The organism is Flavobacterium sp. AJR (genome assembly GCF_002156885.1).
Lineage (GTDB): Bacteria > Bacteroidota > Bacteroidia > Flavobacteriales > Flavobacteriaceae > Flavobacterium.
Genome location: NZ_NCWQ01000019.1, coordinates 1 through 53,604, shown reverse-complemented (window position 1 = coordinate 53,604; position 53,604 = coordinate 1). Strand labels below are relative to the sequence as shown.

The following is a 53,604-nucleotide window of genomic DNA, read 5'->3' as shown; positions in this document are numbered from 1 at the left end:
AAAATATTAAATTTATTTCTGAAAATGTTGGGTATATTTTAAATAATACTGAAATATTAGAAACTCATGATTCAGGAATAACATGGACGAAAAAACAAGATATTAATAGCGGTAATGATTTAAAGTTTTATAAGAATGTTGGTTATGTTATTGGGAATGATGGTTATATGCTAAAATCAGTTGATTTTGGAGCTTCATGGACAGAAGTAAAAAAAATTTTTTATGTAAATTTTAATACCATTAGTATTATTAATGAAACAACAGTTGTTATTTCAAGCTCTAATAGTATAATTAAATCAGTAGATGGAGGGGATACTTGGAATAATCTAAAAGTTCCTAATGCTACTATCAATAAAACTTTTTTTACTACATCTTTGATTGGACATGCTGCATGTACTGATGGAAGAATGTTTAAGACTATTGATGGTGGAGCTAGTTGGTATGCAACTACAAACTCAAATGTAGTTGCTTATGATTTTTCTGAAGTTTATTTCATAGATGAGAATATTGGTTTTTCGTCTACTAATCTGCATTCGAATCTTTATAAGACTACTGATGGAGGAGAAACTTGGTGGCAAATCCCAAATATGAATGATACCTTTTATACTTTTTCATTTGTAAATGAAAGTGTAGGTTATGCAGCAGGATTATATGGAGTGATTTTTAAGACTATCGATGGTGGTCTTAATTGGAAATGGGCTAGCTTTCAAGATAGTCGTATATTTAATACTGGGATTTATGGAATACATTTTTTAGATAGCGAAACAGGATTCGCAACTGGAGCGAGAGGCAGAATAATCAAGACCACGGATGGTGGTAAAACATGGGTTGAAAATTCTCCCAATTATTATGATATTAACAATTTACAGTTTTCAACGAATGAAATAGGTATTGCTAAATCTGGAAATTTATTTTTTAAAACAATTAATTCTGGAGTAACTTGGGAGAAAGTGAGTTCGATAGATGCTGATCGAATATCAGCTTTTGAATTTGTGAGTGAAAACTTAGCTTATGCGGCGGTAGGAGATGGGGCATATGAAGGGATTGTTTTTAAAACATTAGATGGGGGAAGGACGTGGAATAAATCAAACGGAGGTCTGGCAGTTATGCATGGTGGAATTGACAGTATGTCGTTTCTTTCTGAAAACGTAGGTGTTGTTTCGGGTAGATTTGGTGTGAAAAAAACTATAGATGGAGGAAACACTTGGGTAGGACTTTCGGATAATAGTTTTCAAAAAATGCAATTTTTGAATAAAAATATCGGATATGGATATAATAGTTATAGCAAAAAAGTATATAAAACAATTAATGGAGGGGGTAATTGGGAAGTTGTTTTTACTGCTGAGGAAGATATAAAATCAATAGATTTTGTAGATGAAGATACTGGATATGTTGTTGGGGCTTATGGTTTACTTTTTAAGACAAATAACGGAGGGCTTAATTGGACGAAGCTTGAAATTCCATATGAAAATTATCTCTATGTTAAGTTTTATTCTAAAAATGTAGGTTATGTTTTTGATATAAAAGGAAAATTGTACAAGACTGAAAATGGAGGAAAAAGTTGGGATAATATATTTAAATTGGAGCAAAGTTATGAAACTTGTATTATTTCGATAATTGGAAAGGATATTTACGTAGGAGGAGCAAGTGGTATAATATTAAAAAGTAAAATCGATTTTAAACCAACTGTTTTTCAATTAAATCCCGCAGAGAATATTCTTGCACGAAGTGCAGTTTTATCTGGGAATGTAAGTGTAAATGAGGGGTCTGTTGATAATGTACGTGTTGAATATTTTGATTCTTCATTAATAAATAAAGTTAGTATTTCAGCAATTGCATTATATGCTACTTCTTCATTAGATTTTTCATTGCCAATATCTAATTTAGAGCCCAATAAAACTTATTATTACAGGATTGTTGGATCTCGTGGTAATGTTTCTTATTATAGTGAGATGATGACTTTTGTTACAAAAGAAGAATATTCATTAGCAATCGATGCTATTTCCAATGTATTAGCAAACAAAGCGGAAATCAAAGGAAATGTTACTTCTTATGGAAGTGATATTTCGGATGTTGAGTTCCAATATACTACTAAACAAGATTTTTCAAAATATGATATTTTAAAGAGTAATATCTTAGTTAAAGCTAATACTACTGAAAAAATTAATGGAAATTTATTAGATTTAAAACCGAAAACTAATTATTATGTAAGACTTAAAGCAAAACATGATGAAAAAGAGATTTTTAGCACAATTAGTACCTTTACAACATTATCAGAATATGAGATAATCTTATTTAATCCTACTATAGTGGATAATAGTGTGACATTATCAGCTTATATTGATGCGTATAGTAATGATATAACTAACGTAGTTTTTGAATATGGGGTTTTAAACTATGAGAATAGTATTTCTACAAATGTAAGCCAAGTTTTAATAGGTACTTCAGCTTATGTAACAGCATTGTTAACCAATTTAGATTCTGATAAAATATATTTTTATAGATTAAAAGCGCTAAACGGAGCGAATGTAATTTATAGTAAAGATGGTATTTTTAATCTTTCTAAGAGGGTGTTTTTAAAAGCTGGAAACGTAATTGATAATAATAATCAAACGACACTAACTGGGTATATAAATCCTTTTGGAGCATTTTTAACTAATATAGAATTTGAATATGGAACTACAGAAAGTCTAGGGTCTAGTATTATGAGTACTCCTAATAATGTTTATGGATATGCTGTATTTCCTTTTAATGCGGTTTTAGATAATCTTATAAAAGGAGAAAAATATTATTACCGACTCAAAGCTTTTGATGGAGATAATAATAAGTTCTTATATTCAGATTTGTTATCTTTTACTACTCAGACGTTAGGTATAGAAGTACCTATTTTAAAAAACAATATTTTTTTATATCCAAACCCAACCAATGGAGTTGTAAATGTTAACTTGATAGATAATAAAAAGGTTATTTCGGTTTATGTAATCGATGAACTAGGTAAAATTACTAATTATGAAAATAGTATAAAGGCAGGAGTTCTACAAAAAATTGACCTTTCAGGGAAATCTAGCGGGATATATATCATAAAAATAATAACGGATGATAACTCAATAATTAATAAAAAAGTAATTCTTAAATAAAAAAATATTTTAAACGAATAATCTAAATTAGATTTTCTGTTACTATCTAGAAAATTAACTATTTTTGCAGTCTAAAAATTTTAAGTCATGCCGAATAAGAAATATAAAATTGCTGTTATTCAATTGAACCTTAATGATGTTGCCGAAAACAACTTGAAAAAGTGTATCAGTTGGGTAAAAGACGCTGCAAATAAAGGTGCCGAAGTTATATTATTGCCAGAATTATATAGCAGTCATTATTTTTGCCAAAGTGAAGATGTTGATAATTTTGCTTTAGCAGAACCATTATATAGTACTTCATTTATTGCATTTAGTGCTTTAGCCAAAGAATTAGGTGTAGTTATAATTGTTCCTTTCTTCGAAAAAAGAATGGCAGGAATATACCACAACAGTGCTTATATTATCGATACAGACGGATCTGAAGCTGGATTATACCGTAAAATGCATATTCCAGATGATCCACATTTTTACGAAAAATTCTATTTTACACCTGGGGATTTAGGTTTTCAAGCTATTGAAACAAAAAAAGGAAAAATAGGAACATTAATTTGTTGGGATCAATGGTATCCGGAAGCTGCTCGTATTACCGCTTTAAAAGGAGCTGAAGTATTGTTTTACCCAACAGCAATTGGATGGCATCCAAAAGAGAAAGAGCAATATGGTGAAAACCAATATGGAGCTTGGATGAACGTGATGAAAGGACATGCTGTTGCAAATGGTGTATTTGTTGCTGCTGCTAATAGAATTGGTTTAGAGCAATATATCGATGGTACAGATGGAATTCAGTTTTGGGGAGCTTCATTCATTGCAGGTCCACAAGGTGAAATTTTGGCGCAAGCGTCACATGATAAAGAAGAAATTCTTATTGCCGAAGTTGATTTAGATTTACAAGAAAATGTACGTCAGAACTGGCCATTTTTCAGAGACAGAAGAATAGATGCTTTTGGAGATATTACTAAAAGAGCAATCGACTAATTGAGTTGATTTATATAAAAGCAAAAAGGACAAAATTTACATTTTGTCCTTTTTTTGTTTCTAAAAGTAAAATTAAATTTATTTTACCTGGAAAGTAACTCTTCTTACGATTTGACGAGCTTCTTTAGAATTTTTATTCACAGAAGTATCTTCACCGTTAGCAATAACATTTAATCTAGATCCATCGATTCCAGCATTTAAAGCTACTTTTTTCACAGCTTCAGCTCTTTTTCTAGATAGCTCAGTGTTATAGCTAGAGCTTCCAATTTCGTCAGCATAACCTACGATATCTGCACTTTTTGATGGATTGTTTTTTAAGTATTTAACTAAAAAGTCAACACCAGATAAAGACGCATTTGTTGGTTTTGATGAGTTAAAGTCAAAATAAACGTTTACATATCCTCCGTTAATTAACTCCTCAACAGTATTGTTTGTAGCGGTAGTATTTTTTTGCCCGTAGGTTTTATCTAAGTAACTTTCTAATTCATCTGGAACACCATTTTGATTGTTGTCAATAGATTGTCCTTTGGTATTTACGGCAACTCCAGCAATAGAATTTGGTTCTAAGTCATATAAATCGGCTACACCATCTTTATCGCTATCGATAAGACCTGTTTCGATAAGACCAACTCTTTCTTCTAATTTGTTGTACTTGTCGTTGTCTTCAGAATACCAATCGGCATGTTTTTCGTTTTTACCTAAGTAGAAAGTTAAACCTACAGAAGCATTTAATAATACGCCGTCAAAGCTACCACTTGTTGTTGGGCCCATCCCGTCGAAATTGTAATTTTGTCTTCCATTAACGATTCCGGTAAGATCTCCAGTTAAAGCAATTCTATTACTAAGTCTAACTTGTCCTGTAAGACCAAGAATTCCGTGACCTGTGTAATCTTTTCCGTCAAAACCTGTGTCAGAACTTAATTGAGAAACTCCGAATCCACCATGTGCTAACAGACCAAAAGTATTAGTCCAGGTTTCAAAGTTTAAAGCTCTACCAAGATTAATTACCCCTTGTAAACTTGTTCTTAATTGTCTGCCTTCGAAATCGGGAGTGTCATCACGTTCTTTAAATTGATCATACCCAAAGTCAAATTTCAAACCAAATTTTGGATTAAACATGTATCTTACCCCTAAATCTGCATGAAATGGGCTAAGTGTAGCAGTCGAATACCCTTCGGTCATTGTTCTGGTTGGTTTGTTTATACCACCATTTAATTCGATAGACCATTTATTATACGGATTTTTTTCAACTGAAGGTTGGGCAGAAGTTGTTGCCATGTTTTGGGCACCTGCTGCCACGGATAGTAATAAAAGCGATACGGAAGCTAATTTCTTTTTCATGATATCATTTGTTTAATTTGATTTTTGTGAGCTCTATTTTTTTAACTCAACATAAAATTAGAGTAATGGTTTTAAACGAGTGTTCTATCGGTATTATATAATTCCCATGTTTTAGGGCTTTGGCTAGGGTAAGTTTGCTTTGTTAGTATTGTATTTTTAATTATTTTAGAGAATATATATATATTATAAGGAGAGGAAAAAATGAATATTGGACAATGATAAAAGTTACGAATGATTATCTTTGCTTTTTTAATTTAGAACCTTTTTATGACAACGAATAATAGAAGATTTCCTGCTGAATGGGAAAAACAACAAGGTATTGTATTGTGTTTTCCTCATAATGGTAAAGATTGGCCAGGGAAATACGAGGCAGTTCAATGGGCTTTTGTAGAGTTTATAAAAAAAGTAGCTACTTATGAAACTGTTTTCTTGGTAGTTGCCGATGAAGTTTTAAAAGCTAAAGTGAATGATATGCTTGAAAGAGCACGTGTAGATTTAAACAATGTTACTTATATTGTTCATAAGACTAACAGAAGTTGGATGCGTGATTCTGGACCAATTGTGGTTAAAAATGGAGATAAAAGAGAAGCATTAAACTTTAATTTTAATGGTTGGGCTAAATATAAAAATTATCAATTAGATAAATTTGTACCAGCTAAAGTTGCTGATGTTTTAGATATTCCGCTTTCACAAGTAATGTATAAAGGGAAACCAGTTATTGTAGAAGGTGGTGCGATTGATAGTAACGGAAGAGGAACATTACTAACATCAGAAGAATGTTTGATGCATCCAAGTATTCAAGTTCGAAATCCAAACTTCACCAAAGAAGATTACGAAGCTGTTTTTAAAGAGTATTTAGGAATAACCAATGTTATTTGGTTAGGAGATGGAATAGAAGGGGATGATACACATGGTCATATTGATGATTTGTGTCGTTTTGTAAATGAAGATACGATTGTAACGATTGTAGAAACCGATAAAAATGATGCAAACTACGAACCTTTGCAGGATAACTTAAAAAGGTTGCAAAATGCAAAGCTAGAGAACGGAAAATCTCCAATAATTGTTGCTTTGCCAATGCCTAAACGAATAGACTTTGAAGATTTAAGATTGCCAGCAAGTTATGCTAATTTCTTAATTCTGAATAATAGCGTTTTGGTTCCTACTTTTAATGATAGTAATGATCGCGTAGCACTTAATATCCTTTCGGAATGTTTCCCTGATAGAGAAGTAATCGGAATTAGTTGTGTTGATTTTATCTGGGGATTCGGAACATTACATTGTTTAAGCCAACAAATACCAGTATAAACTCTGGAAAGTTTATGCCACAGATTAAAAGGATTGAAATGATTTAAAAAAAAAAATCAATTTAATTCTATCTAACTCTTTGCGAAAGTAACGTGGATTATGCGGATTCGCTAAGGCGAAAACACGGATTAAAACGGATTTTATTTTTGATTATTTTTAAATCAGTTTTAATCCGTGGCTTTACTTTTGTAAATCCGTATCATCCGTGTCCTTTTATAGACAATTTAAGTTAGTAACTCTTTATCAAAGACCTAAAAATACTTTCTTGACTCGAGACTGAAAGTCGAACAGACGAAGTAAATTTGTAGCAAAAGCCTTCTTTTTTGTTTTGGGAAAAAAGTATAAAAAAAACGCATTGAAAATTTTCAATGCGTTTTTTTATTATTCTGAATCAAGATCTCTTCATTGTCTCACGAAAGGAGCAAGTAATTGGCTTGAAACTTCTCCAAAACCAATACGAACTTCATTGCTCTCGCAATATCCTCTCATAATTACAGTATCGTTATCTTCGATAAATTTACGTTCGCTACCATCATTTAACTTTAAAGGGTTTTTTCCTCCCCAAGTTAGTTCCAGCATAGATCCACAACTGTCTGGAGTAGGTCCGGATATTGTTCCAGAACCCATCATGTCACCAGAATTAACACGACAACCATTAGAGGTATGATGTGCTAATTGTTGACTCATCGACCAATACATATATTTAAAATTCGATCTGGAAACTACAGTTTCTTCTTTATCCAATGGTTTAATAGAAACTTCTAAATTGATATCAAAAGCTTTCTTTCCTTTAGTTTGTAAGTAAGGAAGCGGAGACGGGTCTTGTTTAGGTCCTTTGGTTCTAAAAGGCTCTAAAGCATCCATGGTAACAATCCAGGGAGAAATAGAAGAAGCAAAGTTCTTAGCCAAGAAAGGTCCTAAAGGTACATATTCCCATTTTTGGATATCGCGTGCACTCCAGTCATTCAATAAAACCATTCCGAAAATATATTCTTCAGCTTCATAAGCAGGAATAGGTTCTCCCATTATGTTGGCATCGGTTGTAATAAATGCTGTTTCTAGTTCAAAATCAATAGATCTTGATGGACCAAAAACAGGAGAGTTCTCTCCATTAGGAAGCGTTTGTCCCATTGGTCTGTGTACAGGAATTCCAGAAGGAATAATAGTAGAACTTCTTCCGTGGTATCCTACAGGAATGTGTAACCAGTTTGGGAACAAAGCATTTTCTGGATCACGGAACAATTTACCTACATTGGTAGCATGCTCTCTGCTTGAGTAAAAATCGGTATAATCACCAATTAAAACAGGTAATTGCATTTCGACATCATCAATTTTAAAAATGACTATATCTCTATCTTTTGTAGAATCTCTTAATTGTGGATTGTTGATGTCAAATATATCGGCAATACGGTTTCTAACCAATCTCCAAGTTTTTTTTCCATCAGAAATGAAATCATTTAGAGTGTCTTGCATAAACATATCATCAGTTAAATCAATTCCTGAGAAATAGCTTAATTGTTGCAAAGCACCTAAATCTATGGCGTAGTCGCCAATTCTTGTTCCAACCGTTACTATATTTTCTTTGGTAAGAAAAACACCGAAGGGAATGTTTTGAATAGGAAAGTCACTATTCTCTGGTACATCTAACCATGATTTTCGTTTAGTATCGTTGGCAGTTATCGGCATGTGCATGTTAATTATTTGTTGAAAAATTCTATGTCAAATATATCATAATCTAACAGTTTGACAAACGTTTTTTTGTATTTTTGCATCAAATTAACGAAAAACTAAAAAATGCAACGCGACGAACAAATTTTTGATCTTATTCTTGAAGAACAAGAGAGACAAATTCACGGATTAGAACTAATCGCTTCAGAAAATTTTGTAAGTGATGAGGTAATGGAAGCAGCTGGTTCTGTTTTAACAAATAAATATGCAGAAGGTTATCCAGGCAAAAGATACTACGGAGGTTGTGAAGTAGTTGACGTTATTGAGCAAATTGCTATCGATAGAGCCAAAGAGTTATTTGGAGCTACTTACGCAAACGTACAACCACATTCAGGATCACAAGCAAATACTGCTGTTTATCATGCATGTTTAAAGCCAGGAGATAAAATTTTAGGATTTGACTTATCTCACGGGGGTCACTTAACTCACGGGTCTCCAGTAAACTTTTCGGGACGTTTATATACTCCGGTTTTTTATGGTGTAGATAAAGAGACAGGACGTTTAGATTATGATAAAATTCAAGAAATTGCTACTAAAGAGCAACCAAAATTAATCATCGCAGGAGCTTCGGCTTATTCTCGTGATATGGATTTTGAGCGTTTTAGAGTAATTGCAGATAGCGTAGGAGCAATCTTATTTGCAGATATCTCACATCCAGCAGGATTAATTGCTAAAGGATTGATGAATGACCCAATTCCTCATTGTCATATCGTTTCTACGACAACACATAAAACATTACGTGGACCACGTGGAGGTTTAATCTTGATGGGTAAAGATTTTGAAAACCCACTAGGATTAACAAATCCAAAAGGAGAAATCAGAATGATGTCTGCATTATTAGACTTAGCTGTATTCCCTGGTAACCAAGGAGGTCCTTTAATGCATATTATTGCTGCAAAAGCGGTTGCTTTTGGAGAAGCATTACAAGATGAGTTCTTTACTTATGCAATGCAATTAAAAAAGAATGCAAATGCTATGGCAGAAGCGTTCGTAAAAAGAGGATACGATATTATTTCTGGAGGAACTGACAATCACATGATGTTAATTGACCTTAGAAATAAAGGAATTTCAGGTAAAGAAGCTGAAAATGCATTGGTAAAAGCTGAAATTACTGTAAATAAAAATATGGTTCCATTTGATGATAAATCACCATTTGTAACTTCAGGAATTCGTGTAGGAACAGCAGCTATCACAACTCGTGGTTTAGTTGAAGACGACATGGAAACTATCGTTGCATTAATCGACAGAGTATTAACAAATCACACAAGTGAAGAAGTTATCGAAGAGGTTGCTAACGAAGTAAATGAAATGATGAGCGAAAGAGCAATCTTCGTTTATTAAGAATATTTTATTTAAAAAGATTAAGGTTTAAAGTTTAAGGTTTTGTTGATATCGAAAGCTATCACAAAAGTTTTAAACTTTAAACTTTTTTACTTCCAGCCCTAACTTTAAATACTTTTTTAAACATTAAACAAAAAGAAAAATGGGTGTATTAAGATTACAGTTGCCAACTGACCCAAGATGGGTAAATATCGTAGAGAAAAATATTGAAGAGATATTAACGGATCATGCTTGGTGCGAACAAAAAGCTGCAACAAACGCTATCACGATAATTACGAATAACTCAGAACATCAGGATTTAGTTAAGGATTTATTGGCTCTAGCCAAAGAAGAAATTGACCATTTTGAGCAAGTACATAATATCATCATCAAAAGAGGATTAAAACTTGGTCGTGAGCGCAAAGACGATTATGTAAATGAATTGTATTTATATATGAAGAAAAGCGGTGACGGAAGTCGTGTTTCTAGCTTGGTAGAAAGATTACTATTCTCGGCGATGATTGAGGCAAGAAGCTGCGAACGTTTTAAAGTACTTTCGGAAAATATCAATGACGAAGAATTATCTGTTTTTTATAGAGATTTGATGGAAAGTGAAGCAGGGCATTATACCACTTTTATTACTTATGCCAGAAAATACGGAGTAGGGATTGATGTAGAGAAACGTTGGAGAGAATGGCTTGCCTACGAAGAATCAATAATTACCAATTACGGAAAAGGAGAGACGATTCACGGGTAAGATTAGTATTAAGTCACAGTGTTCAGTTTCAGTAACAGTGTTTAGTGTCATTCTGAGCGGAGTCGAAGGACATTCCAATTATCCATATAGTCTAACAATCTAAGTCGGTCTAATAATCTAAGAAGTCTAAAAAAATGATTACACTTAAAACAGCATCAGCAACAGATATACCTACAATAAGAGAAATTGCATTTAAAACCTGGCCTAATACTTATGGCGAAATCCTATCTCAAGAACAACTTGATTATATGCTGGACAAATTTTATGAGCCAGCCCTTTTAGAAGAAAGCATTCGTAACGGACATATTTTTACTATGGCTTATGAGGACGATTTTTGTCTTGGTTATGCTGGATATCAACATAATTACCAAGACAAGAACGCTACACGCTTAAATAAACTGTATTTGCTTCCAGAAGCACAAGGAAAAGGTATGGGGAAAATATTAATTGATGTTGTTGTGGCTGCAGCCAAAGAAAAAGAAGCAGATATCGTTACTCTGAATGTAAATAGATTTAATAAAGCAGCTTCTTTTTATAAAAAAATGGGATTCGAAATTGTAGCCGAAGCTGATATTGAGCTAGATCACGGGTATTTAATGGAAGACTTTATTATGGAAATGAAAGTAAAGTAATAACCTACTTTATTCAATTCTTAAATAAATTAGAATTTTACTTTAGTAATGCCAAAATTGGTAATGTAGCCATGTTTTAAAAAACTTTTTTGTAATATTACTATATAAATCATTTATTGAATGAGAAAAATAAAATACAAAAAAGGCCGAAAACTACAACCCTATTCTTTAGAATATACAGGTCGGCATAAAGACACTCAGTCGGAAATGCAACTTTTTGTTTACGATGATTTAGAAATCACCGAATATGAGAATTTCAATATATTAGCTTTAAATGCGTGTATCGATTACACTAAAAATAATTGGCTAAATATTCATGGTTTAAATAATATAGATCTTATTAAGACTATTGGAGAATATTTTAAAGTAGACGGCTTTATGCTTGCTGATATTCTCAATACTACAAAAAGGACTAAACTACAAGAACAACAAGAAATACTCTTTTTTAATATAAAATCTCTTTTACCTTCTGAAGATTCGGATAATATTAGTGTAGAGCAGATTAGTTTTATAATCAAAGACGGTATTTTAATCTCTTTTCAGGAAAAACGAAGTGATTTCTTTACACACATTCGCGAACGTATTAGGCAACATGCAGGAATTGTACGAACCAAAAAAGTAGATTACTTGCTTTATTTATTATTAGATGCTGTGATGGAAAATTTTTATATCACGCTCGAAGATGAAGAAAATAAAGTAGAAGAATTGATTAATATTACTAAAGGAGATACTAATCCTGCTATTCTTGAAGAAATAGAAAAACACCGTGATAATTTCAATTTCTTAAAACGCTCTATTATACCACTTAGAGATTCTTTGTATGATATAAAAAGTATAAAAGACGACAATACATTTAATGGAATTGAAAAGGAAAATTTTAGTTTTTTTGCACGTTTACATCAAAAAAGCTTAGAACTTTTAGAGCAAATAGAGTCGGACATGAGTTCGTTAGAAAGCGCTTCTAATTTCTATTTTTCGGCGCAAAGCCGTAAAATGAATGAAATTATGAAGACATTGACCATAATTTCGGCAATATTTATACCACTTACTTTTATAGTTGGAGTGTATGGAATGAACTTTGAAAATATACCAGAACTTAAATATCAATACGGATATTATTCTGTTATGATTGGAATGTTTTTATTAGTGATTGCGTTAATAATTTATTTTAAAAAAAGAAGGTGGTTTTAGAGTTAATAGCTGATAGTGAATTAACTGTCGTTCCTTAATTGGCCTGTAATTACGGATAAAATTAATAGTGGACAATATTGTCCTTGATATGACAAATGTCAGTTGTAGTAAGGGGCAATTTCTCTAATTTTGCTTCTTTTTAATTGAAAGGATTTATAACATGAATACCGATTTAATTAAAACTATTTTTAATAAATAAAATATAGGATTTAGACTATTTTTAGATGTTTTTTAAACAATAAAATTATGAGTAAAGCAGTATATATAGCAACAAGCGAGCAGAATAGTGGTAAGTCGATTATTACTTTAGGGTTAATGAGTATGTTGATGGGGAAAACTGCCAAAGTGGGCTATTTTAGACCCATTGTTGAGGATTTTATCGACGGAGAATTGGATAATCATATCGAAACTGTGATTACACATTTTAATCTAGACATTAAATTTGAAGATGCATTTGCTATCACAAAAAGTAAATTAATCAAGAAGAAGAATAAAGGCAAAATAGGAGAAGTATTAGACTTAATAATCGAAAAATACAAACGTCTCGAAGAGCGTTTTGATTTTGTATTAGTCGAAGGAACTAGCTTTACGGGAGAAGGAACAGTAATAGAACTGGATACAAATGTATTAATTGCTAAGAATTTAGGAATTCCAACTATTATCCTTGGTTCAGGAATTGGTAAAACATTAGATGAATTGGTAGATAACCTTTCTCTGGTATATAATTCTTTTAAAATAAAAGAGGTAGAAGTTCTAGCGGTAATTGCAAATAAAGTTCAAATTGAGAATGTTGAATTGGTAACTTCAGGATTGAAAAAAAGCCTTCCAGAAAGTGTTTTGGTTAATGCTATCCCGGTTATTTCGAGCTTGAATAATCCAACAGTTCAGGAAATTGTAAATGAACTAGATGCTAAGGTTTTATTTGGAGCTGCACATTTAAATAATCAAACGGGACATTTTAGTGTAGGAGCGATGCAATTGCATAATTATCTAATGCATTTAAAAGAAAATAGTTTAGTTATTACTCCTGGTGATCGTGCCGATATTATTTTAGGTGCTTTACAGGCTAATGAATCGGCCAATTATCCTACGATATCAGGGATTGTACTTACGGGGAATATCATTCCAGAAGAGAGTATTTTGAAGTTAATAGAAGGACTTTCACCTATTGTTCCAATTATTTCGGTAGAGGGTGGAACGTATAATATTACGAACCAAATTGGTGCTGTTAAATCGAAAATTTATGCAAATAATGAGCATAAAATAGAAACTTCAATTAATACATTTGAAAAGTATGTTGATTTAGATAGTTTATCTGAGAAACTAATCACTTTTGTGGCAGAAGGAATGACACCAAAAATGTTCCAGTATAACTTGGTAACCAGAGCCAAAAAGCATCGTAAGCATATTATTTTGCCAGAGGGAAGCGATGAGCGTATTATTATTGCTGCATCGAGATTATTAGCGATGGATGTTGTTGATATTTCGATAATTGGAGATAAAAAACAAATAGAAAGTAAGGTGGCTGAATTAGGAATTACTTTTGACTTTTCGAAAATTAAAATTATAAATCCAATAGAATCTCCATTTTATGAAGACTACGCGAATACTTATTATGAGCTTAGAAAAAATAAGAATGTGACCATTACTATGGCAAGAGATTTAATGGAGGATGTTTCTTATTTTGGAACCATGATGGTTTATAAAGGGCATGCTGACGGAATGGTTTCTGGTGCTGCACATACAACCCAACATACAATATTACCCGCTTTACAGTTTATTAAAACCAAACCAAACTCATCTGTAGTTTCATCGGTATTTTTTATGTGTTTAGAAGACCGTGTTTCGGTGTTTGGAGATTGTGCTATAAATCCTAACCCAACGGCAGAACAATTGGCTGAAATCGCTATTTCATCAGCAGATTCCAGCGCGGCTTTTGGGATAGAACCAAAAATTGCAATGTTATCTTATTCATCTGGAACATCTGGTAAAGGAGATGAGGTTGAGAAAGTAAGAGCTGCTACTGAAATTGTTAAACAAAAACGTCCTGATTTAAAAATTGAAGGGCCAATCCAATATGATGCTGCCGTAGATAGAAGCGTTGGAAAAAGTAAAATGCCAGATTCTGAAGTTGCAGGACAAGCAAGCGTACTTATTTTCCCTGATTTAAATACAGGAAACAATACCTATAAAGCAGTACAGCGAGAAACAGGAGCACTGGCAATTGGGCCAATGTTGCAAGGATTAAATAAGCCTGTAAATGATTTAAGCCGAGGTTGTACCGTAGATGATATTATAAATACAGTTGTTATTACAGCAATTCAGGCACAAGGATTGTAATTAATTAAAAATCTGTAAAAAAAACTAAGCTTATAAAAAAAAAGGAACTTAGAAACTTAGTGCCTTAGCACCTAAAAAAATAACAATGAAAATATTAATTTTAAATTCAGGAAGCTCTTCTATAAAATATCAATTAATGAAAATGCCAGCAAATGAAGTGATTTGTTCTGGTATGATTGACAGAATTGGTTTAGAAAGTTCGAATGTAACATATAAAACAAAAGATGTTTCTTTTGAAGAAATTTTGCCAATTGCAACACATAAAATAGGATTACAAAAGGTAGCCAGCTTACTTTTAAATGGAGAAACAGGCGTTATAAAAAGTACTTCAGAGATTAATGCTGTAGGACATCGTGTGGTTCATGGCGGAAGTGAATTTACCAAAACTGTTAAGATTGATGAAAAAATAAAAGCCAAAATCAAGCAACTTTTCGAATTAGCACCATTACACAATCCTGCAAATCTTGAAGGAATAAATGTTGCTGAAGAAATTTTTGATACAGCGGAACAAATTGCAGTTTTTGATACTGCTTTTCATCAAACAATACCAGTTGTAGCTCACAAATATGCTATTCCTGACAAGCTTTTGACAGAGAATAAAATACGTATGTATGGTTTTCATGGAACAAGTCATAAATATGTTTCGGAGAATGCTATTAAATACTTGAAGAAACATACTGATACAAAAGGTAAAAATATCATTACAATACATTTAGGTAACGGTTGTAGTATGACAGCGGTTAAAGATGGTAAGAGTATTGACCACACAATGGGATTTGCACCTGCAAATGGTTTAATAATGGGAACACGTGCTGGTGATATTGATCATTCGATAATTTTCTATATGAAAAATACCTTAAATTATTCATTAGAAGAGATTAATACAATACTCCAAAAACAAAGCGGAATGCTTGGTCTTACAGGTTTTAGCGACTTAAGAGATATTGAGGCTCAAGCAGAAAAAGGTAATAAAGAATGTCAATTGGCATTGGCAATGAATGCTTATCGAATAAAAAAATATATAGGTTCTTATACAGCTGTTTTAAATGGTTTAGATGCTATTGTTTTTACTGCAGGAATAGGGGAGAATTCATCTTATATGCGAAAATTAGTTTGTACCGATATGGAGTTTTTTGGAATTGAATTAGATAATGAGAAAAATGAAATTCGTTCTAAATCTAATCGCGAAATCAATACAGAAGCGTCTAGAACCAAAATTTTGGTAATCCCTACAGATGAAGAATTTGAAATTGCAAATCAAGTTCATCATTTGCTTAAAAACTAGATATAACACATTATTTTATAAAAAAAGCTTCTCATCGAGAGGCTTTTTTTATATGAAAATTTGAATAAATGTGATTATATTTGATGATAAATACCAATATTTTGAAATCAAATCTTCTTAAATCACTTTTCCTTATTTTTATAGCGTTACAGGTTCATGCACAAGAGTTACTCCCTTTTGTAGAAAACTATAATAAATCTAATTACGAAGGTGATAATCAGATATGGAGTGTTGCGCAAGGAAATGATAATGCGATGTATTTTGCAAATAATCATTATTTGGTGCGTTATAATGGAGTAGTTTGGGAAAAATATACTTTGCCAAACAAGACTATCATTCGCTCGATAATGGTCGAAGGAGATAAGATTTATTCAGGTTCCTATAAAGAGTTTGGTTATTGGTATAGAGAAGACGGAAAAATGAAGTATGTTTCTATCTCTAAAAATAGGGGAGTATTTGATGAAAATGAAAATGAAGAAGTATGGAAGATTTTTAAATTTAATGATGTAATATACTTTCAATCATTTAATCAAGTTTTTGCTTATGATGGAAAAAGAATCAAGAAAACTAAACTACCGTTTTTAATATCCTATTGCTTTATTATCAATAATCAGTTGCTTGTAGCTTCTGTAGAACATGGTGTTTATGTTTTAAAAGGGGATAAATTAAGCCCAGTAAAAGGATGGAATACCTTAAGAAATAATGTTATTCATGCGATCGAAAAGTATAAGAATAAGGCATACATTTTTACACATAAAAACGGAATTTTTGTAGAAGATAAAGGAAATTTAATTGCCTGGAATAATCCATTAAATGGAATCCTAAAAAGTGCCAATATAAATGTTGCCCGATTTTTAAAAAATAACAAACTTATAATTGGAACTGCCGGAGACGGAATTTATATGTTTGACTTTAATGATAATTCTTTTAAAAACATCAATAGAAAAAATGTATTGATGAACAATTCTATCTTAAGTATAGGGCTGGATAAAGAAAATGATTTATGGTTGGGACTCGATAACGGAATAGCGCATATTGAAGTTACTTCGCCAGTATCTATTTTTTATGATAATTCGGGAGTTTTAGGATCAGTATATTCAGTTGTAAACATCGAGAAGGGATATTTAATGGCATCTAACCATGGTGTTTTTAAATATGTAGATAAAAAGCTCTCATTGATTCCTAATAGTCAAGGTCAGGCTTGGAATATAAGTAAAATAGGTTCTAAATACTTTATTGGTCATAACGAAGGAACATTCTTGTATGAAAATGGACAGTTTTCTAAATTAAATACAACAAATGGAGGTTGGAATTTGACTAAGAGTAGTATTGGTAATTCTTATTTTCAAGCAACATACAGCGGAGTTGTTGTGTATAAAGACATTAATAACTTAGATGAAAAAGTGATCTTAAACGGATTAAAGAAACCTATAAAATATGTAGCTCAAAACAAAAAAAATGAAGTTTGGGCAGCTGATAATTATAGAGGTTTATATAGAATTTTATATAACGACGATTACGAGACAAAAAAGGTAGAAAACGTTACGCAACACAGTAAAATTAAAAATGATTTTGGTGTGAAAATATTTGAGTTTAGAAAGGAAATACTCTTTTTAATAAATAAAACGTGGTACACTTATAATTCGATAGCGAATCAATTAGAGAAAAACGAACTTTTTAATTCGAATTTTAGTAATATTTCTGATGTAGCTGCTATTGACGAAAGTCATTTTATATTGCTACAAGACGGGTTTTTGTATCACATTTATGCAAATGGCAATAAATTTATCTGGAACAGTATTCAAGAGAAATATTATAAGGGTAAAATAATTAATGACAATCTGAATATTTTTAAAAATAACAATAACTATTTATTAAATCTGGATGATGGTTTTATTTCTTTTCAGTTAAAAGACATCAATAAAGAAAAACTAAATTTAGAGGTTGAGGCGTTTAATAACGAAAACTTGATAGAGAATAATTCGAGTATAAATTATAATACCGAATTAAAAATAAATGTAATCTCAGGAATATTTGGGGCATCAAAACCAAATTTGTCTTATAAAATTAATGGAGAAAATAAATTTATTCCCATAAAAGACGGTTTAATTGTTTTGAACAATTTAAATAGTGGTTCCCACGATGTCGAAATATTTAATCATGATGGTTTAAGTTATAGTAAGATTGCAAATTTTGAATTTGTAGTTGCAAAACCATGGTATCTTTCTGCTTGGATGCTTTTGTTGTATTTGTCTATTATAGGTGTTGTTTTGTATATCTATTATAAATGGAATAACATACGCTACTTACAAAAACTTGAATTAAGAGAAGAAGAGCTAAGACATCAAAAGAAAATTCTGGAAATGGAATTGAAAGCCGAGAATGATTTAAATAGTCAAGAGTACCAAAAACATATTCTTGAACTAGAGTTACAAACTAAATCATCAGAGGTAGCAGGTAAATCACTTTCTATTGCCAAGCAAAGCGAAATGATTGAAAAGATACAAGGTATTCTAGATTCTGAAGCAGATTTTAATAAACTCAAAAGCGAAATAAAAAAAGCGATTAAAATAAATGCTGTTAATAAACACGAGTGGGAAACTTTTGAAAATAATCTGAATCAGATACACAATGAGTTTATCACAACACTTTCTCAAAAATATCCTAACCTGACTTCAAAGGATATTAAGCTTTGCATTTACCTAAAAATGAATCTTTCCTCAAAAGAGATTGCACCTCTAATGAACATCTCATTTAGAGGAGTAGAACTACATCGTTATCGATTAAGGAAGAAATTGAACCTTGTACAGGACGAAAACCTTTCTAATTTTCTATTAAATATATAAAAACACCCTGTTTTTTTAGGGATAATATATTATTTAACTTTAAATTTTATCATATAACAATACATCATTACTACATCAACATGATGTGTAATGGTGTTTTTGTGTTTTTTTAATTTATTAAAAATCATTAACTTAATGTGTTTTTTTGGTGTTTTGATGTAGTCATGTAGTATTTCTATTTAACGCACTATAACGTTGTAATTATCTAAGTTTGACAAACTAACTTTAACAATTTATTAATATATGAGAAATCTTATTTTTAGCTTATTAGCGCTCATTCTACTTCCAGCATATATGTCTGGTCAAGTAATTAAAGGTAAGGTTTTGGATTCACAGGGTATGGCAATTCCAGGAACAATGGTCGTTGCCACAGAATCTAGAACTTCAACAGACACAGATTTTGATGGTAATTTTGAAATTAAAGCCAAAGTAGGCGAGACATTAAAAATTAGCATGGTTGGTTTTGAAGCTTCGACTATTAAAGCAACTTCAACTCCTATGAGTATTGTTTTAAAAGAATCAGAAGATACAGCTTTAAAAGAAGTTGTTGTTATAGGATACGGAACAAGAAAGAAAATAGATAATACTTCGGCAGTAAACTCAATTAAGCCAGAAGAAATCACTAGAATGAAAGTAATGAACGCTTCTCAGGCAATACAAGGTAAAGCTGCAGGGGTTCAGGTATCATCTTCTGATGCTCCAGGAAGCACACCTTCTATAGTAATTAGAGGAGCTGGTACTGCATTAGGAGGAAGAAACCCATTATATGTGGTAGATGGTATGCCTACAGAGAATATCAATAACATTAATGCTAATGATATTACTTCGTATGAAATCTTAAAAGATGCTTCTGCACTTGCAATTTACGGAACAAGAGGTGCTAATGGTGTAATTATGATTACAACCAAATCAGGAAAAGGAAAACTTACTGTTGAATTGGAGAGTTTTACAGGTTTTAGAACTCCTTTGAAAAAAGTAAAAATGGCTAATAGTGATCAATACATTAGTTATAATAACTTAGCAGCTTTTGATGATTTCCCAAAAGGTAGATTTGCAGCTAATCAGCCATATAGTACAAATTGGATGGATGAAATAACAAGAACGGGAACTTATTCTCAAAACAATCTTGCTATTTCTGGGTCTACAGAAACTGTTAAATACTTTTTTAGTGTAGGTAATTATGAAGAAAAAGGAATTTTAAATGGATCGGATTACGGACGTACAACTATTAGAAATAATAATGAGTTTAAAATTTCGGATAGGCTTAAATTGTCTCAAAATTTAAGTGTAACTAGTATAAAAAACAGACCAATGCCTTTAGGTGCATTTTCTGCAGCTTATAGACAGTCTCCATTAGTTCCTGTACGTTTTGCTAATGGAAAATATGGAGTTCCATTTGTAGATGAAGCAACAGGAATCGTTTCTGAAAACGGAACAAAATCGTTTAACAATGTAGGAAATCCAGTAGCTCAGTTAGATTATACAGATGAACAACAACAAAGTGTGATTTTACAAGGAGGGTTAAAATTAGATTATGAGATTAGTAAATCATTAAAGTTTACCTCTCAATTTAATGCAGAGTATTATACTTACAAACAGTATAATTATGTTGATAACGTTGCTCTTTGGTTAGCAGCAGATCCTACTCGTATACAGGGAGATTATCCTAAGGATTTAAATATAAATACATTAACAAGAGGTAGAGACGAATATTTTAACTGGAATTTATCTAACTACTTAACTTATAATAAAGTATTTGGAGATATTCATGATATTGAAGTTACTGTAGGTATGGAGTCTAACGTAAATGGTACCAGACAAAAATTAACTATTGATAGAAAGAACGTATATCCAGATTCTAATTACTGGTCTTTAGAAAATGTTAATGTTGCTGGTTCAGTAACAGGTTATAAAGATGAAGCTCTTAATCAAAGAAGATTAGCATCTTATTTTGGTCGTTTCCAATATAAATTAATGGATAGATACTTACTTACAGGTACTGTAAGACGCGATGGTTCGTCACAATTTGCTAAAGATCAGCGTTGGGGAACATTTCCATCTGTTGGTTTAGGATGGATTGTAACAAAAGAAAGCTTCTTAGCAGATATTAAAGGGTTAGACTTATTAAAATTAAGAGGTTCTTGGGGTAGATTAGGAAATCAAAATGTACCACTTAATACTCAGATATTAACTTCAGGAGTAGATTACCCTGGTTTTGGTTCAGGAACGACAATCAATTCTCAAATAGATCCTAGTTTAGGTTGGGAGATTGTTGAGGAACTTTCAGGAGGTTTTGATTTTGAATTATTGAACAATAGATTAAAAGGATCTTTTGATGCGTATAGCAAAAACACAACAAATACAATTTTGAATGTTAAGCCATATTCAGCTTCAGGAATTACAGTACCTACACCTGCGCACGTTGGTGAAGTATCTAATAAAGGATATGAAGTTGCATTACGTTGGGATGATAGAATAAACGACAATTTTAGCTACTGGGTAGGAGGGAATTATTCTTATAATAAAAATGAACTTACTAGCCTTAAAAATGTTCAATTATCTCCAGTAATTGGTGGTAGTTTATCAAATGGACAAAATGTTAAATTACTTGACAATAGAGCGATTGGACAACCTTTAGGTAGTTTTTATATGTACAAATATGCTGGTGTAGATCAAGATAGTGGAGAAATGTTGTACTACAAAGCAAATGGTACTAAAGTTGTTCAGGAAGGTTTAGATGAACTTAATGATAAAAAGTATGTAGGTTCACTTTTACCAACTTCTACTTATGGAATTACTTTAGGAGCAAACTACAAAAACTTCGATTTTTCTGTTGATGGTTACGGAACAGGAGGAGCAAAAGTGTACAATGGTAAAAAGGCACAACGTTTTGGAGGAGAAAATGTAGAAGCTTCTTTAGTTGGTAATTACGGAACAGCTTCAACTCCTTTACCTTTTAATAAAACTCCTGTTGCTTCCACTTTTTATTTAGAATCTGCAGATTTTTTCAGAATCAATAATATTACTGTAGGATACAAACTTCCTCTTAAAGAAGATCAGTTTATTAGCTTTTGTAGAATATATGTAAATGCAATTAATCCATTCATCACACAAAAATTCTCAGGATTTTCACCTGATATCACAGGTGATGGTAAGTTAGTTGAAGGTACTCAGGGAGTTGAGCTAGATGCTTACCCATCATTGAGATCATTCGTTATAGGTGCTAATTTAAAATTTTAATATTATGAAAAGATTATATATATCAATGTTTGTACTTTCTGGATTATTCTTTTCTGGATGTTCAAATGAGTTTTTAGATGTAGACCCAACTCAAGCTCTTCCAGCAGATCCAGCGTTGGTAAATAGTGATGCGGGAGCTTCAGGATTTGTAACTGCAATTTACAATCAGTTCTTAAACTGGGACATGTCTTCTTTTGGATGGAACGCAGTAACAAGTATTATTTCAGATGATGCCGATAAAGGTTCAGATCCTAGTGATGCTGGTACAGATAAAGACGTTATTGATGCTTTAACTTATAATGCATCAACTCCATCATTTCAATCTACTTGGGATGCTAATTATGCAGGAATAAACAGATGTAATCAGGCATTGGCAATGTTCCCTAGATTAGACAAGGTAACACCTAGTTTAAAAGTGAGATTAGAGGGAGAAGCTAAATTTATGAGAGCTTTTATGTACTTTACTTTAGTAAAAGGATACGGAGGAGTTCCTATTGTAGATCGTTTAGCTAATGTTCCAATTACAGAAGAGGACAGAAAAATGCAATTAACACGTAAATCTACTGCAGAAGTTTATGCTTTTATAGAACAAGATTTAAATGATGCAATAGCTAATTTACCTGAAAAATCTGCTTACTCAGGCGCAGATAGAATGAGAGTTTCTAAAGGATCTGCATATGCGTTGTTAGCGAAAGTAAATTTATATCAAAAAAATTGGCAGAAAGTAATTGACAATTGTGATAAAGTAACCGGATACGTTCTAGTTTCAGATTATGCTTCAATGTATAAATTAGATGGAGAATTTGGTTCTGAATCTATTTTTGAAATTAATGGAGTAGGTTCTACTTCTAGCCCTGGATTTGGAATTCCAAATTACACTGCTTCTCAAGCACCACGTGGTGCAGGAGGTTGGGGTTGGGGATTCAACACACCAACAGAAGGTTTAGCAAATGCATATGAGCCTGGAGATGTTAGAAGAGCTGCTACCATTATTTTTAGAGGATCTACTTTATATGATGGTAGAGTAGTATCAGATAAAGTGGCTAATGCAATGTATAATTATAAAGCATACTCATCTGCTTTTTATAACCAAGAATTTACAGATACAAACCTTAGATATTTGAGATATGCTGAAGTATTGTTGATGAAAGCAGAAGCTTTAAATGAATTAGGACAAACATCTGCAGCTATTCCTTTCTTAAATCAAGTTCGTAAAAGAGCAAAATTAGGAGATACACCCGCAGTAGGTCAAGATGATGTTAGAATAGCAATCTGGAAAGAAAGAAGAGTAGAGTTAGCTTTTGAGCATGACAGATGGTTTGACATCATCAGAACTGGTCAAGCTGAAGCAGCGATGAAAGCAGACGTAAGCCCTGCTTTCCCTAATGGAAAAACTTTTATTGTTGGTAGACACGAATTGTTTCCACTTCCAACAACTTTCATAAGAGAATCTGTAGGATACTCAGATCAAAACCCTGGTTACTAAAATACCAAATAATCACTTCCTCCAGAGTATGGAGGAAGTGATATTTATTAATTGCATAAATTTTTATAATGATTAGAATTTCAGTTTTATTGATGGCTTTTGTTTTTTTAGGTTGTGGATCAAAAATGGACAAATCTAAAGAGAGTACTGTAGCTCCCACAGTTGTAAAACTATCGGATGAAGAGCTTATGGATGTAGTGCAAAAACAAACTTTTAAGTATTTCTGGGACTATGCTGAACCAAACTCGGGATTGGCGAGAGAGCGCTATCATCCTGATGGGGTTTATCCCGAAAATGATGCTAATGTTGTTACGACCGGAGGTTCTGGTTTTGGGTTAATGGCGATTGTGTCTGGAATGTCAAGAGGTTACATTACAAAAAAAGAAGGTACAGAGAGACTTAATAAAATAGCTGATTTCTTGGCTAAAGCCGACCGTTTTCACGGAGCTTGGTCACATTGGATTGATGGAAATACAGGAAAAGTAAAACCATTTGGAACTAAAGATAATGGAGGAGATTTAGTAGAAACTTCATTTTTAGTTAGCGGAATGATTACGGTTCGTGAATACTTAAAAAACGGTTCGAGCGCTGAAAAAGCAGTCGCCGAAAAATACGATGCACTTTGGAAAGGGGTAGACTGGAAATGGTACACAAATAACAAGAATTTTTTGTATTGGCATTGGTCGCCTACTTACGATTGGCAAATGAATTTTCCTTTAGAAGGATATAACGAATGTTTAATTACTTACATATTGGCGGCAGCTTCGCCAACACACCCAATTACGCCGAAAGAATACCACGAAGGTTGGGCAAGAAATGGGGGAATAGTTACGGATAAAACCAAATATAATATTCCCCTAATTCTAAAACACAATGGAGCTGAAGAGTTTGGAGGTCCTTTATTTTGGGCACATTATTCGTATGTTGGACTTGATCCAAACCAATTAACTGATAAATATGCAAACTATTGGGATCTTAATGTAAATCACGTAAAGATCGATTATGAGTATTGTGTAGAAAATCCTAAGAAATTTAAAGGATACGGTTCTGATTATTGGGGATTAACTGCATCTTATTCTAGAAACCCAGACGGAACGACAGGTTACAACGCACATATGCCTAGTAATGATGTAGGAGTTATTGCACCAACAGCAGCAATTAGCTCAATTGTTTATACACCAAAAGAGTCTATTGCAGTGATGCGTAATTTATACGAAAATCATAAAAAAGATACTTGGGGAGTAGCAGGATTTTATGATGCTAGTAGTTTACAATACGGTTGGACTGCTCAACGCTATTTGGCGATAGACCAAGGTCCAGAAGTGGTTATGTTAGAGAACTATCGTTCTGGTTTATTATGGGAATTATTTATGAATGCTCCAGAAGTTAAACAAGGATTGATAGGATTAGGTTTTCACTCAGGTAAATACGGATTCTAGAAAACAGTTTTAATATGAAGTATAAATTAGCAGTAGTAGCTCTATTATTTTCGTTCATTTCTTTTGCTCAAACAACTGTAAATGGGAAGATTAAAACCGAAATCATTCAAAAACATGAACTAGGGTACGCATTGCATATTCCAGCGGATATAAAAGAGAAGAAACCATTGCTAATTTTTCTTCATGGTTCTGGCGAAAAAGGAACCGATATTGAGAAAGTAAAAATTCACGGTCCATTTAAGTATTTAAAAGATCACAAACTCGATGCTTATGTTCTTGCTCCACAATGTCCAGAAGGCGAAGAATGGGATGCAGAAGTTTTATACCGATTGATCTTAAAAATCCAGAAAGAAAACAATATAGATTCAGATAGAATTTATGTTACAGGATTAAGCCTGGGAGGCTGGGGAACATGGAATCTAGCTTTTGCGCGTCCGGATATGTTTGCAGCAATAGTTCCAATTTCGGGGTTTGTAGATTTAATACAATTAGAGCAGACCTGCAAAATAGCAAAGATTCCAACACGAATTTTCCATGGATTAATGGATGATGTCGTGAATATAGATTATGCGATTACAATTTATAAGGAATTAAAAAAATGTAATAGCAATGTAGAGTTGACCATTTTTGATGATGCAGGTCATGATAGTTGGTCAAGAGTATATGACAACCAGGAAATTTATGACTGGATGTTTAAACAAGTAAGAAATAAATAAAACCCATAGAATGAAAAACAAATTAGTAATACTCTTTTTAGGATGTGCTTTTTTGAGTTATGCTCAAAAAAAAGAAGCCAAAAAAACTGTAAAAATTAAGCCAAGATCAGAGTTCGTTTCAGAGTTGATGTCAAAAATGACAGTAGATGAAAAAATCGGACAGTTAAATTTACCAACTTCTGGAGATATAACAACTGGTCAGGCTAATAGTTCTAATGTTGCTAAAAATATTGAAGAAGGAAAAGTAGGTGGACTATTCAATATTAAATCAGTTCAAAAGATAAAAGAAGTACAAAAGATTGCAGTTGAAAAAAGCCGATTGAAAATTCCTTTGCTTTTTGGTATGGACGTTATTCATGGTTATGAAACTACATTCCCAATTCCGCTTGGATTATCTTGTATTTGGGATATGAAAGCGATAGAGAGAAGTGCTCAAATTGCTGCACAAGAAGCTAGTGCCGATGGTATTAACTGGACATTCTCACCAATGGTAGATATTTCTCGTGACCCACGTTGGGGTAGAGTTTCTGAAGGTTCAGGAGAAGATCCGTATTTAGGTAGTGAAATTGCAAAAGCAATGGTTAATGGATACCAACAACACGATCTTTCAAAAAACAATACTATTTTATCATGTGTAAAACATTTTGCTTTATATGGTGCGCCAGAGGCAGGACGTGATTACAACACGGTAGATATGAGTAAAATAAGAATGTATAATGAATATTTCCCACCATATAAAGCTGCTATTGATGCAGGTGTAGGTTCGGTTATGGCATCTTTCAATGAAATTGACGGAATTCCAGCAACTGGAAATAAATGGTTAATGACCGATGTTTTAAGAAAAGAATGGGGTTTTAAAGGATTTGTAGTTACAGATTATACTGGAATTCCAGAAATGATCGATCACGGAATGGGTGATTTACAAACCGTATCAGCATTAGCATTAAATGCAGGTGTAGAGATGGATATGGTAGGAGAAGGATTCCTTACCACATTAAAAAAATCATTGGCAGAGAATAAAGTAAGCATAGAACAATTAGATAATGCTGTGCGTCTTATTCTTGAAGCAAAATACGATTTAGGATTGTTTGAAGATCCTTATAAATACTGTGATCCAAAAAGAGCTAAAACAGAAATTTTTACTGCAAGCCATAGAGCCGAAGCTAGAAAAATATCTTCACAATCATTGGTTTTATTAAAAAACGAAAATCAATTATTGCCTTTAAAGAAATCAGGAACAATTGCAGTAATTGGACCATTGGCTGATGCCAAAGAAAATATGCCAGGTACTTGGAGTGTTGCTACAAATATGAAAACGGCTATATCATTATTAGCAGGAATTAAAGATGTTGCAGGAAAATCAACAAACGTACTTTATGCAAAAGGAAGTAATCTTGATTATGATGCTGAATTTGAAGAGAAAGCAACAATGTTTGGAAAAACATTACACCGTGATAACAGAACTAAGGAAGAATTACTTGCAGAAGCTTTAAAAGTTGCTTCACAATCAGATGTAATTGTAGCTGCAATTGGAGAATCTGCTGAGATGAGCGGAGAAAGCAGTAGTAGAACTAACTTAGAAATTCCACAAGCACAAAAAGACTTATTACAAGCATTATTAAAAACAGGAAAACCAGTTGTTGTTGTTTTATTTGATGGTCGTCCGTTAGTAATAAAAGAAGAAAGCGAAACTGTTCCAGCTATCCTTAATGTTTGGTTTGCAGGAAGTGAAGCAGGACATGCAATTGCAGATGTTTTGTTTGGAGATGAGAATCCTTCAGGAAAATTAACATCTACATTCCCAAGAAGCGTAGGACAAGTGCCTATTTATTACAACCAAAAAAATACAGGAAGACCACTTGTAAACAAAGAGGGAAAATTTGAGAAATTCAGATCAAACTTTATTGATGAAAGAAATGAGCCTTTATACGCTTTTGGTTACGGATTAAGTTATACAACTTTTGACTATTCAAACTTGAAAATTTCATCTGATAAAATGAACTTCACAGGAAAACTAAATGTTACTGTTGATGTTACAAATACAGGAAATTATGACGGTAAAGAAGTAGTTCAATTATACATAAGAGATTTAGTAGGATCTGTTACAAGACCAGTAAGAGAACTTAAAGGTTTCCAAAAGATAGACCTTAAAAAAGGAGAAAAAAGAACTGTGAATTTTGAAATTACTGTTGAAGACTTGAAATTTTACAATTCAGACTTAAAATTTATTGCAGAGCCAGGACAATTCGACATATATGTTGGAACTGACTCAAATGCAGAGAAGAAAGTTAGTTTTGAGTTAATCAAGTAATTGGTTGGTTTGATTGATTCATGTTTGGCCCTTCGTTATTGGTTTCGAAGGGCCTTTTTTTTAACTTAAAATGGCGTAGTTTTTAAGTAAACTCGCTACCTATTAACTATTTTAAACCTTAAAAAATTATACAATGAATGCTAGTAAAATATTAAGCGCATCTTTTATGCTAACAATATTTGTTTTCACTTCTTGTAATGTCACAAAAAATGGAATTGTTGCACATCGAGGAGCTTGGAAAAAAAATAATTTACCAGAAAACTCTATAGCCGCACTTAGGCATGCTATCGATTTAAAAGCGGTAGGGTCAGAATTTGATGTAGTCATGACAGTCGATGATTCTCTTGTTATAAATCACGATCCTCATTATAACAAACTAATTGTTGAAGAAACAAAATATGCCGACTTAATAAAGTTTAAACTCTCTAATGGAGAAAAGCTACCAACCTTACGAGAGTATATTCTGGAAGGACAAAAAAATAATAAACACACAACTTTAGTTTGCGAAATAAAACCTTCGGGAGTAAGCAAGGAAAGAGGGAAGAAAATTGCCTTAAAAGTGGTGGAAACAGTAAAGAAGCTTAAAGCTGAAAAAATAACTACATATATCAGTTTTGATTACGAAATCCTGAAACAAATTAGAGATGTAGATTCAAAAACTACATTGCAATATCTAGAAGGAAATAAATCTCCTAAAGAAGTAAAACTAGATAATATTACAGGTGTAGATTATCATTATTCAGTTTTTAAAAAACATCCGGATTGGATAAAAGAAGCAAAAGATAATAAGATAAGCCTAAATGTTTGGACTGTTAATGAAGTAGATGATATGGATTGGATTATTGAAAACAAATTTGACTACATCACAACCAACGAACCAGAATTATTAGCCGAAAGAATAAAGACTAAAAAATAGATTTTTTGAGAGAATAAGATTCAGCCAGATTATGTGTAAAATATAAAAGATATGATGAAAATTAACTATAAACTATATTCATTAGCAGCACTTTTGTTGCTTTTGGTAGGATGTAAAATTCATACATCGGAAACTAAAACAAATCTTCTTGGAAAAACGGAATGGTTTGATCCAAATAAACCAGCATCAACATATTGTAATCCAGTAAATATTGGATACAATTACACGACCGAAAACCATAACGGAATCCCCGAATCACGCCGTTCGAGCGCAGATCCTGTGATTATTACCTATAAAAACGAATACTATCTTTTTGGTACGAATCAGGCAGGATTCTTTTGGAGTAAAGATATGTCCAATTGGGAATTTGTTTACGGTAGTTTTCAGAGACGTCCTGCCGATGATGATCAGTGTGCACCAGCAGCTTGGGTTGTAAACGACACTATGTTTTATGTAGGTTCAACCTGGAAAAAAGACCATCCTATTTGGAAAACAGCTAATCCAAAATCGGGTAGATGGACAAGACATGTAGACACTGCCATGTTACCAACTTGGGATCCAGCGATTTTTCAGGACGATGATAAAAAAGTATATATGTACTATGGTTCAAGTGGAAAATTACCACTTGTGGGTACCGAAGTAGATTATAAAACATGGTTACCAGTAGGAAATCAGGCAGAGTATGCCAAACTATACGCAGCAACCGAAGTAGAGGATATTCAACATCCATACGGAGAGATAAAAGAAGTAGTAGGTTTAGATCCTGCAAACCATGGTTGGGAACGTTTTGGACCTAATAATGATATGGAACCTGCGCCGTGGGGGAATTTTATCGAGGGAGCTTGGATGACCAAACACAACGGAAAATATTATATGCAATACGGAGCGCCAGCTACTGAGTTTAAAGGTTATGCCAATGGAGTACATGTGGGAGATAATCCGTTAGGTCCATTTGTTTACCAAAAACACAATCCGATGTCATATAAACCAGGAGGTTTTGTAATAGGAGCAGGACACGGAAATACTTTTGCAGATAATTATGGGAATTATTGGAATACAGGAACATGTAAAATCTCCATAAAAGACCGTTTTGAGCGTCGTATTGATATGTTTCCGGCAGGATTTGACAAAGATGATGTAATGTACTCTATTACATCTTATGGTGATTTTCCGATAGTCTTACCGACAAAACAACGTGATCAAACCAAAGGAGCTTCTGCAGGTTGGATGTTATTATCATATAAAAAGCCAGTAACCGTTTCTTCATCAGAAGAATGTATGGAAGTTCAAACACATAGAGTGGATAACGGAGGAAAAAAAGTATTTGAGAAATTTTGTTACGGAGCTAGTAATTTAACCGATGAAGATATTCAGACCTATTGGTCGGCAAAAACAAGTAATCCAGGCGAATGGTTACAGCTAGATTTAGGTAGAAAGATGCAAATAAATGCACTGCAAATAAATTATGCAGATCATAAAGCAACGCAATACAATAAGGCAATGGATATTTATTATCAGTATAAAATTTTTATGTCTGATGATGCTGTAAATTGGACTTTGGTTGTAGATAAGTCTAGAAATGACAAAGATGTACCACATGATTATGTCGAACTAACAAAACCAATCAAGGCACGTTATATAAAAATGGTAAACATTCATAACGCTTCAGGATTATTTGCAGTTTCAGATTTTAGAGTTTTTGGAAACGGATTGTTAGAAAAACCAAAACTAGTTTCTGAATTTAAAGTAGACAGAAGTGCTACAGATTCTCGTAATGCAATGATTTCTTGGAAAAAACAACCAGATGCAATAGGATATACTATTTATTACGGAATTGCTCCTGATAAATTATACAACAGTATAATGGTTTATGATGAAGGTTCATACGACTTTAGAGGCTTAGATAAAGGAACAAAGTATTATTTTACTATTGAAGCTTTTAATGAAAATGGTATTGCAGAAAAAAATCAGATTATAGAAGTAAAATAATTTAGATTTAATCTTCAGAAAAGGTTCTGGAAAATTTCACGGAGTTGTAAAGAATTTTGTTCCTTTGTGAAACTGATTTGAATAAAGTTAAAATCAGAATAATTAACCATACAAAATGCTATATAACCAATGAAAAAAACATCTTTATTAACTGTTTTTCTTTTAACAGGATTGGTGTCGTTTGCACAAACACCAGATGAACAAAATTTAAAATCAATTTACAAAGCAGCGCTAACCCAATCTAAATGTTATACTTGGTTAGAATATCTATCCAATGATATCGGAGGGCGACTATCTGGCACAAAAAATGCTGCGGATGCAGTACAATACACTAAAAATCAATTAGAGAGTATTGGACTAGACAGAGTATATCTTCAAGAAGTAATGGTGCCACATTGGGTTCGTGGAGAAAAAGAAACAGCTTATATTTTAGACAATAAAATAAAAACTGTAGTACCAATTACAGCTTTGGGAGGTTCTATAGCTACACCAAAAACTGGAATTACCGCAGAGGTAATCGAAGTAAAGGGAATTAAAGAGCTAAACGAACTAGGAGATAAAGTAAAAGGGAAAATTGTATTCTTTAACAGACCAATGGATCCTGAAAATGTAGAAACATTTAAATCATACGGAGGTTGTGTAGATCAAAGATATGCAGGAGCAAAAGAAGCTGCTAAATTTGGAGCAGTAGGAACAATTGTTCGTTCGATGAATTTAAGATTAGATGATTTTCCTCATACAGGAGCACAAAGTTATGGCGATTTACCAAAATCAGAATACATACCAACGGCTGCAATTAGTACAAATGGAGCAGAATTATTGAGTAAATCTTTAAAGAAAAACCCAACTTTAAAATTTTACTTTAAACAATCTTGTGAGCAATTACCAGATGTATTGTCTCATAACGTAATCGGAGAAATAAAAGGAACAGAACATCCAGAAAACATTATGATTGTTGGCGGGCATCTTGATTCTTGGGATTTAGCTGATGGTTCTCATGACGATGGAGCAGGAGTAGTGCAAAGTATGGAAGTAGTTCGTATCCTTAAAAACTTAGGATATAAACCTAAAAACACAATTCGTGTAGTATTGTTTATGAACGAGGAAAACGGAGGTAAAGGTGGAGCTATGTACGAAGAGATGGCACAAAAAAATAAAGAGAACCATATTTTTGCTTTAGAGAGTGATTCAGGAGGATTTAGTCCAAGAGGATTCTCTTTTGAGACAGATGATGAGAATTTTGCGAAAATACAAAACTACAAAGGCTTATTTGAACCTTATTTAATACATAGTTTTGTAAAAGGACATAGTGGTTCAGATATCGGACATTTAACATCGGCTAAACCACTTGTAAAAGCAGGTTTAAAACCAGATTCACAACGTTACTTTGATTATCACCATGCAGCCAATGATAAATTTGATGCAATAAACAAAAGAGAACTAGAACTTGGAGCTGCGACAATGGCATCATTAGTGTATCTAATTGATCAAAATGGAATCTTGACTAAATAGTCTCACTATTTATAAATAAAAGCAAAGCCACTTAAAATTATATAAGTGGCTTTTGTTTTTTATATAGATTATATTATTTACCCCAATCTATTTTTCTTGAAAAGTACATTACAGCTGCAAGAATTAAAAATAAACCTACACTTCCCACCAATAATGCGTAATTCTCTAATTGGATAATAACATAAATAAATGTGTATAATCCGGTGAGTGAAAACCCGATGAATATGGGGAATTTTTTATTCTTTAAAATCGAAAATGAATAAGCAGTAATAAGCGATATAACAGCTATTCCGGATAATATATACGCTTTGGTAAAATTACTATGTTCAGTTATCGAAATTAATAAAGTATAAAACATAATTAGAGCCAAGCCAATCATTGAGTATTGGAAAATATGAATACTAATTTTACTCATATTTTGGATCAAAAAGAAAATCAAGAATGTAAGTCCGATAACAAGAAAACCATATTTAGAGGCACGCTCATTTTGTTGGTATTGATCTACGGGAATCACAAAGTCAACCCCAAAACTATACATACTTAAATCAGGCAGAATATCAAAAGCTTGTTGAGAGAATGCTCTGTTGATATGCAAAATTTTCCAATTTGCTGTAAAGCCAGTCTCACTTATCTTTTTGGTTTTATCATCAGGCAGGAAATTACCAGTAAAACTAGGAGAAGCCCAATTAGATTTCATTCCAACATTGGTAGTTTTCCCAATCGGGACAATCTTAATTTGTTTACTACCATTGTAAGTAATACCAAAGCTATAATCGGTTTTAGGAGACGATAGTATTTTTGTTAAATCGATGTAACCTGTTTCAAGAGCCTCAGTAGTATCCGATTTAGACGAATTATATACAGGTTCAAAAACATAGTTAGTAGTTCCAATTTTAATTTTAACTTCCTCTTTTATACTTTTTAAATTTGTAGTTTTAATTAATATAGTTGCTTTGTCCCATTGAATGGTTTCGGGAGCAATATTTTTGCTACTAAAATCAGGTTGAATATAATTACCGTTAAATTGCATATTCGTTGTAAATACAGCCGATTCGTAATTATTTCTATTTAGTATTTTCGTGTCAATACTCGAATTGATATTTAGTTCTTGAGGGAAAAAATAGGCATATCTTGTAGATGCTACTTTTTGCTTTACCGTTTCTTTTGTTTTTTCGTTTATAGTTACTGTTTCCTGATAAGAAGTATAGGGAATCTTTAATATCGGTCCATAGATATAGACACTTTCTCCCCATTTATCATTGATTTCGGAAATAACATCGTTTTGTCTGTAAGAGCGTTCCGAGATTAAATTTTTTACATATTCCAGAGGAATTAATAAAAATAGAGTAAGCAAGCCTACCATAATCATTTTGGCAGTATTAGACTGAAAAATAGAGGCCGGTTTTGGAGTTTCGTTTGTTTCCATTGTAAAGTTGTTTTAAGGTTTTATAATAAATTAAGTTTGATAATGATTGTATAGTACAAAAGCGCAATAGGGATGTTTGATAATAGAATTAAGATCTTACGACCTATGTATTCCCTTTGACTTGGTATAGAAATGAAACTCGCTACTAAATGAAATAACATTATGGCATTAAGAAATAAAGCGGCAACGGTAAAAAGAAAGCCAACAATCAAGATATAAGAGTTGTCTTCTACAAGTACAAACAGTGCAAAAAAGAGCGAACAAATTATAAGACTACCAATGGTGAGTTCAGTTGATGCTCTACATTCAAATTTTTCATGGTTAATTAAATCATCTTTCATCGTTTTAAATTTTAAAAGTTTTTTGAATGGATTGAATAGGAGTGAGTAGCATTTTGGAGAAATCCAAATAATAAAAAGGCATTGCTTTTTTTCCTCTTTTATATTGTTCTAGAAAATAACCAAGTTGAGTAGGATAGAAGATAGTCCCCGATAGAATTACCATAAACAAATACAAGCTCTTTTTGCTATTACCCAAAAGATAATATTGCATCCCGATTTCGTCTATAACAGTAATTCCGGTATTGGTCAATACATGAATGATGTCATGATCTTCTAATTTGGCTTGAATATCAAAATTGTTTCTACGAAGAAAATCTCCCAAACCATATCCTAAACTTCCTTCGGGGAAGGCAAGTAATTCATCCTTGCTAATTTCCCAAGGCGCATTTTTCTTCATGTATTTCTGATATGGTTTTCGAGACCACTCGTACATTTTTTCTATTAATAAATCCTTCATATTTTGTTTTGTTAGTTTTTTAAAAGTACTTTGTATTTCAAAGTTAATAGGTAAAAAAAAGGCTCACTTCTTCTGTATCAATTTTTCAAGGGCATCGATATGTGCAACAAATGCAAGTTTTCCGTCTTTGGTTGCCCTATAACTAGTGTTGGGTTTTTTACCTATAAATTGTTTTTGTATCTCGATATAGTTTTCTAGTTCTAATGCTTTAGCATGACTCGCAAGATTACCATCCGTAACGCCCAAAAGCTCTTTCAGAGTACTAAAATCAGCCGATTCATTGACCATCAATACAGACATGATTCCAAGTCTAATTCGATGATCAAAGGCTTTATTTATATTTTGAATGATGCTTTTCAATTTTTAATAGGTATCAATTACGGTTTTTAATAATTTCGAATCCACAATGTTCGAAGGAGCAACAACATCTTCCTCAAGCGGGATATTATTACCATATCGTTCTTTTAATATTGCTTTAACTCTAGGATCTTCTAGGTTAAAGTCTTTTAATTTCTGTAGCGGACATAACTCAATACCAGCCCCATTTTTATAAATCTTCCAAATTAATTCAGAACAATAAATTTTAGCATCCGACCAACTAAAATGAGCATCATAATCTCTATTAAGGAAATTACGACTATATATCTCCATCTTTTCAATAGTAGTAGGAGTTAACGCAGTTGTATCTTTTAATCTCTTTACAAGATAACTTTGATTTTTACCATGCTCAATCCATTCGTCCAGAGGAGTTAGTTTTACGGGCTGTACAGCTTCAAAAACAAAACGTTTACCGTCTAAGATATAAACGATTCCACAATGTGAGAATTTAGATTTTGTAGCAATTCTTACGGCTTCACACTGACTAGATTCTGAAGTTTGAAAGATTAAATCACCTGCCTGGATTTTGTCTAACAAATTGACCTTTAACTTTGGATTTTCAGCTGTTGGTTTTGAAAAAGGATTGTTCGGAAAAAACTGCTTTGTAATGTATAAAGCAAAGCAAAAGCTGATTATCAAGGTAACCCCTGCGAAAATATATTTAAAATTTTTCATGTTTTACTTTTTAGAGTTATGACAAATAAAGATTATTTCCTGTCGTATTTAAAGTACATAACACTTCCGTATATAATATGGCAAACTCCAAAACCTAATGCCCAGAATTCCAAAGCGTAACCAGAGAATTCAGTTGAAATTAATCCAAGGATAATTATGGTAATTCCTAGATAACGCACATCCCTCAAAGTATATTTACTTGCATTTACACAAGCTAATCCGTAAAATAGGAGAGTGACTGGACCTATTAAACCATAATAACCATTTCGGAGCAAAAGTAAGCCGAAAATACCACCAGTAACAAGTGGAATCAAAAAATTGATTAATACTCTTTTAGAAGTAGAATTCCATATTTTTTCACCCTGCTTTTTGGCTTTGCTAACAGTTAATATCGCAGCAGTTATAACAGAAAATAATAGTACCAAAAAAGCAGTTAGTACAATTAACTTAAAAGTTTTACTTTCCAGAGTTACATAATAACTCGAATGGCTCTCAATAAGACCATTGGCGATGTGAGCGCCAATAAGAGCATATATTCCTGCCATAATTCCTGATAAGCCACTTAATGAAATAAACTGCGAAGATTTATTCATCATGTTTTTTATTTCAGTAATATCCTGTAAATATTTATCTTCCATATAAAGTACTTTGAATTACAAAGTAAATAATAAAAAAAATAGTCACCAAATAAAATGATGACTATTTTTTATGAATTTGTAAATTATATTCTGAAGATACCTCCGAAAGCAATAATTCTTTGGAAAAAGAAAAAGTCTTGAGAAGCACTATCATCGCTACTTTGTGTAGTTCTAATGTCTTGCATATTAATATAACCACCTTTTAACTCACCTTGAATATAAAAGTGTTTAAAGAAAGTAATATTTAAACCCGCTTTCGCCGATAATCCATAACCTGAAACATGAAAATCATCGTGACGTTCTTTTCCTAGAAGGGTTGTATTTGTTTTAGGAAATAAAAGACCGACACCTAAACCTTCGGTTAAGTTAATTTGAACTTTATCTGTATTAGGAAGATTGAACAAAGACGAAATATCATCATGTCTTGAAACCTCTGTATTAACATAGTTCAAACCATCTGTATGTTCGTACATTAAAAAAGGAGGAGGATTTTGAATAGTACCTTTATCAACACCACCTTCCTGAGCACCATATAAAGACATATCTACAGGTGTATTATTGTAAATACCGTTGTAAAAAGATCCAGCTTGATCTGCAGGTAAATCAATATATCCATTAACATTAGCTGTTTGATTTTGACTCATTACATATTTCATGTGGTCTACACCAATGGTTACACTATAATGGTCGCTAAAAAAATAACCCAAGCGTAAATTAGTTTGAGGAATGGTCATTCTTGCAGGATTAACATAATCCATGTGCCATCCTTTTGGTTTGTCATGAGCAGACATATTCTCAACTGTAAAGTTGTAATCTTTCCCTCTAAAGTTAACATCTGATTTGCTGTAACTTTCTCTGTTACCACCCCAGGAAACAAAGAACTTACCTTTATTATGTGCAGTGTATTTTTCTTGTAACGGCATTTCTTCTTGTGCAAATGTGTTTACTGAAAAACACAACAAGAAAAATAATATAAAATTAGTTTTCAAAGTATTAAGTATAAAAAATTAAAATTGATTAATAGTTTTTCTGATGGCAACTAGTTTGGTCATTAAATCTTCAAAATAGTCTAAATGTAACATGTTTGCACCATCACTTTTGGCGTTAGCCGGATCAAAATGAGTTTCGATAAAAATTCCATCAACACCTACAGCAATACCAGCTTTAGCAACAGTTTCGATCATATCAGGTCTTCCGCCAGTTACACCTACAGTTTGGTTAGGTTGCTGAAGCGAATGTGTTACGTCAAGAACCGTAGTAGCATATTGTTGCATTGTTGGGATTCCTCTATAATCTACAATCATGTCTTGGTAACCAAACATAGTACCACGATCAGTAACCATTACGTTTTGGTTGTTACAATCTAATACCTTCTGTACGGCATGTTTCATGCTTTCAGGGCTCATAAATTGTCCTTTTTTCAAGTTTACCACTTTTCCAGTATTGGCTGCAGCCACAACCAGATCAGTTTGACGGACTAAGAATGCAGGAATTTGTAAAACATCTACATATTGAGCGGCCATATCTGCATCCTCATTAGTATGAATGTCAGTTACAGTAGGAACATGAAATGTTTCAGAAACTTTTCTTAAGATTTTTAATGCTTTTTCATCACCGATTCCAGAGAAACTATCGATTCTAGAACGGTTAGCTTTTTTAAATGATCCCTTAAAAACATAAGGAATCTGAAGTTTGTCGGTAATACCGATTAATTTTTCAGCAATACGCATTGCCATTTCTTCACCTTCTATGGCGCAAGGCCCTGCAAGTAAAAAGAAGTTACCGCTATCTGTATGCTTAATTTGTGGAATATGTTGTATGTTCATAGTTTGTAATTTTTGAAAGTGCAAAGGTAGTTAGGATTTGCGATTTACAGATTAAGAATTAAGTTTTTTTTAAGAAGCCTCTTTGCACTATTCATGTACTATTTTTTGTTTAAAATGCTTTTTCATGGATTTTCAGGAGCTTCCATTGGTCACTCTGTAAATTCATGAAAACCAGCTTTCTTAAAAAATGATTTCCACTTTTATCGGGGCAATATTAAGGCATTGAAATAAACTAATCAATGACATTTATCATATATAGCCTATCTGGTTCTTTATGTTTTTCTTTGGTGTATTTGTACGTCTAAAAGTTTTTGGCATTACTTGTTGCCAACAAGTAGTTTCTTCCTAAGTTTTATATAGAAAATCCCAAACAGAATTTGTGTAAGTAAAAAAAGAATATTTATAAGTATTTGAATGCCAATTAGTATTTGAATTCTAGATATAAAAAAATCAAAATAAAGATAATGGAAACCGAGTAGGTGGTATATTTTAACTTTAGTAAGCAAAACCCCTGGAATGGTTAGCAAAAGATGAAGTACGAATTTTTTGAAGTTTATTTTATCAGTAATTCTCGAAAGCTTCCAATAATAAAACGTTACTATAGATAAAATAATAATGAAACAACTCTTGCAGAATCGATAGCAATTAAACCCGAAAGCAACGAGGATAAAAAATCAGAATTTGGATAAAAGATATAATGCGGAAATACCAATTACTGATAAAGCTATGAAAACTATGAAAGCAGTTTTTGTTTTAAATATAGTATCTTATTTAGCTTTTCTTTCTTTTAAAATTTTAATAAAAAACTGAAGAAGTATTAGAATACATAGGACTATAATAAAAAAGATAATAGACATTAAAACTCCAAAAAAGGGCATTCCACATCTTGTTGAATTCGGATGCTCATCAAAATATTTTGAAAGATTATAATTGGCGATGTAAATAGCAGCAATAGAAAATATTATTTGCGAGATAAAGCTTATTAGGCTTATTTTTCCAAATTTAAGTTTAGTAGAATTTTTGAAGAATATAGTTTTCGAACCAACTATTAATTGAAATAGTATTGGTAAAATAACCAAAATTAAACATGCTATCCCGAACATTACTATTAGTTTAAATTATGTTTGTTTGCTTTCAGATTGTTCTATAAAATCTTCCCTCTTTTAGTCTTGCTTCTACAAACAAGTCTTTCTTCTATTTCTTTAAAGTCAATCCAAGCGGAACCATCAAAACTCCTTTTTCGTAGATATTAAGATATAAATTGATTGGTTTTTTTTGTCCTTCCCATTTTAATTCATAAACATCAAGAAAACCAGCTCCCATATCGCTTCTTTTGCTAGGGAAAGGGCAGCAACTTTCAAGTTTGGTATAAGTTATCTTTTCGCCATTTGGTCCAGCCAGAGCGTTTAAAAAGCGTTGTTGGTTAATTACTTCATCTTTAGATGTTCTGTAAAATATATTTACAGGGTAATCTTTGTCATAACCATATTTCTTGTCTTTGCTATATTCAGTGATTATAAAAGTATTGTCTTTGCTTAAAGTTAAGTTTGGCGCATTATCATCTACATTTTTTAAAGTAGATTTTGTACTCACACAAGATGTGGCTGTAATAAGTAAAATGATAAAAAGAGCTATTTTTTTCATGTTTTGACAGTTTTATGATGCAAATGTAAAAGGTTTTGATAAAATAAGCCACAGATTAAAAGTGATTAAAAAAAAATCTGCCAAATCTGCTAAATGTGCGTGCAAAAAAAGCTTAAATCTGTTTAATCTGCGTAATCAGTACTTTATTTTGTTTTTACTGAATTCAGTTTTAAAATACCAATTACAATCAGATATTGTGCCATAAGATAAGTAAGCATTATAAAAAAGGAATTTTTATAAATAGGTTCATAAAATTTATCCATTGCAAGGATACTATCCGATAGCACAAAAATAATAGCACCAACAAGAATGTATGTGTTTGCAGGTTTTTTCCAAATTAAATATCCGCTAAAAGCGTACAAAAGCATGGTAGAAATAGTTAATGCATAAACAATAACAGGAAGTTGCAAATCGCCAAGTTTTGGTAATAAAACGGTAAGCATTGTTGCTAAATAAACTAAAATAAATCCCAAGCCAATAAAGAAAAGGCCTTTGTTTTTGGGAACATCTGGCTTGTTTTGTTTGTTAAACAGAATAATATAAATAACGTGAGATATCAGGAAAGCGACCAAACCTAATATAAAATAGATTTCGGCCTTATCGGCAAATAATAAAATTACATCACCAATCCATGAGAATAATAAAGCCCCAAGAAGTATTTTTTTTGAAGGAAAGTCTTCAGAAAAATAAACAGCAAGCCATAAAATAGGGATGAGTAATCCCTTTAAGTACCAAGCAATATTTTCAAGATTATAAAGAAGAATTAAAAGATAAAAAAAACTAAAACCAATATAGAATTTTAAAAGAAAGGGGCTTTTCATAATTTGTTTTTAAGAGTTTACCAGAACTGGTTTTATGTTTTTAAAATCGACTTTTACAAAATAAATCGTGACTAGTAAAGAGATAATATGATACCCGATAACAACGATATTACCAAAGGGGAAAACAGAATTAAGCCCAAACCAATCCCCAAAATAAAGAATAATTGCTAGAACAGTTAGTAAACGTAGGCTTTCCCATAAAATAGCAAAACGGTTTTTATCCATTAGTTCAGTATAACTATAAATAGTTATGAAAATAAAAAAGCCATAATAAAAGATATTTGGGAAACCAATCTTGGCAATATTACTAAACAAGTAACTTACAAACAGCAATGTTATCATAACTTGGGTAATCGACCAAAAAATGAGTTTGTTAGAGTTATCGGTTCCGTACTTGGCGTAGTTATATACATCGGTGATTTTGTTGACAGGATATTTTTCTTCAAAATTTTCAGGACGCCAACCTGTTGGTTTAAACCAAATTGTGAATTTATCTTTCCAGTTTTCGGCACGCCAGGCATCACTAATCATTAATGCCAAATGCTGAAAATTTATTCGGATCGGATTCCATGTATTTGCGGGTCTTGTAATACCAAAAACAGGCGGAACTGTATCTAGTTCTTCTTGAAAAGTGCCAAAAAGTTTATCCCAGAATATAAAAATCTGCGAATGGTTTTTGTCCAGATATTCAGGGTTTATAGCATGGTGAACCCTGTGATGAGAAGGTGTTACCAATATATGCTCCAAAACTCCCATTTTCTTGATATATTTAGTGTGATACCAAAACTGTAAAAACAAATGAAGAGGCAATGTTATAGCAATAACATTAGCGGGAATCCCAAGTAATGCTGCGGGAATAAGCAAGAATGTAAATAGATTTACAAAACTAGCAATAGGTTGTCTTAATGCACAAGCCAAATTAAATTCTTCACTACTATGATGAATGGCATGTTTGTTCCAGAGAAAATTAATTTGATGTGATAAACGATGACTCCAGTAGCCATAAAAATCTATTACAAAAAATCCGATAAGATAGGTGAGGACAGTAGTTTCGATATGATAAATAGCAATTTTAGAAACCAGCCATTCATAAGAAATAAAGGTAATTGTAAGCCCGAGAACATCCTTAACCGAATTTGTAATCCCAGAACTTATGCTAGAGACGCTATCGATTAAAGGAACGTGGTCTTGTTTTATATATAAACCATAAGATTTCTCGATTATAATTAATAATAAAAAAATCGGCATTGCAATAATTAGTATTTTCCCGTACTCTTCCATAAAAAAAATAGTGTAATTTATTCAAATATAGAATAAATTACACTATTTTTTAAATTATTGGTAATTAAATTAAATAATCTCAGCGCTCAGTCCAGCTTCTAAAAGTTGGGTGCATTGTGGTTTTAATTTATCCATCGATCCCGTTTTTACAGTACATTTTCCGTTATAATGTACAATAAGCGAACATTGTTCTGCTTGTTCAGGTGTATGATTACATACGCGAATTAAAGTTTCGATTACATGATCAAAAGTATTTACATCATCGTTATACACAATAATTTCGTTGTTAAATGATATTGCTTCTTTTTCCCGAACTTTTTCTCTTACTTTTTCTTTAGTACTCATTTTTTCAGCTTTTTGTACTGTTGTAATTCATTAATTACAAATTTACATATTTTAAAGAAACCCAATTATTTCTTTGAAATTTTTTAACATATTCTAATCCTCTTTCAGTGCATGATGCATCAATGTAAGGGATGTCTTCTTCATAAAAACCACTTAATAATAAAGTCCCTTTTGGATTCAGACAATCAACATAACTTTGCATATCATTTAGTAATATGTTACGGTTGATATTAGCAATAATCAAATCATATTTTTTACCTGCTAATAAAGCTGCATCACCTTCGTAAACGGTGATATGCTTGCAATTATTGCGTTCAGCGTTTTCTATAGAGTTTAAATAACACCAGTTATCAATATCAATAGCATCGATTGGTTGCGCGCCTTTCATTTCGGCAAGAATAGCAAGAATAGCAGTTCCACAACCCATATCAAGCGTTTTCATTCCGTTAACATCCATTTCTAATAAATGCTGAATCATCATGTGAGTTGTTTCGTGATGACCAGTTCCAAAACTCATTTTTGGTTCAATTACAATATCAAACTCGGCATCAGTTTTTGGATGAAAAGGAGCACGTACGTGGCAATTTCCATCAACATCGATAGGTTCGAAGTTTTTTTCCCATTCTTCGTTCCAGTTTACTTGCTCGATTTCTTCGAATGTATATTCAATTTTAAATTCATCCGATTGTAAAATATGAATATCTTCCAGGATAGCTTCGTCCCATAAATCCTTTTGAACAAATGCAGAAATCCCAGTTTCGGTTTCAGTAAAACTCTCAAATGCTTTCTCGCCTAATTCGGCAATTAGTATTTCTGATCCTAACTCTTTAGGTTCAATTGTAAAGTGATACCCGATATAAATGTTTGACATGTTTATTTTTTTTGCAAAGGTAGCAATCGAAACTTAAAATTGTTTAAAAAAAATAAAGAACCTTATTCTTTTATGCATTACTTTAGCTTTAAAATTGTAAGTATTATTAAAAAATGAAAAGCTTAATTATTATACTGTTGTTTGTGGTAATAAATAGCTCTGGATGCGATGAAAAGAAAGAAGTCGTTCGTTCTTTTTGTTATTGGAAAACAAGTGCTTATTTTGATAAAGAAGAAGATTATATTTGTAAGAATTTAAATGTAAAACACATGTATGTTCGGTTTTTTGATGTGGATTGGAATCCATATACCAATGAACCTCTTCCTGTTGCAACGATAAGCCGAATAGATCTGAATGAAAGTAATCCAGAAATTACGCCAAGTGTTTTTATTACTAATGAAGTTGTTTTGAAGGCAAATAAAGTACAATTAGATAGTTTAGCCAGAAGAATCCAGAAAAGGATAACAGAAATTGGACTCAATTATAATAAAGAAAAGGCATATAAGAGAGCCAGTACTATTGTATATTCAGATTATGGGAAGCAAAATGGGCAGATTAAAAAAGCATTAGATTTAGATTCCATAAAAGCAATTGAATTAGCTAAGTTAAAACCCAATTTTGAAGAGATTTTAATTGATTGTGATTGGACAGAAAAATCCAAGGACAATTATTTTTATTTATTACAACAAGTTAAAAAAGAATTTAAAAGTTCCCAATTATCTGCAACCATAAGATTATGGCAATATAAATATTGTGAAAAAGCTGGAACTCCCCCTGTAGATCGTGGGTTATTAATGTGTTACAATTTATCAAGTCCTAATGATTATAAAACGAAGAACTCAATTGGTACAAGTGATGAATTAGAAAAATACATAACACATAGTGATTATGATCTGGATTTAGATATTGCATTACCTTTATATAGTTGGTCGGTCGTTTTTAGAGGAAATGAATTTAAAGGTATCGTTTCTGATTATGAAGAGTTTGTTAAAGATTCTACACGGTTTAAAAAAGTAGCTGATAATAAATATCAACTTCAAGATGATGTTTTGATAGGGCAGACGTACTTGCGAAATGGGGATGAGATAAGAATTGAAAAAATCTCAGATGAGGAGATAAATAAAATGATTTCGATTATAAAAAACAGAATACCATTTGATAATCATACAAAGGTTACTTTCTTTTCTTTTGATAAAAAATACATCCACGATTATGGCATCAAAAACATATCCGGGTATTATGCGCGTTTTCAGTAGTTTAGTTTTACTGTTTATTTTTCAGGCTTCGTTTGCTTGCGGATGGTATGAATCGGCAGAAACGAGTCGTTTAGCCTTGTTTAAATCAGAAAGAGATGGGTTCTTAAAACTGCATTATTTTTGTTATTCAGCTAATAGTTATCATGAGATTAGCCAGGTTTCTAATAAAGATCAGGAATTAAATTGTATTGAATGGCAGAAAAAAATAGGAGCAAACGTTTCTACATCAGATATTTATACAATTTTATACGAAACAGATTCTGATAAATTCCAAGCAGCTTATCAAACCAATACCTTAAAGCAAGTTTTTGCAAAGAATACTTTTATCGCAACTTTGTTGCGTTTAAAAAATAAACCCTTCTTAGACTATTTAGTATTAGCTAAAAAATTAGAATATAATAATGTTCCAAGTTCAAAATGGGAATCTTGGAGCGGAATAAACAGTTATCCGGAAAACGTAAACACTGTTGCAATAGGTGATTATAATAAAAAGATTTTGTCTGCCAAAGATCCTTTTTTAAAACAGCGCTACGCATTTCTTGTTCTTAGAGATCGTTTTTATAGCTCAGACAAAGCCGAAGTAATCCGTTTATACGATACTTATTTTGCTAACAATAATAATACGATTTTAGAACCTTGGGCATTGTATTATAAAGCCTTATGTATTGATGATTTTCCTCTTCAAAATTATTTACTGAGTAAAGTTTTTGCTTCTTGTGATGATAAATCATTTGCGGTAATGCAGCATTACAATTTTAAGCAAACTGCCGCTACACTAAGATTGGCAAAGAATGATGATGAACGAAACATGATTTTGATTATCGAAAGTTTGCGTAATCCTGCTCCAGACTTAAATACTATAAAACAAATCTATAAATTCGATCCTAATAGCATTTATTTTAGTTTTTTAGTTCAAAGAGAGATAAATAAACTCGAAGATTGGATTTTTACTCCCAAATATTCCGTTAATAAAATTCCGGCAGTAAGTTTTGATAAAATGAGTTGGTATGATAATTATGAAAAAGCCAAAGCAGATAATTTTAATAAAGACATTTTTTATCTAAGAGAGTTAAAACAGTTTTTAATTGATGTTCATGACGAAGTTTCAGGAGAACAGAAAGATTTTATTGCGTCAGCAATTGCTCAACTGTGTTTTATAGATGATGAAATAGACTTGGGAAAAAAATATGTCAACATGATTTCTGTTAATGCTAATGTTTCAATCCAATTGCAAAAAAATATTCAGTTGGCTCTTGTGGCATTAAAACAAGATAATTTACAAGATAAAAACACCCAAAATAATCTCTTTAAATATTTTAATGTAATAGAGGATTTAGTTGAAGAGGATGTTAGTTTACTTAAAAACTTGTATAGTTTGTATCGGATTGCAAGTGATGAATTTTCTAAACAAGGAGATAAAGCGATAGCTGGTTTATTATTTTTAAAATCTAATCTTAAAAAAGAAGCATCTGATTCCTGGTATTATTATGCACCATCTTTTTACGAATATACTGGCTACTTTGAGCGATATGCAACTCTAGAGGATATGGATAACCTGATTGAATTGTATCAAAAAGAGGATAAAACACCGTTTGAGAAATACATTTGTGCAGGAACTACGGCACCAGATGTAAATTTTTATAGAGATGTAAAAGGAACGATTGCTTTCAGGAAAAATAATTTAGCAATAGCCTATCAGGTTTTTGCTAGTATGCCAGCTAATTTCTGGCAGAAAAACTACGAGTATAAAAATAATCTTAATGAAGATCCATTTGTTCCGAAGGTGTTGCAAAAAGCTAAGGAAAGAAAGTTTAGTTATCGTTTTAATAAAGCTGAATTTGTAGCTAGATTAATTGAGTTAAAAAAAGAGAATACTGCCACAAGCAATTTACTATTAGCGCATGCTTATTTTAATGTTTCCTATTGGGGTAATTCTTGGATGATGCTTGCTTATGACTGGTCTTCTAGAATTGGAGAAACGGATTCTGATTATATATATGGAGGAAATAATTATGATGCTGAGATGATGTATCAAAATTCAAATTATTATCGATGTACGCTAGCTAAAATGTATTATGAAAAGGCATTGAAATTGTCTAAAAATAAAGAAGAAAAGGCAGTGGCTAGTTTAATGATTTTTGAATGTAATTATTATGATTATTATCGAAATTCTGATATTTCACCCGCTGCTAATCTTACTGCTTTTAAATCAGGAAAAGAAATTACCGATTTTTATTCTGTGTATAGTACAACAAAAACATTCAAGCAATATAATTGCCCACTTTTAAAAGCATTTATAAATTAGGATTTGGATATAAATTTAACCGCAAAGCACGCTAAGATTTACGCAAAGTTCGCAAAGGTTTGAACCATTAAGGCATTAAGAAAAATTAAGGTTTTAAAAATCCGTTTTTATCAGCGTCTTTGCTTTAGCAAATCTGTGTTATCCGCGTTGCTTTATAGACAATGCAGAAAATCCTTTTAATCCTTGAAATCTGTGGCAAAAAAATAACTATTAAGAGCTAAAACTTAATTTTTCTTAATCTCTTAATGGTGAAAATTTCAAACCATTTATGGTAAATAAATAATATTAATAAGTATTTATAATGAATAAAGTAGTTGCATTCGGTGAAATTATGTTGCGTCTTTCGACAGAGAGACACCTCCGTTTTTCTCAAGCTAAAACATTTGGATCTAATTATGGCGGAGGCGAATTTAATGTTTGCGTGTCTTTGGCTAATTATGGTTTAAATGCTGAGTTTGTAACACGATTACCCGAAAACGAAATCGGTGCTTCGGCAGTAAAAGAAATGCGAAAAATGAATGTGGCTTCCCAAAATGTAATTTATGGGGGAGAACGCTTAGGGATTTATTTTCTGGAAACAGGTGCAGGAACACGCGGAAGCAATGTAGTTTATGACCGTGCGCATAGCTCGATGGCAACTATTGAAAAAGGATTAATCGATTGGGAGAAAGTTTTAGAAGGGGCAAATTGGTTTCATTGGAGCGGAATTACTCCAGCAATTTCCCAAAGTGCTGCCGAAGCTTGTCTTGAAGCTATTAAAGTGGCTCATAAAATGGGAATTCCGATTTCATGTGATTTAAATTATAGATCAAAATTATGGCAATATGGCAAAGCTCCAAGCGATGTTATGCCAGAGATGTTACAATATAGCAATGTTATTTTAGGAGATATTGATACGGCATATTTCATGCTTGGAATCCCTAAAGTAAACCCTAATTATCAGGATGAGAAATCACTTCCTGTTTTGTACAGTAAGTTATTTGAACTGATTCCGAATTTAAAAACTGTCGCAACAACTTTACGCTATTCTGTAAGCGCATCTCACCAGAGAATTGGAGGTGTATTATTTGACGGAAAAGCAATTTATCAGGCTGCCGTGCAAGAGGTAACACCAGTCGTGGATCGTGTAGGAAGTGGCGATGCTTTTATGGGAGGATTAATTTACGGATTACTGGAATACCCAAATAATAACCAAAGAGCATTAGATTTTGCAGTTGCAGCTTGTTGCTTAAAACATACCATTGCAGGCGATTATAATTTGGTTACGTTAAAAGAAGTTGAAAATATGCTAGATGGTAATTCGGCAGGATTAGTATCAAGATAAATAATCATGCCTTGGGTATAATTAATAAAAAAATATTTAACACATAGTCCCGATCCCGAAACCTCGGGACGGGATAGATTTAAAATTAAAACTGAGGGTATTTCAAGAAAATTATAATTTTTTCGCATAGTGCTATGTGATTTATTTTGAGTGAAACGTCTTTTTTAGACTATGCAAACTATGATTCTATGTGTTAGAAAATAATTATACTAAACAGGTTAAATAATATAAAAATGGCAAAATATTCAAGAATAGAAGTAGCTACGACAATGAAAGAAAACGGTATGATTCCGCTTTTTTTTCATTCAGATATAGAGATAAGTAAGAAAGTATTAAAAGCGTGTTACGATGGAGGTTCTAGATTAATGGAATTTACGAGTCGTGGTGATTTTGCTTTTGAAGTGTTTGGGGCTTTAAATAAATATGCTTTGGCTGAATTGCCCGGAATGATTCTGGGTGTAGGATCAGTTACCGATGCCGCAGCAGCTTCATTATACATGCAATTGGGAGCTAATTTTATTGTAACGCCAGTACTTAGAGAAGATATAGCAATAGTTTGTAATCGTCGTAAAGTATTATGGTCACCAGGTTGTGGCACACTTACCGAGATTGCCAAAGCCGAAGAATTAGGTTGCGAAATCGTGAAATTATTTCCAGCAGATACTTATGGACCAGAATTTATAAAAGGAATAAAAGGACCATCTCCCTGGACGAGTATTATGCCTACGGGTGGAGTTTTTCCAACCGAAGAAAGTTTGTCATCCTGGCTTAATGCTGGTGCAACTTGCGTGGGAATTGGTTCGCAATTAATCTCAAAAGAAATAATAGACAACAAGGATTTTGAAGGACTAAAAAACAAAGTCAGTGAAGTTCTTGAGATTATTAAAAAAATTAGAAAATAAAATACGGAACTGAGATTCCTAAAGATTGTTTTTAAATGTTTTTTTGATTTTTAAGTTGTAATAGAGCATTATTCTTGCAGAATAAAACCTGCCAGTCCTCACAACAAGTTTTGTTGACAGCAAGTATAATGTTTCTTTTACAACTGAAGGTTTGGAACTTTTAATTCGATTATATACAACACTTTAAGTTATAATAATGAAAAAACTAAATAGAGAAAATATAGGATTATCCGATAAACTTCCAATAAAAATTGTTCAATTTGGAGAAGGAAATTTTTTGAGAGCATTTGTAGAATTTGCTTTTCAGAAACTGAATCAAGATGCCAATTTTAATGCAGGAATTGCTGTTGTACAGCCTATTGATAAAGGCTTGGTTAATATGATTAACGACCAGGATGGTTTGTACACATTATTCATGAAAGGGATAAAAAAAGGAGAAGAAATTCAGGAAAAAGAATTGATTACAAATATTGTAAAAGCAGTTGATCCTTATGCTTCTTTTAATGAGTTTTTGGCTTTAGCCAAAGAAGAAGAATTAGCTTTTATCATTTCTAATACTACCGAAGCAGGTATAGAATATATTGCTAGTGATAAGCCTACAATGCAACCGCCAGTTTCATTTCCTGCTAAATTAACGGTGCTTTTACACGAAAGATTCAAACATTTTAATGGGGATAAGTCTAAAGGATTAACGATTATTCCTTGCGAATTAATCAATTATAACTCTGATACTTTAAAAGAAATTATATTAAAATATTGTGCAGATTGGAGCCTTGAAGTAGATTTTACATTATGGCTTTTAAATCATTGTACTTTTCATAATACATTGGTAGACCGTATTGTTCCGGGTTATCCAAAAGATCAAATTGAAGAATACAACAAACAGTTGGATTACTCAGATAATTTGATTGTAAGTGCCGAAACATTCTTTTTGTGGGTTATAGAAGGGGATGATAAATTGAAGGTAAAACTTCCGTTTGAGAAAACCAATCTGGATGTGAAAATTGTTGCCGATATGCAACCGTATAGAACTCGTAAAGTTAGAATTTTAAATGGTGCACATACTGCAATGGTTCCGTTTTCTCTTCTTTATGGAAATGAAACGGTAAAAGAAACAGTAGATAATCCATTTACAGGTGACTTTGTAAATAAAGCCGTTTTTGATGAAATAAACGAAACATTAAACATGGACAAAGACGAGCTAATAAGCTTCTCTGATGAAGTCTTGGATCGTTTTAGAAATCCATTTATAAAGCATTTACTATCCAGTATTGCATTGAACTCTATTTCGAAATTTAAAGTTCGTGTTTTGCCAAGTTTAGTCGAATATGTTGCAATTCACAACAAGCTTCCAATTCATTTAACGTTTGCTTTTGCTTGTTTGATTCGTTTTTATAAAGGCACTTGGCAAAATCAAGCTTTACCAATTAATGATAGTGAGGATATTGTTATTTTCTTTGATGGACTTTGGAAATCCGATGATTATGAGAAAATTGCACGACTTACTTTGCAGAATAAAAGTTTCTGGGATGAAGATTTAACGCTGATTCTGGGCTTGACAAAAGCAATTACAATAGCATTAGAGGAAATTGATGCAAACGGAATTGAGAATGGTTTTGCTAATTTCCAAAAACAATTAAATACAACAACTCAGAACGTTTAATCATGGCAACTCAAAAAAAAATAATAAAAGTTCATCCTACCGATAATGTAGCGGTAGCTTTGGTAAATCTTTCAGCTGGTGAGGTCATCAATTTTGAAGGTGAAGATATCACTATTAAAACTGATGTGAAAATGAAACATAAAATTGCTTTGTCTGATTTTGCGTCAGGCGAAAAAATTATTATGTATGGTGTTTTGGTCGGAAGAGCAAGTCAAACGATTGTAAAAGGAGATGTACTTACGATAAGTAATGTAAAACATGAAAGCGCAAAAGTATTCGAAAAAACAGAATCGATTGGCTGGACTGTTCCGAATATCGATAAATGGAAAGACAGAACTTTTGATGGATATCATAGAGAAGATGGGCAAGTAGGAACTGAAAATGTTTGGTTGTTTTTTCCATTGGTTTTTTGTGAAAACAGAAATATCGAAATCCTAAAAGATATTTTCGAGAAGGAATTAATGAAACCGAAAGAGAATGATTACCAGTTATTACTTCGCTCTTTGGTAAAGTCAGAAAGTGGTGGTGCTAGTAATGAAGCAGCTTCTAATGATTCTAATTTATTCAATAATATCGAAGTAAAATTCATCACCCATCAAGGTGGATGTGGTGGTATTCGTCAGGATTCGCATAGTTTAGCCAAATTGTTGGCTGGTTATGTAAACAATCCTAACGTGGCAGGGGCAACCGTATTGAGTTTAGGATGTCAGAATCTTCAAATTCAGATTTTTAAAGATGCTCTGGACGAGATAAATCCTAACAGTAAAAAGCCTGTTTTAATTTATGACCAGCAACAAATAGGAACTATCGAGGCAATGCTTAGTAGCGTTGTAAAAGATACATTTGAAGCTATTAAAAAAGCGAATGAAATACAAAGAACGCCAGCTCCATTGTCTAAATTAAAAATTGGATTGGAATGTGGTGGTTCTGATGGATTTTCAGGAATTTCGGCGAACCCAACATTAGGAATAACATCCGATTTATTGGCTGCTTTAGGAGGAACTACAATTCTTTCGGAGTTTCCAGAATTATGTGGAGTAGAGCAGGAGTTGGTAAACCGTTGTGTAGAGGACGAGAGCGGAAAACGTTTCTTGGAATTGATGAAATGGTATGAAAAAACGGTTGTCGATGCAGGTTCTGGATTTGATATGAACCCTTCACCAGGAAATATAAAAGATGGTTTAATTACCGATGCAATGAAATCGGCTGGTGCTGCCAAAAAAGGAGGAACTTCGCCAATTGTAGGTGTTTCGGATTATGGAGAATATATTACAAAACCAGGTTTAAACTTGCTTTGTACTCCAGGAAATGATGTAGAATGTACTACGGCAATGGTTGGTTCTGGAGCAAATATGGTTTTGTTTACAACAGGTTTAGGAACTCCAACAGGAAACCCAATTGCACCAGTTGTAAAAATTTCATCAAACTCTGAGTTGGCTGCAAAAATGTCGGATATTATCGATATTGATACAGGCGGAATCATTACAGGAGAAAAATCTATCGAAGAAATGGGTGATGAAATGTTAGAATTTATAATAAATGTAGCAAGTGGTAAGATCAAAACCAAAGCTGCGATTTTAAATCAAAACGATTTTATTCCTTGGAAACGTGGGGTTTCGCTTTAAGATAAAATTACCAACGATATAAGTTATGTAAGGAAATATAAGTTTTATAAACATTTCGCTTAAATGAACTTACATAACTTATATGGTTAAAATAAAAAACTAAGAGGTAGTTCTTGCAGATGATTTACGGATGTGTAATTCAGGCTTCAGGACTACCTTTTTTTCGATCATGATTTTATCTGTTTTCTCCATTTGTTCTAAGAAAACACGAGCCGACATTTTACCCATTTCCAATGGAGACTGATCTACAGAAGTTATAGATAATTCCATGAATTTAGTAAAAGGTTCGTTACTAAAACCAGCAACACAAAAATCGGCAGGAATATTAATATCTCTGGCTCTCAATTCCTGAATTGCTCCCAAAGCTGCAAAATCACTCGAAGAAAATATTGCATCTGGTGGCGTATCGTATTGCATTAAAATATCTAATGCTTCTTTTCCTGCATCAACACTACTCTTGGATTGGATAACATATTTTTCGTCAAATGTTAATCCAGAATCTAATAAAGCCTGTTTGTAACCAAGAAACCTGTTTTTGAAAATTTCCAGCGACTGGTCTCCAGAAAAATGTGCAATAGATTTACATCCTTGATTAATAAGATGTTTGGTAGTTTCGTATCCACCTTTAAAGTCATCGATTGTTACAGAACTTACTCCGTTGATGTCTTTTTTTCTATCAAAAAATATTAGCGGAACGTTATTGTTAACGATATTCATAAATGCTGTATCGTTTTCATTTGTAACATCGGTAACCGACATTAAAATTCCATCTACCTGAGCATCAAGTAATGTATGTAAGTTTTCATTTTCTCTTTTTGGATTTTCATGAGTTTGACAAATAATAACATGAAAACCATGTGGGTGTAATTCTTCTTCAATACCTCTAATTACCGAGGCAAAAAAGTTACTATCAATACGAGGAACAATAACACCTACATTATTGCTTCTTCCACTCTGTAGAGCAAGAGCAAGTCTGTTTTGTTTGTAGTTCATCGCAGCAGCTGTTTCTATAACTAACTTACGCGTACTTTCTTTGATCTTAGGATTATTATTTAATGCTCTAGATACAGTAGCAGCAGTGATATTTAATCTTTCGGCAATATCATAAATAGTTATTTTTTCGCTCATGCAGCAGTAGTCTTTTTATTAGTAAGTTACAAAAATAAGAATTTTTTTAACATTAATGGCTGGTAGTTGTTATCGATTACTTTATTTCTTTAGTAAGGCTTTTAAAAGTGCATTATAGTAATAATTTATTAGTTTTTTTGAACTAAATATAATTTTATTTGTGATTAAAAATTAAATATCTAATTTTTATCTAAATATATTTGGCGCATTCAAAGTAATTATATATTTT

Annotated in this window: 40 protein-coding genes; 24 read left to right on the top strand and 16 right to left on the bottom strand. The window is 32.4% G+C overall.

What is annotated here, in order from left to right; genetic code table 11:
* A partial coding sequence (locus B8T70_RS06670; RefSeq protein WP_123912080.1) for a YCF48-related protein occupies window positions 1–3,137 on the top strand: 3,137 nt, incomplete at its 5' end.
* Between the two features lie 87 nt (window positions 3,138–3,224).
* Entirely contained in the window at window positions 3,225–4,112 is an 888-nt protein-coding gene (locus B8T70_RS06665; RefSeq protein ID WP_035620980.1) for a carbon-nitrogen hydrolase, read from the top strand.
* Window positions 4,113–4,190: 78 nt separating this feature from the next.
* Here the strand turns inward: B8T70_RS06665 and B8T70_RS06660 are convergent, their stop codons facing one another.
* The gene (locus B8T70_RS06660; protein ID WP_039113031.1) at window positions 4,191–5,453 is read right to left on the bottom strand and encodes an OmpA family protein; all 1,263 of its coding nucleotides are present in this window, start codon (window positions 5,451–5,453) and stop codon (window positions 4,191–4,193) included.
* 267 nt (window positions 5,454–5,720) lie between these two features.
* On the opposite strand from B8T70_RS06660, the gene B8T70_RS06655 reads away from it, so the two are divergent.
* Complete coding sequence (locus tag B8T70_RS06655; RefSeq protein ID WP_086894339.1) at window positions 5,721–6,761, top strand: agmatine/peptidylarginine deiminase; 1,041 nt, start codon at window positions 5,721–5,723, stop codon at window positions 6,759–6,761.
* A gap of 402 nt (window positions 6,762–7,163) precedes the next feature.
* Here the strand turns inward: B8T70_RS06655 and fahA are convergent, their stop codons facing one another.
* Window positions 7,164–8,447, bottom strand: a complete 1,284-nt coding sequence (fahA, locus tag B8T70_RS06650; RefSeq protein WP_086894340.1) for a fumarylacetoacetase — start codon at window positions 8,445–8,447, stop codon at window positions 7,164–7,166.
* A gap of 108 nt (window positions 8,448–8,555) precedes the next feature.
* Here fahA and glyA point away from each other — a divergent pair, with 108 nt between their 5' ends.
* From glyA to B8T70_RS06575, 15 genes are all read left to right on the top strand, one after another.
* Window positions 8,556–9,830, top strand: coding sequence for a serine hydroxymethyltransferase (glyA, locus tag B8T70_RS06645; protein WP_039113028.1), 1,275 nt, complete (start codon window positions 8,556–8,558; stop codon window positions 9,828–9,830).
* Window positions 9,831–9,972: 142 nt separating this feature from the next.
* The gene (locus B8T70_RS06640) at window positions 9,973–10,566 is read left to right on the top strand and encodes a tRNA-(ms[2]io[6]A)-hydroxylase (protein WP_039118306.1); all 594 of its coding nucleotides are present in this window, start codon (window positions 9,973–9,975) and stop codon (window positions 10,564–10,566) included.
* Window positions 10,567–10,700: 134 nt separating this feature from the next.
* Window positions 10,701–11,198, top strand: a complete 498-nt coding sequence (locus tag B8T70_RS06635; RefSeq protein WP_039118307.1) for a GNAT family N-acetyltransferase — start codon at window positions 10,701–10,703, stop codon at window positions 11,196–11,198.
* A gap of 120 nt (window positions 11,199–11,318) precedes the next feature.
* A complete protein-coding gene (corA, locus tag B8T70_RS06630) occupies window positions 11,319–12,389 on the top strand; it encodes a magnesium/cobalt transporter CorA (RefSeq protein ID WP_039118308.1) in 1,071 nt (356 codons plus the stop codon).
* A 246-nt stretch (window positions 12,390–12,635) separates the two neighbouring features.
* Window positions 12,636–14,729: a phosphate acetyltransferase gene (gene pta, locus B8T70_RS06625; RefSeq protein ID WP_039113024.1), complete on the top strand. Its 2,094-nt coding sequence runs from the start codon at window positions 12,636–12,638 to the stop codon at window positions 14,727–14,729.
* Between the two features lie 85 nt (window positions 14,730–14,814).
* Window positions 14,815–16,014, top strand: coding sequence for an acetate/propionate family kinase (locus B8T70_RS06620; RefSeq protein ID WP_039113023.1), 1,200 nt, complete (start codon window positions 14,815–14,817; stop codon window positions 16,012–16,014).
* Window positions 16,015–16,115: 101 nt separating this feature from the next.
* Window positions 16,116–18,860: a histidine kinase gene (locus tag B8T70_RS06615; protein WP_123912079.1), complete on the top strand. Its 2,745-nt coding sequence runs from the start codon at window positions 16,116–16,118 to the stop codon at window positions 18,858–18,860.
* A gap of 243 nt (window positions 18,861–19,103) precedes the next feature.
* Window positions 19,104–22,100, top strand: coding sequence for a SusC/RagA family TonB-linked outer membrane protein (locus B8T70_RS06610; RefSeq protein ID WP_086894337.1), 2,997 nt, complete (start codon window positions 19,104–19,106; stop codon window positions 22,098–22,100).
* A gap of 4 nt (window positions 22,101–22,104) precedes the next feature.
* Entirely contained in the window at window positions 22,105–23,586 is a 1,482-nt protein-coding gene (locus B8T70_RS06605; RefSeq protein WP_086894336.1) for a RagB/SusD family nutrient uptake outer membrane protein, read from the top strand.
* 68 nt (window positions 23,587–23,654) lie between these two features.
* Window positions 23,655–25,025, top strand: a complete 1,371-nt coding sequence (locus B8T70_RS06600; RefSeq protein WP_086894335.1) for a glucoamylase family protein — start codon at window positions 23,655–23,657, stop codon at window positions 25,023–25,025.
* A 14-nt stretch (window positions 25,026–25,039) separates the two neighbouring features.
* Window positions 25,040–25,741 (top strand): prolyl oligopeptidase family serine peptidase, encoded by a 702-nt coding sequence (locus B8T70_RS06595; protein ID WP_086894334.1) that lies wholly within the window; start codon window positions 25,040–25,042, stop codon window positions 25,739–25,741.
* A gap of 10 nt (window positions 25,742–25,751) precedes the next feature.
* Entirely contained in the window at window positions 25,752–28,052 is a 2,301-nt protein-coding gene (gene bglX / locus B8T70_RS06590) for a beta-glucosidase BglX (RefSeq protein ID WP_086894333.1), read from the top strand.
* A gap of 133 nt (window positions 28,053–28,185) precedes the next feature.
* On the top strand, window positions 28,186–28,968 hold the full coding sequence (locus B8T70_RS06585) for a glycerophosphodiester phosphodiesterase family protein (RefSeq protein WP_086894332.1): 783 nt from the start codon (window positions 28,186–28,188) through the stop codon (window positions 28,966–28,968).
* A gap of 51 nt (window positions 28,969–29,019) precedes the next feature.
* Complete coding sequence (locus B8T70_RS06580) at window positions 29,020–30,957, top strand: discoidin domain-containing protein (protein ID WP_242667433.1); 1,938 nt, start codon at window positions 29,020–29,022, stop codon at window positions 30,955–30,957.
* 129 nt (window positions 30,958–31,086) lie between these two features.
* A complete protein-coding gene (locus tag B8T70_RS06575; RefSeq protein WP_086894330.1) occupies window positions 31,087–32,469 on the top strand; it encodes a M20/M25/M40 family metallo-hydrolase in 1,383 nt (460 codons plus the stop codon).
* A 73-nt stretch (window positions 32,470–32,542) separates the two neighbouring features.
* Here B8T70_RS06575 and creD read toward each other — a convergent pair whose 3' ends face one another.
* From creD to prmA, 13 genes are all read right to left on the bottom strand, one after another.
* Window positions 32,543–33,895: a cell envelope integrity protein CreD gene (creD, locus tag B8T70_RS06570; protein WP_039118317.1), complete on the bottom strand. Its 1,353-nt coding sequence runs from the start codon at window positions 33,893–33,895 to the stop codon at window positions 32,543–32,545.
* A 20-nt stretch (window positions 33,896–33,915) separates the two neighbouring features.
* On the bottom strand, window positions 33,916–34,236 hold the full coding sequence (locus B8T70_RS06565) for a hypothetical protein (protein ID WP_086894329.1): 321 nt from the start codon (window positions 34,234–34,236) through the stop codon (window positions 33,916–33,918).
* Window positions 34,237–34,240: 4 nt separating this feature from the next.
* Window positions 34,241–34,693 carry a hypothetical protein gene (locus B8T70_RS06560; RefSeq protein WP_086894328.1) on the bottom strand — a complete coding sequence of 151 codons (453 nt, stop codon included), beginning with the start codon at window positions 34,691–34,693 and terminating at the stop codon, window positions 34,241–34,243.
* Window positions 34,694–34,756: 63 nt separating this feature from the next.
* Window positions 34,757–35,053, bottom strand: coding sequence for a transcriptional regulator (locus tag B8T70_RS06555; RefSeq protein WP_039113012.1), 297 nt, complete (start codon window positions 35,051–35,053; stop codon window positions 34,757–34,759).
* A gap of 3 nt (window positions 35,054–35,056) precedes the next feature.
* Window positions 35,057–35,746, bottom strand: coding sequence for a YiiX family permuted papain-like enzyme (locus B8T70_RS06550; RefSeq protein WP_086894327.1), 690 nt, complete (start codon window positions 35,744–35,746; stop codon window positions 35,057–35,059).
* A 32-nt stretch (window positions 35,747–35,778) separates the two neighbouring features.
* A complete protein-coding gene (locus B8T70_RS06545; protein WP_039113010.1) occupies window positions 35,779–36,384 on the bottom strand; it encodes a hypothetical protein in 606 nt (201 codons plus the stop codon).
* Between the two features lie 83 nt (window positions 36,385–36,467).
* Window positions 36,468–37,373 carry a hypothetical protein gene (locus B8T70_RS06540; RefSeq protein ID WP_086894326.1) on the bottom strand — a complete coding sequence of 302 codons (906 nt, stop codon included), beginning with the start codon at window positions 37,371–37,373 and terminating at the stop codon, window positions 36,468–36,470.
* 18 nt (window positions 37,374–37,391) lie between these two features.
* Window positions 37,392–38,210 (bottom strand): 3-deoxy-8-phosphooctulonate synthase, encoded by an 819-nt coding sequence (gene kdsA / locus B8T70_RS06535; RefSeq protein WP_039113008.1) that lies wholly within the window; start codon window positions 38,208–38,210, stop codon window positions 37,392–37,394.
* A 1,194-nt stretch (window positions 38,211–39,404) separates the two neighbouring features.
* The gene (locus B8T70_RS06525; RefSeq protein WP_039113005.1) at window positions 39,405–39,854 is read right to left on the bottom strand and encodes a hypothetical protein; all 450 of its coding nucleotides are present in this window, start codon (window positions 39,852–39,854) and stop codon (window positions 39,405–39,407) included.
* Between the two features lie 143 nt (window positions 39,855–39,997).
* Window positions 39,998–40,675, bottom strand: coding sequence for a lysoplasmalogenase (locus B8T70_RS06520; RefSeq protein ID WP_086894324.1), 678 nt, complete (start codon window positions 40,673–40,675; stop codon window positions 39,998–40,000).
* A gap of 9 nt (window positions 40,676–40,684) precedes the next feature.
* On the bottom strand, window positions 40,685–41,956 hold the full coding sequence (locus tag B8T70_RS06515; protein WP_086894323.1) for a sterol desaturase family protein: 1,272 nt from the start codon (window positions 41,954–41,956) through the stop codon (window positions 40,685–40,687).
* A gap of 69 nt (window positions 41,957–42,025) precedes the next feature.
* On the bottom strand, window positions 42,026–42,301 hold the full coding sequence (locus tag B8T70_RS06510; protein ID WP_035625878.1) for an ATP-dependent Clp protease adaptor ClpS: 276 nt from the start codon (window positions 42,299–42,301) through the stop codon (window positions 42,026–42,028).
* A 34-nt stretch (window positions 42,302–42,335) separates the two neighbouring features.
* A complete protein-coding gene (gene prmA, locus B8T70_RS06505; RefSeq protein ID WP_039113002.1) occupies window positions 42,336–43,172 on the bottom strand; it encodes a 50S ribosomal protein L11 methyltransferase in 837 nt (278 codons plus the stop codon).
* A 113-nt stretch (window positions 43,173–43,285) separates the two neighbouring features.
* Here prmA and B8T70_RS06500 point away from each other — a divergent pair, with 113 nt between their 5' ends.
* From B8T70_RS06500 to B8T70_RS06475, 6 genes are all read left to right on the top strand, one after another.
* Window positions 43,286–44,428 carry a hypothetical protein gene (locus B8T70_RS06500; RefSeq protein WP_086894322.1) on the top strand — a complete coding sequence of 381 codons (1,143 nt, stop codon included), beginning with the start codon at window positions 43,286–43,288 and terminating at the stop codon, window positions 44,426–44,428.
* The gene (locus tag B8T70_RS06495; RefSeq protein ID WP_086894321.1) at window positions 44,385–46,733 is read left to right on the top strand and encodes a hypothetical protein; all 2,349 of its coding nucleotides are present in this window, start codon (window positions 44,385–44,387) and stop codon (window positions 46,731–46,733) included. Before B8T70_RS06500 ends, B8T70_RS06495 begins: the two co-directional genes overlap by 44 nt.
* A gap of 301 nt (window positions 46,734–47,034) precedes the next feature.
* The gene (locus B8T70_RS06490) at window positions 47,035–48,057 is read left to right on the top strand and encodes a sugar kinase (protein WP_039119504.1); all 1,023 of its coding nucleotides are present in this window, start codon (window positions 47,035–47,037) and stop codon (window positions 48,055–48,057) included.
* A gap of 233 nt (window positions 48,058–48,290) precedes the next feature.
* A complete protein-coding gene (locus tag B8T70_RS06485) occupies window positions 48,291–48,959 on the top strand; it encodes a bifunctional 4-hydroxy-2-oxoglutarate aldolase/2-dehydro-3-deoxy-phosphogluconate aldolase (RefSeq protein WP_086894320.1) in 669 nt (222 codons plus the stop codon).
* 196 nt (window positions 48,960–49,155) lie between these two features.
* Window positions 49,156–50,622, top strand: a complete 1,467-nt coding sequence (locus tag B8T70_RS06480; RefSeq protein WP_086894319.1) for a tagaturonate reductase — start codon at window positions 49,156–49,158, stop codon at window positions 50,620–50,622.
* A 2-nt stretch (window positions 50,623–50,624) separates the two neighbouring features.
* A complete protein-coding gene (locus tag B8T70_RS06475; RefSeq protein WP_086894318.1) occupies window positions 50,625–52,247 on the top strand; it encodes a UxaA family hydrolase in 1,623 nt (540 codons plus the stop codon).
* A 99-nt stretch (window positions 52,248–52,346) separates the two neighbouring features.
* On the opposite strand, the gene B8T70_RS06470 is transcribed toward B8T70_RS06475, so the two are convergent.
* A complete protein-coding gene (locus B8T70_RS06470) occupies window positions 52,347–53,375 on the bottom strand; it encodes a LacI family DNA-binding transcriptional regulator (RefSeq protein WP_086894317.1) in 1,029 nt (342 codons plus the stop codon).
* Window positions 53,376–53,604: the final 229 nt, after the last annotated feature.

Bases quoted from the DNA above. Each gene is read 5' to 3' on its own strand.
- prmA (WP_039113002.1), bottom strand. From the start codon at position 43,172: ATGTCAAACATTTATATCGGGTATCACTTTACAATTGAACCTAAAGAG.
- B8T70_RS06515 (WP_086894323.1), bottom strand. From the start codon at position 41,956: ATGGAAGAGTACGGGAAAATACTAATTATTGCAATGCCGATTTTTTTA.
- B8T70_RS06610 (WP_086894337.1), top strand. From the start codon at position 19,104: ATGAGAAATCTTATTTTTAGCTTATTAGCGCTCATTCTACTTCCAGCA.
- B8T70_RS06550 (WP_086894327.1), bottom strand. From the start codon at position 35,746: ATGAAAAATTTTAAATATATTTTCGCAGGGGTTACCTTGATAATCAGC.
- B8T70_RS06520 (WP_086894324.1), bottom strand. From the start codon at position 40,675: ATGAAAAGCCCCTTTCTTTTAAAATTCTATATTGGTTTTAGTTTTTTT.
- B8T70_RS06525 (WP_039113005.1), bottom strand. From the start codon at position 39,854: ATGAAAAAAATAGCTCTTTTTATCATTTTACTTATTACAGCCACATCT.
- B8T70_RS06475 (WP_086894318.1), top strand. From the start codon at position 50,625: ATGGCAACTCAAAAAAAAATAATAAAAGTTCATCCTACCGATAATGTA.
- B8T70_RS06620 (WP_039113023.1), top strand. From the start codon at position 14,815: ATGAAAATATTAATTTTAAATTCAGGAAGCTCTTCTATAAAATATCAA.
- B8T70_RS06585 (WP_086894332.1), top strand. From the start codon at position 28,186: ATGAATGCTAGTAAAATATTAAGCGCATCTTTTATGCTAACAATATTT.
- B8T70_RS06595 (WP_086894334.1), top strand. From the start codon at position 25,040: ATGAAGTATAAATTAGCAGTAGTAGCTCTATTATTTTCGTTCATTTCT.
- B8T70_RS06500 (WP_086894322.1), top strand. From the start codon at position 43,286: ATGAAAAGCTTAATTATTATACTGTTGTTTGTGGTAATAAATAGCTCT.
- kdsA (WP_039113008.1), bottom strand. From the start codon at position 38,210: ATGAACATACAACATATTCCACAAATTAAGCATACAGATAGCGGTAAC.
- B8T70_RS06560 (WP_086894328.1), bottom strand. From the start codon at position 34,693: ATGAAGGATTTATTAATAGAAAAAATGTACGAGTGGTCTCGAAAACCA.
- B8T70_RS06490 (WP_039119504.1), top strand. From the start codon at position 47,035: ATGAATAAAGTAGTTGCATTCGGTGAAATTATGTTGCGTCTTTCGACA.
- B8T70_RS06635 (WP_039118307.1), top strand. From the start codon at position 10,701: ATGATTACACTTAAAACAGCATCAGCAACAGATATACCTACAATAAGA.
- B8T70_RS06640 (WP_039118306.1), top strand. From the start codon at position 9,973: ATGGGTGTATTAAGATTACAGTTGCCAACTGACCCAAGATGGGTAAAT.
- B8T70_RS06510 (WP_035625878.1), bottom strand. From the start codon at position 42,301: ATGAGTACTAAAGAAAAAGTAAGAGAAAAAGTTCGGGAAAAAGAAGCA.
- B8T70_RS06470 (WP_086894317.1), bottom strand. From the start codon at position 53,375: ATGAGCGAAAAAATAACTATTTATGATATTGCCGAAAGATTAAATATC.
- B8T70_RS06605 (WP_086894336.1), top strand. From the start codon at position 22,105: ATGAAAAGATTATATATATCAATGTTTGTACTTTCTGGATTATTCTTT.
- B8T70_RS06665 (WP_035620980.1), top strand. From the start codon at position 3,225: ATGCCGAATAAGAAATATAAAATTGCTGTTATTCAATTGAACCTTAAT.
- fahA (WP_086894340.1), bottom strand. From the start codon at position 8,447: ATGCCGATAACTGCCAACGATACTAAACGAAAATCATGGTTAGATGTA.
- B8T70_RS06565 (WP_086894329.1), bottom strand. From the start codon at position 34,236: ATGAAAGATGATTTAATTAACCATGAAAAATTTGAATGTAGAGCATCA.
- B8T70_RS06495 (WP_086894321.1), top strand. From the start codon at position 44,385: ATGGCATCAAAAACATATCCGGGTATTATGCGCGTTTTCAGTAGTTTA.
- corA (WP_039118308.1), top strand. From the start codon at position 11,319: ATGAGAAAAATAAAATACAAAAAAGGCCGAAAACTACAACCCTATTCT.
- B8T70_RS06545 (WP_039113010.1), bottom strand. From the start codon at position 36,384: ATGGAAGATAAATATTTACAGGATATTACTGAAATAAAAAACATGATG.
- B8T70_RS06485 (WP_086894320.1), top strand. From the start codon at position 48,291: ATGGCAAAATATTCAAGAATAGAAGTAGCTACGACAATGAAAGAAAAC.
- bglX (WP_086894333.1), top strand. From the start codon at position 25,752: ATGAAAAACAAATTAGTAATACTCTTTTTAGGATGTGCTTTTTTGAGT.
- B8T70_RS06600 (WP_086894335.1), top strand. From the start codon at position 23,655: ATGATTAGAATTTCAGTTTTATTGATGGCTTTTGTTTTTTTAGGTTGT.
- B8T70_RS06660 (WP_039113031.1), bottom strand. From the start codon at position 5,453: ATGAAAAAGAAATTAGCTTCCGTATCGCTTTTATTACTATCCGTGGCA.
- glyA (WP_039113028.1), top strand. From the start codon at position 8,556: ATGCAACGCGACGAACAAATTTTTGATCTTATTCTTGAAGAACAAGAG.
- creD (WP_039118317.1), bottom strand. From the start codon at position 33,895: ATGGAAACAAACGAAACTCCAAAACCGGCCTCTATTTTTCAGTCTAAT.
- B8T70_RS06480 (WP_086894319.1), top strand. From the start codon at position 49,156: ATGAAAAAACTAAATAGAGAAAATATAGGATTATCCGATAAACTTCCA.
- B8T70_RS06575 (WP_086894330.1), top strand. From the start codon at position 31,087: ATGAAAAAAACATCTTTATTAACTGTTTTTCTTTTAACAGGATTGGTG.
- pta (WP_039113024.1), top strand. From the start codon at position 12,636: ATGAGTAAAGCAGTATATATAGCAACAAGCGAGCAGAATAGTGGTAAG.
- B8T70_RS06655 (WP_086894339.1), top strand. From the start codon at position 5,721: ATGACAACGAATAATAGAAGATTTCCTGCTGAATGGGAAAAACAACAA.
- B8T70_RS06580 (WP_242667433.1), top strand. From the start codon at position 29,020: ATGATGAAAATTAACTATAAACTATATTCATTAGCAGCACTTTTGTTG.